Annotated in this window: 52 protein-coding genes and 1 tRNA gene; 38 read left to right on the top strand and 15 right to left on the bottom strand. The window is 65.7% G+C overall.

Annotated features, from left to right (window positions below):
- Nucleotides 1-115: 115 nt before the first annotated feature.
- The gene (locus tag Q9R30_RS17450) at nucleotides 116-1,186 is read right to left on the bottom strand and encodes a Gfo/Idh/MocA family oxidoreductase (RefSeq protein WP_311218377.1); all 1,071 of its coding nucleotides are present in this window, start codon (nucleotides 1,184-1,186) and stop codon (nucleotides 116-118) included.
- On the bottom strand, nucleotides 1,183-2,037 hold the full coding sequence (locus Q9R30_RS17445) for a hypothetical protein (RefSeq protein ID WP_311218376.1): 855 nt from the start codon (nucleotides 2,035-2,037) through the stop codon (nucleotides 1,183-1,185). The genes Q9R30_RS17450 and Q9R30_RS17445 overlap by 4 nt, the downstream gene beginning before the upstream one ends.
- Between Q9R30_RS17445 and Q9R30_RS17440 the strand changes: the two genes are divergently transcribed.
- The gene (locus Q9R30_RS17440; protein ID WP_311218375.1) at nucleotides 2,027-2,206 is read left to right on the top strand and encodes a hypothetical protein; all 180 of its coding nucleotides are present in this window, start codon (nucleotides 2,027-2,029) and stop codon (nucleotides 2,204-2,206) included. The genes Q9R30_RS17445 and Q9R30_RS17440 overlap by 11 nt on opposite strands.
- Nucleotides 2,207-2,675: 469 nt before the next feature.
- On the opposite strand, the gene Q9R30_RS17435 is transcribed toward Q9R30_RS17440, so the two are convergent.
- The 4 genes from Q9R30_RS17435 to Q9R30_RS17420 all read right to left on the bottom strand — a co-directional run bounded on the left by Q9R30_RS17435 (nucleotide 2,676) and on the right by Q9R30_RS17420 (nucleotide 8,030).
- Nucleotides 2,676-3,773: a substrate-binding domain-containing protein gene (locus Q9R30_RS17435; RefSeq protein WP_311218374.1), complete on the bottom strand. Its 1,098-nt coding sequence runs from the start codon at nucleotides 3,771-3,773 to the stop codon at nucleotides 2,676-2,678.
- Between the two features lie 49 nt (nucleotides 3,774-3,822).
- On the bottom strand, nucleotides 3,823-5,106 hold the full coding sequence (mmsB, locus tag Q9R30_RS17430) for a multiple monosaccharide ABC transporter permease (protein ID WP_311218373.1): 1,284 nt from the start codon (nucleotides 5,104-5,106) through the stop codon (nucleotides 3,823-3,825).
- Nucleotides 5,107-5,151: 45 nt separating this feature from the next.
- A complete protein-coding gene (gene mmsA / locus Q9R30_RS17425; protein ID WP_311218372.1) occupies nucleotides 5,152-6,708 on the bottom strand; it encodes a multiple monosaccharide ABC transporter ATP-binding protein in 1,557 nt (518 codons plus the stop codon).
- 131 nt (nucleotides 6,709-6,839) lie between these two features.
- Nucleotides 6,840-8,030 carry an ROK family transcriptional regulator gene (locus tag Q9R30_RS17420; protein ID WP_104997160.1) on the bottom strand — a complete coding sequence of 397 codons (1,191 nt, stop codon included), beginning with the start codon at nucleotides 8,028-8,030 and terminating at the stop codon, nucleotides 6,840-6,842.
- 186 nt (nucleotides 8,031-8,216) lie between these two features.
- Here Q9R30_RS17420 and Q9R30_RS17415 point away from each other — a divergent pair, with 186 nt between their 5' ends.
- Nucleotides 8,217-9,026 carry a carbon-nitrogen hydrolase family protein gene (locus tag Q9R30_RS17415; RefSeq protein ID WP_311218371.1) on the top strand — a complete coding sequence of 270 codons (810 nt, stop codon included), beginning with the start codon at nucleotides 8,217-8,219 and terminating at the stop codon, nucleotides 9,024-9,026.
- A gap of 13 nt (nucleotides 9,027-9,039) precedes the next feature.
- Here Q9R30_RS17415 and Q9R30_RS17410 read toward each other — a convergent pair whose 3' ends face one another.
- The gene (locus Q9R30_RS17410) at nucleotides 9,040-10,665 is read right to left on the bottom strand and encodes a PucR family transcriptional regulator (RefSeq protein WP_311218370.1); all 1,626 of its coding nucleotides are present in this window, start codon (nucleotides 10,663-10,665) and stop codon (nucleotides 9,040-9,042) included.
- A gap of 108 nt (nucleotides 10,666-10,773) precedes the next feature.
- On the opposite strand from Q9R30_RS17410, the gene Q9R30_RS17405 reads away from it, so the two are divergent.
- Both Q9R30_RS17405 and Q9R30_RS17400 read left to right on the top strand, forming a co-directional pair.
- Nucleotides 10,774-12,321 carry an amino acid permease gene (locus tag Q9R30_RS17405; protein WP_311218369.1) on the top strand — a complete coding sequence of 516 codons (1,548 nt, stop codon included), beginning with the start codon at nucleotides 10,774-10,776 and terminating at the stop codon, nucleotides 12,319-12,321.
- On the top strand, nucleotides 12,318-14,051 hold the full coding sequence (locus tag Q9R30_RS17400) for an NAD(P)/FAD-dependent oxidoreductase (RefSeq protein WP_199775339.1): 1,734 nt from the start codon (nucleotides 12,318-12,320) through the stop codon (nucleotides 14,049-14,051). Before Q9R30_RS17405 ends, Q9R30_RS17400 begins: the two co-directional genes overlap by 4 nt.
- Here the strand turns inward: Q9R30_RS17400 and Q9R30_RS17395 are convergent.
- The 3 genes from Q9R30_RS17395 to purU form a co-directional block, all read right to left on the bottom strand.
- Nucleotides 14,048-14,566, bottom strand: coding sequence for a gamma carbonic anhydrase family protein (locus Q9R30_RS17395; RefSeq protein ID WP_104997164.1), 519 nt, complete (start codon nucleotides 14,564-14,566; stop codon nucleotides 14,048-14,050). The two genes, Q9R30_RS17400 and Q9R30_RS17395, sit on opposite strands and share 4 nt — an antisense overlap.
- 103 nt (nucleotides 14,567-14,669) lie before the next feature.
- Nucleotides 14,670-15,332, bottom strand: coding sequence for a methyltransferase domain-containing protein (locus Q9R30_RS17390; RefSeq protein WP_311218368.1), 663 nt, complete (start codon nucleotides 15,330-15,332; stop codon nucleotides 14,670-14,672).
- Nucleotides 15,333-15,362: 30 nt separating this feature from the next.
- Nucleotides 15,363-16,223: a formyltetrahydrofolate deformylase gene (purU, locus tag Q9R30_RS17385; protein WP_311218367.1), complete on the bottom strand. Its 861-nt coding sequence runs from the start codon at nucleotides 16,221-16,223 to the stop codon at nucleotides 15,363-15,365.
- Between the two features lie 272 nt (nucleotides 16,224-16,495).
- On the opposite strand from purU, the gene glyA reads away from it, so the two are divergent.
- From glyA to Q9R30_RS17335, 10 genes are all read left to right on the top strand, one after another.
- Nucleotides 16,496-17,791, top strand: coding sequence for a serine hydroxymethyltransferase (glyA, locus tag Q9R30_RS17380; protein ID WP_104997167.1), 1,296 nt, complete (start codon nucleotides 16,496-16,498; stop codon nucleotides 17,789-17,791).
- A 3-nt stretch (nucleotides 17,792-17,794) separates the two neighbouring features.
- On the top strand, nucleotides 17,795-18,715 hold the full coding sequence (locus tag Q9R30_RS17375) for a bifunctional methylenetetrahydrofolate dehydrogenase/methenyltetrahydrofolate cyclohydrolase (RefSeq protein WP_311218366.1): 921 nt from the start codon (nucleotides 17,795-17,797) through the stop codon (nucleotides 18,713-18,715).
- Nucleotides 18,716-18,849: 134 nt separating this feature from the next.
- The gene (locus tag Q9R30_RS17370; RefSeq protein WP_396136740.1) at nucleotides 18,850-19,851 is read left to right on the top strand and encodes an ABC transporter ATP-binding protein; all 1,002 of its coding nucleotides are present in this window, start codon (nucleotides 18,850-18,852) and stop codon (nucleotides 19,849-19,851) included.
- Nucleotides 19,844-20,689: an ABC transporter permease gene (locus tag Q9R30_RS17365; protein ID WP_311218365.1), complete on the top strand. Its 846-nt coding sequence runs from the start codon at nucleotides 19,844-19,846 to the stop codon at nucleotides 20,687-20,689. The genes Q9R30_RS17370 and Q9R30_RS17365 overlap by 8 nt, the downstream gene beginning before the upstream one ends.
- Nucleotides 20,686-21,528: an ABC transporter permease gene (locus Q9R30_RS17360; RefSeq protein WP_311218364.1), complete on the top strand. Its 843-nt coding sequence runs from the start codon at nucleotides 20,686-20,688 to the stop codon at nucleotides 21,526-21,528. Before Q9R30_RS17365 ends, Q9R30_RS17360 begins: the two co-directional genes overlap by 4 nt.
- A 152-nt stretch (nucleotides 21,529-21,680) precedes the next feature.
- On the top strand, nucleotides 21,681-22,241 hold the full coding sequence (locus Q9R30_RS17355) for a hypothetical protein (RefSeq protein WP_104997171.1): 561 nt from the start codon (nucleotides 21,681-21,683) through the stop codon (nucleotides 22,239-22,241).
- A gap of 10 nt (nucleotides 22,242-22,251) precedes the next feature.
- The gene (locus tag Q9R30_RS17350; RefSeq protein WP_311218363.1) at nucleotides 22,252-23,085 is read left to right on the top strand and encodes an exodeoxyribonuclease III; all 834 of its coding nucleotides are present in this window, start codon (nucleotides 22,252-22,254) and stop codon (nucleotides 23,083-23,085) included.
- A 21-nt stretch (nucleotides 23,086-23,106) separates the two neighbouring features.
- Nucleotides 23,107-24,150 carry a tryptophan--tRNA ligase gene (gene trpS, locus Q9R30_RS17345; RefSeq protein WP_311218362.1) on the top strand — a complete coding sequence of 348 codons (1,044 nt, stop codon included), beginning with the start codon at nucleotides 23,107-23,109 and terminating at the stop codon, nucleotides 24,148-24,150.
- Nucleotides 24,151-24,154: 4 nt separating this feature from the next.
- Nucleotides 24,155-24,814 (top strand): 2'-5' RNA ligase family protein, encoded by a 660-nt coding sequence (locus Q9R30_RS17340; RefSeq protein ID WP_234005533.1) that lies wholly within the window; start codon nucleotides 24,155-24,157, stop codon nucleotides 24,812-24,814.
- A 97-nt stretch (nucleotides 24,815-24,911) separates the two neighbouring features.
- The gene (locus tag Q9R30_RS17335) at nucleotides 24,912-25,961 is read left to right on the top strand and encodes a YihY/virulence factor BrkB family protein (protein WP_311218378.1); all 1,050 of its coding nucleotides are present in this window, start codon (nucleotides 24,912-24,914) and stop codon (nucleotides 25,959-25,961) included.
- Here Q9R30_RS17335 and Q9R30_RS17330 read toward each other — a convergent pair.
- From Q9R30_RS17330 to sdhC, 5 genes are all read right to left on the bottom strand, one after another.
- Entirely contained in the window at nucleotides 25,918-26,688 is a 771-nt protein-coding gene (locus Q9R30_RS17330; protein WP_104997173.1) for a S9 family peptidase, read from the bottom strand. The genes Q9R30_RS17335 and Q9R30_RS17330 overlap by 44 nt on opposite strands.
- A 100-nt stretch (nucleotides 26,689-26,788) precedes the next feature.
- The gene (locus tag Q9R30_RS17325) at nucleotides 26,789-27,571 is read right to left on the bottom strand and encodes a succinate dehydrogenase iron-sulfur subunit (RefSeq protein ID WP_104997174.1); all 783 of its coding nucleotides are present in this window, start codon (nucleotides 27,569-27,571) and stop codon (nucleotides 26,789-26,791) included.
- 2 nt (nucleotides 27,572-27,573) lie between these two features.
- On the bottom strand, nucleotides 27,574-29,373 hold the full coding sequence (gene sdhA / locus Q9R30_RS17320; protein WP_104997175.1) for a succinate dehydrogenase flavoprotein subunit: 1,800 nt from the start codon (nucleotides 29,371-29,373) through the stop codon (nucleotides 27,574-27,576).
- A 108-nt stretch (nucleotides 29,374-29,481) separates the two neighbouring features.
- Nucleotides 29,482-29,973 carry a succinate dehydrogenase hydrophobic membrane anchor subunit gene (locus Q9R30_RS17315; protein WP_104997176.1) on the bottom strand — a complete coding sequence of 164 codons (492 nt, stop codon included), beginning with the start codon at nucleotides 29,971-29,973 and terminating at the stop codon, nucleotides 29,482-29,484.
- Between the two features lie 3 nt (nucleotides 29,974-29,976).
- Nucleotides 29,977-30,357 carry a succinate dehydrogenase, cytochrome b556 subunit gene (gene sdhC / locus Q9R30_RS17310; RefSeq protein ID WP_104997177.1) on the bottom strand — a complete coding sequence of 127 codons (381 nt, stop codon included), beginning with the start codon at nucleotides 30,355-30,357 and terminating at the stop codon, nucleotides 29,977-29,979.
- Nucleotides 30,358-30,641: 284 nt separating this feature from the next.
- Here sdhC and Q9R30_RS17305 point away from each other — a divergent pair, with 284 nt between their 5' ends.
- From Q9R30_RS17305 to Q9R30_RS17190, 24 genes are all read left to right on the top strand, one after another.
- Complete coding sequence (locus Q9R30_RS17305) at nucleotides 30,642-31,775, top strand: mannose-1-phosphate guanylyltransferase (protein ID WP_104997178.1); 1,134 nt, start codon at nucleotides 30,642-30,644, stop codon at nucleotides 31,773-31,775.
- A 56-nt stretch (nucleotides 31,776-31,831) separates the two neighbouring features.
- Complete coding sequence (locus tag Q9R30_RS17300; protein WP_104997179.1) at nucleotides 31,832-33,031, top strand: amidohydrolase; 1,200 nt, start codon at nucleotides 31,832-31,834, stop codon at nucleotides 33,029-33,031.
- A 105-nt stretch (nucleotides 33,032-33,136) separates the two neighbouring features.
- Nucleotides 33,137-33,571: a MarR family transcriptional regulator gene (locus Q9R30_RS17295; protein WP_311218361.1), complete on the top strand. Its 435-nt coding sequence runs from the start codon at nucleotides 33,137-33,139 to the stop codon at nucleotides 33,569-33,571.
- A gap of 49 nt (nucleotides 33,572-33,620) precedes the next feature.
- Entirely contained in the window at nucleotides 33,621-34,049 is a 429-nt protein-coding gene (locus Q9R30_RS17290) for an organic hydroperoxide resistance protein (RefSeq protein ID WP_311218360.1), read from the top strand.
- Nucleotides 34,046-35,065 carry an NADP-dependent oxidoreductase gene (locus Q9R30_RS17285; RefSeq protein ID WP_311218359.1) on the top strand — a complete coding sequence of 340 codons (1,020 nt, stop codon included), beginning with the start codon at nucleotides 34,046-34,048 and terminating at the stop codon, nucleotides 35,063-35,065. The genes Q9R30_RS17290 and Q9R30_RS17285 overlap by 4 nt, the downstream gene beginning before the upstream one ends.
- A 304-nt stretch (nucleotides 35,066-35,369) precedes the next feature.
- The gene (locus Q9R30_RS17280; protein WP_104999656.1) at nucleotides 35,370-36,440 is read left to right on the top strand and encodes a BMP family protein; all 1,071 of its coding nucleotides are present in this window, start codon (nucleotides 35,370-35,372) and stop codon (nucleotides 36,438-36,440) included.
- 177 nt (nucleotides 36,441-36,617) lie between these two features.
- Nucleotides 36,618-38,201 carry an ABC transporter ATP-binding protein gene (locus tag Q9R30_RS17275; protein ID WP_104997183.1) on the top strand — a complete coding sequence of 528 codons (1,584 nt, stop codon included), beginning with the start codon at nucleotides 36,618-36,620 and terminating at the stop codon, nucleotides 38,199-38,201.
- Complete coding sequence (locus tag Q9R30_RS17270) at nucleotides 38,194-39,567, top strand: ABC transporter permease (protein ID WP_311218358.1); 1,374 nt, start codon at nucleotides 38,194-38,196, stop codon at nucleotides 39,565-39,567. Before Q9R30_RS17275 ends, Q9R30_RS17270 begins: the two co-directional genes overlap by 8 nt.
- Complete coding sequence (locus Q9R30_RS17265) at nucleotides 39,564-40,886, top strand: ABC transporter permease (RefSeq protein WP_104997185.1); 1,323 nt, start codon at nucleotides 39,564-39,566, stop codon at nucleotides 40,884-40,886. Before Q9R30_RS17270 ends, Q9R30_RS17265 begins: the two co-directional genes overlap by 4 nt.
- Nucleotides 40,873-41,310, top strand: a complete 438-nt coding sequence (locus Q9R30_RS17260; RefSeq protein WP_104997186.1) for a cytidine deaminase — start codon at nucleotides 40,873-40,875, stop codon at nucleotides 41,308-41,310. Before Q9R30_RS17265 ends, Q9R30_RS17260 begins: the two co-directional genes overlap by 14 nt.
- On the top strand, nucleotides 41,307-42,650 hold the full coding sequence (locus Q9R30_RS17255) for a thymidine phosphorylase (RefSeq protein WP_234005534.1): 1,344 nt from the start codon (nucleotides 41,307-41,309) through the stop codon (nucleotides 42,648-42,650). The genes Q9R30_RS17260 and Q9R30_RS17255 overlap by 4 nt, the downstream gene beginning before the upstream one ends.
- Nucleotides 42,651-42,656: 6 nt before the next feature.
- The gene (locus Q9R30_RS17250) at nucleotides 42,657-43,286 is read left to right on the top strand and encodes a DedA family protein (RefSeq protein ID WP_311218357.1); all 630 of its coding nucleotides are present in this window, start codon (nucleotides 42,657-42,659) and stop codon (nucleotides 43,284-43,286) included.
- A 128-nt stretch (nucleotides 43,287-43,414) separates the two neighbouring features.
- Complete coding sequence (locus Q9R30_RS17245) at nucleotides 43,415-44,143, top strand: DedA family protein (protein ID WP_104997189.1); 729 nt, start codon at nucleotides 43,415-43,417, stop codon at nucleotides 44,141-44,143.
- A gap of 39 nt (nucleotides 44,144-44,182) precedes the next feature.
- Nucleotides 44,183-45,313 carry an adenosine deaminase gene (locus tag Q9R30_RS17240; protein ID WP_104997190.1) on the top strand — a complete coding sequence of 377 codons (1,131 nt, stop codon included), beginning with the start codon at nucleotides 44,183-44,185 and terminating at the stop codon, nucleotides 45,311-45,313.
- A 58-nt stretch (nucleotides 45,314-45,371) separates the two neighbouring features.
- Nucleotides 45,372-46,010 (top strand): MazG nucleotide pyrophosphohydrolase domain-containing protein, encoded by a 639-nt coding sequence (locus tag Q9R30_RS17235; protein ID WP_104999657.1) that lies wholly within the window; start codon nucleotides 45,372-45,374, stop codon nucleotides 46,008-46,010.
- Nucleotides 46,011-46,128: 118 nt separating this feature from the next.
- A complete protein-coding gene (eno, locus tag Q9R30_RS17230; RefSeq protein WP_104997191.1) occupies nucleotides 46,129-47,409 on the top strand; it encodes a phosphopyruvate hydratase in 1,281 nt (426 codons plus the stop codon).
- A gap of 124 nt (nucleotides 47,410-47,533) precedes the next feature.
- Nucleotides 47,534-48,223, top strand: a complete 690-nt coding sequence (locus Q9R30_RS17225) for a septum formation initiator family protein (protein WP_311218356.1) — start codon at nucleotides 47,534-47,536, stop codon at nucleotides 48,221-48,223.
- Nucleotides 48,224-48,251: 28 nt separating this feature from the next.
- Entirely contained in the window at nucleotides 48,252-48,923 is a 672-nt protein-coding gene (locus Q9R30_RS17220) for a DUF501 domain-containing protein (protein WP_311218355.1), read from the top strand.
- Nucleotides 48,920-49,867 carry a Ppx/GppA phosphatase family protein gene (locus tag Q9R30_RS17215; protein WP_311218354.1) on the top strand — a complete coding sequence of 316 codons (948 nt, stop codon included), beginning with the start codon at nucleotides 48,920-48,922 and terminating at the stop codon, nucleotides 49,865-49,867. Before Q9R30_RS17220 ends, Q9R30_RS17215 begins: the two co-directional genes overlap by 4 nt.
- A gap of 4 nt (nucleotides 49,868-49,871) precedes the next feature.
- On the top strand, nucleotides 49,872-51,281 hold the full coding sequence (locus Q9R30_RS17210) for a S8 family serine peptidase (protein ID WP_311218353.1): 1,410 nt from the start codon (nucleotides 49,872-49,874) through the stop codon (nucleotides 51,279-51,281).
- 35 nt (nucleotides 51,282-51,316) lie between these two features.
- Nucleotides 51,317-52,816 (top strand): NAD(P)/FAD-dependent oxidoreductase, encoded by a 1,500-nt coding sequence (locus Q9R30_RS17205; RefSeq protein ID WP_104997196.1) that lies wholly within the window; start codon nucleotides 51,317-51,319, stop codon nucleotides 52,814-52,816.
- A 144-nt stretch (nucleotides 52,817-52,960) separates the two neighbouring features.
- Complete coding sequence (locus Q9R30_RS17200; protein WP_311218352.1) at nucleotides 52,961-53,905, top strand: N-acetyltransferase; 945 nt, start codon at nucleotides 52,961-52,963, stop codon at nucleotides 53,903-53,905.
- Nucleotides 53,906-53,925: 20 nt separating this feature from the next.
- Nucleotides 53,926-53,999 (top strand) — tRNA-Leu (locus Q9R30_RS17195).
- A 212-nt stretch (nucleotides 54,000-54,211) separates the two neighbouring features.
- Complete coding sequence (locus Q9R30_RS17190) at nucleotides 54,212-55,567, top strand: ABC transporter substrate-binding protein (RefSeq protein ID WP_104997198.1); 1,356 nt, start codon at nucleotides 54,212-54,214, stop codon at nucleotides 55,565-55,567.
- The last annotated feature ends 55 nt before the right edge of the window (nucleotides 55,568-55,622 follow it).

Genomic DNA, 55,622 nt, shown 5'->3' with positions numbered 1-55,622 from the left:
GGCCTGCTAAAACAACTCGACAAAATCGGAAACTTCAAGTCGCAGGAATTACAGACGATCGCGGCCCGCTAACGGAGTTTAGGCGGCGATCATGCGGTTCCCGAGCATGTGCTGTTCAGTGCCGGTCGTTCGGATAGCTGACACCGAGTTGGGCGCGGACGCCGTCAAAGAGCCGCATGGTGTTCAACGTGTCCTCCAGGGGCATGACCGGGCTCTCAGTCAGGCCCTGCTGGATGCAGCGGGTTACTTCACGCAGTTCGTATGTGTACCCTCGGCCCACCACGTCAAAAGTTTCGGTTCGGCGTTCGTCCCATCCTGTGGACACCGTCAGTTCTCCGGGGTTGTTGATGGAGCCCACGCTCTGGAGGAAGCCAAGGCTGCCGGCAACGGTGGCGGTCCGGGGACCGTGCGCCAACAGGGAGGACGTAAGCTGCACCTGCGCTCCGTGGTTGTAGCCCAGGGTCAGGGCGTTCTGGGCGTCCACGCCGTCGTCGTTAATGAAGCCGGTGGCACTCACCGTCTGCGGAAAGCCAAGGGTGCCCAGGGCCCAGAGCAGTGGATAAACCGTGATGTCCAGCAGCGCTCCGCCTCCGTCCTGCCTGGCCCACAGCCTCGAGGTGGGGGAGTAGGGGGCCGGGAAGCCAAGGTCCGCTGTTACCCAGTGGACCTCGCCGAGCTCACCGGACGCTGCGATCTCGAAGGCCCGCTGCATGCTCGGCAGGAAGCGGCTCCAGACCGCCTCCATGAGGAAAAGCTTGCGGCTTCGGGCAAGGTCGATGAGTTCAGCCGCCTCGCGGGCGTTGATGGTGAAGGCCTTTTCGCACAGGACGTGCTTGCCGGCGTTGAGCGCCGCAAGCACCATCTCATAGTGCTGCGCGTGGGGCGTTGCCACGTAGACAACGTCCACTTCCTCATCTGCGAGCAGCCGCTGGTACCCGGGGACGCCGCCGACCTCGCCGTAGGCCTTCGTGAAGTCATATGCGACCGCAAAGGCCTCGGCTGTGTCCTGGGCCCTGGAGCTGACGGCATACAGTTCGGCGTCTGCGAGCAAAGCCAGGTCCTGGGACACGGAGCGGGCAATGCCGCCGGTGGCGATGATTCCCCAACGGACGGGAGTTCCGGTTGGGGAACGGGGATCCTGATCTGGCTGGTTGGACAGCCATGGCTTTGCGATCGGCGCACTCATGGTGCCCATCCTCTCATTGCAGTGCTGGACGGTTCGGCTATGACCTGCGGAAAGTGGAAGAGCGTTCGGATGTGGCTTGCGGAAAGCGCCGGGACCGCTTGGCAGTCGCGGGGAGGGGTCCCGACGGAACCTCCCCCTGCACTCAGCCGGTGGCCGGCACGGCACTTCCGGCTGCGCACCGGCTCCTCCGTCAGCTTTCCCTGCTGGAGCCGGAAGCGCCGGGCGGTCTTGTTCGCCAGGGCACGGTCGTGCGTGACCACCAGGATGGTGGTGCTGTGATGCCGGCTGAGCGAGCTGATGAGTTCGATGATGTGGTCACCGGTCTGCTCGTCCAGGTTGCCCGCAGGCTCGTCTTCCAGGATCAGCGTTGGCTGGTTGGCCAGAGTGCGGGCAATGGCCACCCTCGACGGGACGGATGCGCGCTGTGAGCAGCGCCGGGACGAGCGCGCCGATGATGGCAACGCCGAACACGGCGCCGATGCCGGCTGCGATGACCCCGGGGAGGCCTTGCAGTGACGAAGGCCACCAACTGCGACGCGCCGCCGAGCGGCCCCCGAAGGGAAAACCAGTTCAGCCGGGGAAGACGCCGCCCACAGGCATCCCGGCCCCGCCAGCCCCCCCGCCAGGCCTGCGCCGCGCCCGGTGGTGGCGCCCGCCGTCGTACTGGTGCTGTTGGTGCTGATCAGTGCTGAGGCGATGCCGCCGCTGGCGAAGGACGCCACGCCCGCCCCGGCAGCACGGCTGAGTCCTGCATGGACGAGGGCTTCCAGGACGAACTGCAGGCCGATGGTGCGGTTGGGTGCACTGGTGGGTGGAGGCAACGTCCCAAGGGAGTCGACGGTGACGATCATGCTTGGGCAGGTCGCCGGGGAGTCGTGCGATGGCCTGGGCAGTGGGGAGCGTGACATAGACGGCGTTGTTGCCGAACGTGGTGCCGGCGTCGAACAGGCCCGCGACGGTGTGGGTCTGGCCAGCGCCTACCCGGTGGTGTCCACTTCCGGCCCATGCCAGTTGCCGTGACGGGTAGCGACCGGACGGGCTGGGTGGTGCTACCAGTGGTTCCCGTGGTGCCGTTGGCGGCCTGATTGCGGCCACTGCCGGCCGCCGGGCCTGCCCCGGCACCTGAAGTGGCCTGAGCGGCAGCTTCGGTGGCATTGCGGAGGCGGAGGGATTGGGTCCCGACGACGGCACTGACGTTGGGGATGGCGGCTGCGGTAGCTGCCTGCTCGGCGGTCAGCGGCTCGCCGCCACGTTCGAAGCCCTGCCCGCCGGCGGGGTTGACGGTCAGGACCGTGCCGACAGAGGCATTGAGCTCCTGGACTTTGGCGCCGACATCCTGGCCCTGGCCACCAGCATGGCCAGGGCCAGGGCGATGCGGCCGTCAGCACCGCAACGACGGCGGCGGTGCCCAGAAGTTGGGTCCCCTTTTGTGGGCACGGAAAAGCCCGGCCTCCACAAGAGGGGCCGGGCTTTCCTGCAAAGAGGTTGCTTACTTGGTGATCGGTTCGAGTACCGGGTCGCCGACGTAGGCTGTCTTCACGTTGGCGGCGGTGACAATTACGGGCTCCAGCAGGTAAGCGGGAACGGTCTTGACGCCGTTCTTGTAGGAGTCCTTGTCGTTGATCTCAGGCGTCTTTCCTGCCTGGAGGTCCTTCACCATGGTGATGGCGTGCTCAACGAGCTTCCGGGTGTCCTTGTTGATCGTGGAGTACTGCTCGCCGGCCATGATCGACTTCACGGATTCAACCTCGGAGTCCTGTCCGGTCACCACCGGAAGCGGCTTGCCGGCACCCTTGACGGCGGTCAGGACTGCGCGGGCCAAGGTGTCATTCGGGGAGAGGACGCCATCCAGGGATGCGCTGCCGTAGCTGCCGGTAAGCAGCGTGTCGGCGCGGCGCTGGGCGTTTTCAGCCTTCCAGCCTTGGGTCACTGCCTGCTCGAAGCTGGTCTGCCCGGAGAGTACCTTGAGGGTGCCGTCGTCGATCTTCGGCTTCAGGACGCTCATGGCGCCGTCGAAGAAGACCTTCGCGTTGGCGTCGTCGGGGGAGCCGGCGAACAGTTCGATGTTGTACGGGCCGGAGGGCTTCTTCGCCTTGAGGCCTTCCAGCAGCGCCTGGCCCTGGAGCTCGCCGACCTTGAAGTTGTCATAGGCCACGTAGTAGTCCACGTTCTCGGTGTTCAGCAGCAGGCGGTCGTAGGCGATGATCGTAGCGCCGGCGTCTTTGGCCTGCTTCAGCTGGGTGCCCAGCTGCGAGCCGTCGATGGCGCCAACAATGATCACCTTGGCGCCCTTGGTGACCATGGCGCTGATCTGGTTCTGCTGTTCGGACACGCCGCCGTTGGCGAACTGGACGTCAGCCTTGAAGCCGGCACCGTTAAGGCCGTCGTTGAACAACTTCTCGGCGAGGACCCAGTTTTCACTGGTCTTCTGCGGGAGCGCGACGCCGATGGAGGAATTCTGTTCGAAGCCGCCGGCGCCTGCCGTGCCGCCGCCTGTCGGGGTTTCAGACCTTCCGCAGCCTGTCAGAGCCAGTGCTGCGATGGCAGCTATTGCTGCTGCCTTCCCTGCTTTACCAATCATTCGCATTGTTGGTTCTCTTTCTTTTAGTGGTGTAACGCTGTTCAGGCTTAACTACTCAGGCTTCCCTGGCGATCGTTTCCTTGGTGGAGGTGGTTTCGTCGGGCTGGAGAGGGGTGCTTGGGCCGCCGCCGGTGGGACGCCCGCTCCTCATCAGCAGGCCAATGATGGACTTCTTGCCCTGGCTCTTGTTGTAGACGTCGAAGGCGACGGCGATGAGGAGCACCAGGCCCTTGATGATCTGGGTGAGGTCCGCGCCGACGCCCAGCAGCTGGAGGCCGTTGTTCAGGACAGCCATGACCAAGCCACCAATGATGGAGCCGACGACGGTGCCCACGCCGCCCGTCACCGCGGCGCCGCCGATGAAAACGGCGGCGATCGCGTCAAGTTCCCAGCCCACGCCGTCGAACGGTCCGGAAGCGGTGGAGCGGCCCACGAAGATCATGCCGGCCAGTCCGGCGAGGATGGACATGTTCATCATGACCAGGAAGTTGACCTTCTTCGACTGGACACCTGAGAGCTCGGCAGCATGCCGGTTGCCACCCACGGCGTAGACATGGCGGCCCAGGATGGTGCGGGAGGAAATGAAGCCATACAGCAGTACCAGTACGGCCAAAATCAAGCCCGGGATGGGGAACGAGGTGCCGGGACGGCCCGTGGCGAACAGGTACGTTGCGTAGAGGATGGCGCCGCAGATCAGGACCAGCTTGAGGGACATGACCCACATTTCGGATACTTCGGCACCGAGTGCCTTGGCGCGGGCCCGGGACCGGAGTTCGCCCCACACAACGAATGCGACTGCGGCGATGCCCAGCAGCAGGGTGAGATTGTTGTAACCCAAGTTTGGCCCCACCTCGGGGAGGTAGCCGGAGCCGAGGTACTGGAAATCGGCGGGGACCGGGATGGTGTTGGACTTGCCCACAAACTGGTTGAATCCGCGGAACAGGAGCATGCCTGCCAGGGTCACGATGAAGGCCGGAATGCCCACGTAGGCGGTCCACCAGCCTTGCCATGCGCCGATCACAGCGCCCAGCACCAGGCCCAGCAATACGCCGGCGTACCAGGGAATGCCCCAGTCACGGATGGCCAGGGCTACGGTGACGCCGACAAACGCAGCCACGGAGCCCACTGAAAGATCGATGTGGCCTGCGATGATCACCAGGACCATGCCGATGGCCAGGATCAGGATGTAGGAGTTGCCGTTGAAGAGATTGATGACGTTGCCGGGGGTGAGGGTCCGGCCTTCGGTGGCGATCTGGAAGAAGACGATCAGTGCCACCAGGGCGAAGATCATGCCGAATTGACGGGTGTTTCCGCCAAACAGCTTTTTGAGGGCGTTCATGGTGTCAGTCCTTGTGTCCGGAAGGGTCTGGGATGATCCAGGGGATCAGGCGGCTTTACGGGCGGAGGTCATCAGTTTCATCAGGCTTTCCTGACTGGCCTCGTCTTTATTCAGGACACCAGTGATGGCGCCTTCGAAAATGGTGTAGATGCGGTCTGACAGGCCAAGGAGTTCCGGGAGTTCCGAGGAGATCACGATGACTCCCTTGCCCTGGTTGGCCAGTTGCTGGATGATGCCGTAGATCTCGTACTTGGCGCCAACGTCGATGCCGCGGGTGGGTTCGTCCAGGATCAGGAGGTCCGGGTCCGTGAACATCCACTTGGCGAGGACCACCTTCTGCTGGTTGCCGCCGGAAAGTTTCGCGACGCCTTCCTCCACCGACGGGGTCTTGGTGCGCAGCGACTTGCGGTACTGCTCCGCTACGGTGAATTCCTGGTTCGGGTCCACCACGAAATTGCGGCTGATCTTGCGAAGGTTGGCCGACACGGTGGTGGTCTTGATGTCGTCCAGCAGGTTCAGTCCCAGGGACTTGCGGTCTTCGGTGACGTAGCCCAGCCCGGCATCGATGGCCTGGCGGACGGACTTAAGGGTGATTTCCTTTCCGTCCTTGTAGATATGTCCCGAGACGAAGCGCCCGTAGGAGCGGCCGAACACGGAGCGGGCGAGTTCGGTGCGGCCCGCGCCCATCAGACCCGCGAACCCCACGATCTCGCCGCGGCGGACGAAGAAGCTTGAGTTCTTGCAGACCAGCCGGTCCTGCACATTGGGATGTGCAACGGTCCAGTTCTTGACCTCGAAGAACACCTCGCCGATCTTGGGCGTGTGGTCCGGGAAACGGGATTCGAGCGCGCGGCCCACCATGCCTTTGATGATGCGGTCCTCGTCCACGCCGTCGGCCTTCACGTTCAGCGTTTCGATGGACTTGCCGTCACGGATGATGGTGATCTCATCGGCGATCTGCTCGATCTCGTTGAGCTTGTGGGAAATGATGATACTGGTGATGCCCTTGGCTTTCAGGCCAAGCATCAGGTCCAGCAGGTGCTGGGAATCCGACTCGTTCAATGCGGCTGTGGGTTCGTCCAGGATGAGGATCTTCACGGACTTGTTCAGGGCCTTGGCGATTTCCACCAGCTGCTGCTTGCCTACGCCGATTTCCTTGATAGGCGTTTCCGGGTCCTCCCGCAGTCCCACGCGGGCCAGCAGGTCAAGGGAACGCAACCGCGCCTCTGCCCAGTCGATGACGCCGCGCTTGGTGGGCTCGTTGCCCAGGAAGATGTTCTCCATGATGGACAGCTCGGGAATCAGCGCCAGTTCCTGGTGGATGATCACGATGCCGGCGTGCTCGCTGGCCCGGATGTCCCGGAACTGCTGCACCTGGCCCTGGTAGACGATGTCCCCGTCGTAGCTGCCGTACGGGTAGACGCCGGAAAGGACCTTCATCAGGGTGGATTTGCCGGCGCCGTTTTCGCCGCAGATGGCGTGGATCTCCCCGGCCTTCACGCGGAGGCTCACATTGTCCAACGCTTTAACGCCGGGAAATTCCTTGGTGATGGACCGCATCTCAAGGATGATCGGTTCCGCTTGCGTGGTCTGGGACGTCATGAACCCTAACCCTCCAATGCAATGACTTCTTTGTCCGGCCGGCAAAGCGCAGGGCCGTCTGATCCAAAAGTAAACTGGATCACTGCTGTTGTCGTCAAGTCTTTAACGCAAACCGCGGATAACGAAACGGTCTATGTTTTGCGGATTCCTGCATGCTGGAACACCAGGGCGGCCGCCCCGAGCGCTTCGGCCCGATCTCCCAGGGAGGACATGGCAAGGGTTGTGGTCTCGCCGATGACAGGCACCGCATGCCTGATTAGGCCCCGTCTAATGGGTTCCAGGAGGATGTCGCCAAGCCCGGCCAGCGGGCCCCCCACCACAATCACTTCGGGGTTGATCAGGTTGGCCACGTTGCCCAGGGCGCGGCCTACGGCGAGGCCCGCATCGTCGATCACCCGGAGTGTGGCCGAGTCCCGGGCCAGGGCCTTGCGAACGATGTCCGCAGGTGTCAGCGGGCGGTCCTCACCACGGCTGAGGAGTTCGATCATGGTGGTGGTGGAGGCGATGGTTTCCAGGCATCCGCGATTGCCGCAGCGGCACACCAATCCCTGTTCGTGGATGGTGGCGTGGCCAATTTCGCCGGTGATCCCCACGTTCCCGTAGTAGGGCGCGCCGTTGAGGATAAGTCCGGCACCGATGCCCGATCCAATCTTGAGGAACAGCAGGTTGCTAACCCCCGAATGGTGCCCCCAGGTCACCTCGGACCAGGCACCAAGATTGGCATCATTGTCAACAAATACGGGGATATTCAGCGTTTCCTCGAGGTACTGGAGGATGTTGATGCCCACCCACTCCGGCAGGATGGCCCCCTGCGCCACCGTGCCCGTGCGCCGGTCGATGGGGCCGGGAATTCCGACGCCGGCGCCCACCACGGCCGTGCGTTCAACGCCGCTTTCCCGCAGGAGTTTCTCCAGCAGGGCCATTGCCGCCTGGACCCCTTCTTCGGCCTGGTGGCCAAGGGGAAGCATCACGGATTCCTCCGCGATCACGTGGTAACTGAGCGACGCCAGGACCACCCGGAGGTGCCGGCGCCCGAAGTCGATTCCGACGGCCACGGCCCCGTTGCTGTTTAGCCGGACGTTCAGTGCGCGGCGGCCCGAACTGGTGGTAGGTTCTGCTGACGCCAAACCGGAATCAAGCATGATCTTGACGATGTTCGAAACCGTCGCAGTGGAGAGGCCTGTCTGCCGGGCGAGTTCGGCCTGCGTGGCGGGGCCCACCATCAGGGTTTCAATGATCCGTTGCTGGTTCAGCTGCCGCAGGGCGGATTGGGAGCCGGGATTCTTGGGCTTGCTCCTCGTTGAGCGCGGGATTGCGGACATGCTAAGAAGATTGCCCTATCCGGACTCTTGTAGTCAAGAAGTTAACGCATTGGGTTGGTTTGATGCTCTCCGCAGGCGGGTAAGTCAATCTGCCCTCGGATGGGTGTTGAAGGGTGCAAACAGTCCTCGGGCCGCGGTTGCAGCCTCGGTACGCTGGACAGACGGCCCCACCCGGAGGCCCTGGATATGGAAGGTGGACCAGTGCTGCTGGCAGTTTTGCAGGCTAACTCCGCGGTCCTTGATGTTGAGGCCAACTGCCGCACCATCGCCGCCGCTGCCCGTGATGCGGCTGCCCGTGGCGCGGCGGTCCTGGTCACCCCTGAGCTTTTCGCCGTGGGCTATGCCCCCCGGCGGGTGCGCGCGGAACTCGAGCCTTCCCTCCTGCCGGCGCTCCAGGAACGGCTGGCAGGGATCGCACGCGACAACGGCATCGCACTGGTCTACAGTCTGCCCCGGGTCACTGGCCAGGGGGACTGGCAGATCAGCGCCACGCTTGTGGACGCAAGGGGAAACAGCCTTCTCAGCTATGGCAAGGTGCACCTGTTCGGTCCCGACGAGCGGGCGGCCTTCAGCCCCGCCGGCGAGAGGCCCGCCGTCGTGGACTTCAACGGGATTCCCACCTCAATGGTGATCTGCTATGACGTCGAATTTCCAGAGTCCGTGCGGGCCGCGGCCGTCGGCGGGGCGGAGCTGCTGCTGGTTCCCACCGCGCTGGCCCACGGCTTTGACGACGTCCCGCAGGTCCTGCTCCGCGCCCGGGCGCTCGAGAGCCAGCTGACCATCGCCTACGCCAACCACACAGGGGAGGAGGACGGCTGCAGGTTCCTGGGCGGCAGCGTTGTGGCCGGGCCCGACGGCGGTCTGCTGGCGGAGGCAGGCGGGGAGCCGCAGCTTCTCTACGCCGAGGTGGATCCTGGCGCCGCCGCCCGTGAGCGCCGGTCCGTGCCCTACCTGGATGAGCGCCGCCCGGACGCCTACCGGTCCTGGGGCCTCTGAACCGGGCCCACGGCTAGGCGCTGTCCCGCACTTGGCCATCCGGTGCAGCGTCCTCCGCGTACTGCAGCGCGATCCACAGCTCGGCCCTGGCTTGGGCCTGCCCCAGGTCCATGCCCAGCAGCTCTGCCACGGCATTGATCTGCCGGCGCACGCTGTTGCGGTGCAGCCCAACGTCCTTGGCGGTTGCGTCCCAGCTTCCGTGGGCTGCCAGCCAGGACCGAAGGAGCCGTAGGTGTGACGCCCGGCGTTCGGCGTCGAGCTCCAGGACGGGCGCGAGGAGCCGCGCGGCCAGCAGGGCGCCCGCATCACCGCCCAGCAGGCCGGTGACGGACCACGTCAGCTCCTCTTCCCTGAGGCTCCTTCCGCCCGCTGCCACGCGTGGGCGCAAGGCGGTGGCCCGCCGATACGCGGCAGCGAGGCCGGACAGCCCTGTGGGTTCACCCACCACCAGCCGCCAGCCCAGCTGTTCCACCTCGGACAGCAGGGGCTCGTCTACTTTGAGTCGCGTCACGGCGGTGAACCCGTAGTCGGTGAGTTCCACCATTTTGGTGTCGAACAGCCTGCGCCACTGGAGCAGCTCCCGCACCGGCCCGTCGGCGGCAGGGGCGGCAGCGGCCTGGGCCCGTACCCCCTGGACCACCCGGACCTGGCCTTGCCTGGTTCCCGAGACGCTTTGGGCGAGCAAGTCCTGCAGGCTGCCCAGCCCGCGGCTGTCGCCGTCGGACAGGCTCTCCGGGTGCAGGAGCAGGGCTGTTGCAAGCTGGCTGGGGGCCAGGGAACCGCTGGTCCGCTGCCGCACGAGCAGCTCCAGCAGGCCCACCACGGAGGACACCACATTGTTCTGCGCCGGGGTGAGCGGCCTGCTTGTGCCCAGCACCAGGCTGCCGAGCGTGGCGTCCCTGGTGCTCCGGAGCGGGTGGCCGAACACCAAGGTAGATCCTTCGGACGTTTCCAGTGTTTCCGTCTCCACGCGGGGGCCGCTGCCGCTGAGGAGCCGCTTGAGCAGCGGCTGCAGCTGGGAAAGCCCGACGGCGGCCCCCGCCCGGGCGCGCACCCTCCCGTCCGTGCCCACAAGGACGGCCCATACGGGAACGCGCTGGATCAGCGCCGCCAGCAGCTCGTGTTCCGGCCGGGCGGAAAGGACCGCCCTCATGAGGTGCCGGTTGGTCTCCGCCAACTGGCGGAACACCTGCGCGTTGCCGGATTCAAGGAGTTTTGAAAACTCGAGGCCCAGGGCGGCGAAGGGAACGGTGGCCGGGACCTCCACCAGGGTGAGACCATGCTGACGGCAAGCCGCCACCACGTGGTCCGGTACGGCGTCGTAATACGGCTCCAGGCCGAAGCCCAGGGCCGCAACCCCGGCAGCCACGAGCCGCCGGACGTACTCATCCGCCCTCTCGGGGCCGCCGCCGCCGCCGTCACGGAAGGGCAGGCCGGCCGTCAGGACGAATTCGCCGTCGAGGAGGTACGGCGTGGGGTCCTCCAGTTCGCTGGGTTCCACCCAGCGCAGCGGCGCCTGCCCGTTACCGGCGTCGTTCAGCACCACCACTTCGCGCGGCAGGGCTGCCAGGAAGTGGCCCAGCGTTACGGCGTCCAGCTGGTCCGGACGGTCTGTGGCGGATGGTGCATTGCGTCTCATGAGTGAAGACTATAGGTCACTTTGCACTCGTTGAGATGCTCCTCACAACCCTACGCTGGGGAAGGGGAAACCAGTTCAACCATTCACCGACACGAACGGACGTCAACGATGACTGTGCCTACACTCGCCGGCAGCGCGCCTGCCGGCGGTAGCGGAACAAGCGGCCGCCCGACGCTGGCCGCGCAACTGCTGCGCCGCAAACCCATCGCCCAGATGGTCAGCGAGGCTGCAACCAACAACGGCGGCCCCCGCCTGGTCCGCAGTTTCGGGGTGCTTCAGCTGACCATGATCTCCGTGGGAGCAACCCTTGGCACCGGCATCCTGGTGATCCTGGGCGAATCCGTTCCGCTGGCCGGGCCCGCCATCTGGATTTCCTTCGCGATCGCCGGCCTGGCCGCGCTGCTGTCCGCTGTTTCATACGCGGAGATGGCAGGGATGGTGCCGGTGGCAGGATCCAGCTACTCCTACACCTACGCCACCATGGGCGAGGGGATGGCGTGGATCTGCGGCTGGTGCCTGGTGCTGGAATACGCGGTGTCCGTTGCCGCAGTCGCCGTGGGCGCAGGTCAGTATGTGAATGAAACGCTGGCGGTGTTCGGTTCCGTCCTCCCGGACGCGGTGTCACAGCCGCCGGGCGACGGCGGCATGGTCAACGTCCCGGCCATGGTCATCGTGGTGCTCGCAACCATCCTCCTGGTCCGCGGTGCGAAGGAGAGCGCCTGGATCAACACGTCCATCGTGGTGGTGAAGGTGGGCATCCTGCTGTTCTTCTGCGCCGTAGCCTTCACTGCGTTCAACGCCGGGAACTTCGAGCCGCTGCTGCCAATGGGCGCCGCCGGCGTCTCAGCCGCGGCATCCCGGGTGTTCTTCTCCTACATCGGGTTCGATGCCGCCTCCACCGCCGGCGAAGAAGCCCGCAACCCCAAGCGCGACCTGCCCCGCGCCATCATGCTCTCCATGCTGATCGTCACCACCATCTACGTCCTGGTTGCGGTTGCCGCCATCGGCGCCCGGCCGTGGGGCTGGTTCGACGGCACCGAGGCCGCCCTGGTGAAGATCCTTGAGGAAACCACAGGCCAGCCATGGATTGCCCTGGTCTTCGCGGTGGGCGCCGTCCTGGCCATCGCCAGCATCGTCCTCACCGTGCTGTACGGGCAGACCCGCATCCTGCTGTCGATGGCCCGCGACGGCCTCATCCCGGAAATCTTCGGCCGCGTTTCCCGCCGCACCGGCACCCCCGTTGCCGGCACGCTCCTGGTGGGCATCGCCGTCGCGCTCACTGCCGGGCTTGTGCCGCTCGGTGCGCTCGCGGACGCCACCAGCATCGGCACCCTGTTCGCCTTCGCACTGGTGAACGTCGCCGTCGTCTACCTCCGCCGTACGCGGCCGGAGCTGGAGCGGACCTTCCGCGTGCCGCTCTTCCCGCTCACACCCATCCTGGGGGCCGCGATGTGCGCCTACCTGATGGCCAACCTCGGCGCCGACACCTGGGTGGTCTTTGCCCTCTGGATGCTGGTGGGCGCTGCCGCCTACTTCGGCTACGGCCGGCGGAACTCGCGGCTGGCGGCCCTCAGCAACGAGGAATACCGTGGACTTGCCGGACCGCAACTTTCACCACAGCCCACACCCGAACCGTCAAAGGCAGAACTTCCATGACCATCGCCACCGAACTGCCGGCCTCAGACCCGTCCAGCACCACGGCCACCCGGGCCGCCGGCCCTACGGCGGACGGCGCCGCGGCCGGCCCCATCACCATGCTGAACCCGGACTTTCCGTTCAGCTACGACCATTACCTGGCCCACCCGGACGGCCTGGGGTCTGTTCCACCTGAACTGCTGGGGACCGAGGTGGCCGTCATCGGGGCGGGCCTGTCCGGCCTGGTCGCCGCCTACGAGCTCATGAAGCTGGGGCTCCGGCCGGTGGTCTATGAAGCGGACCAGATCGGCGGGCGGCTCCGCACCGCCTCGTTCCCCGCGGCGCCCGGAGTGGTGGCGGACCTTGGCGGCATGCGGTTCCCGGAATCCGGCAAGGCGTTCTACCACTACGTGGACCTGCTGGGGCTGGACACCCAGGAGTTCCCCAACCCGCTGTCCCCGGCAACGTCGAGCACCGTGATTGAGCTGGCCGGCAAGAAGCACTACGCGGAAAAGCCCGGCGACCTGCCGCCGTTCTTCAGGGAAGTGGCCGACGCCTGGAAGGCCGCGGTCAACGACGGCGCCAAGTTCGTCGAGATGCAGGAAGCAATCCGGGCCCGCGATACAGCCCGGATCAAGGAACTCTGGAACGGCCTGCTGCCGCTGATGGACGAACAGACCTTCTACGGCTTCATCGCGGCCAGCGAATCCTTCATGGCGGCCGGCTTCGCGCACCGGGAGGCCTTCGGCCAGGTGGGTTTCGGCACCGGCGGATGGGACACCGACTTCCCGAACTCCATCCTGGAGATCCTTCGCGTGGTCTACACCGACGCGGACGACCAGCACCGCCTCATCAGCGGGGGAGCGCAGAGGCTGCCCGAAGCACTGTGGCAGCACGCGCCGTCGGGCATGGTGCACTGGCCGGAAGGAACGTCCCTGGCCTCCCTGCACTCAGGTTCGCCGCGCGGGGCAGTCGGCCGGATCAGCCGCGACGCCGACGGCAACTTCCGGATCCGCGAACGGTGGGGCCGCGAAGCCACATACCCGGCGGTGGTGGCCACGTGCCAGTCCTGGCTGCTGTCCACGCGCATCCACACCGAGGAGGCGCTGTTCCCCGCCGAACTGTGGACAGCGATCGAGCGCTCGCACTACATGCAGTCCTCAAAGACGTTCGTCATGGTGGACCGGCCGTTCTGGAAGGACATCGACCCGGACACCGGCAACGAGGTTCTTTCGATGACGCTCACGGACCGGCTCAACCGCGCCACCTACCTGCTGGACAACGGCCCGGGCAAGCCCGCCGTCATCCTGCTTTCCTACACTTGGAACGACGACGCGCTGAAGTGGCTGGCGCTGGACGCTGATGAACGCGTGGAACTGATGCTGCACTCGCTGGAGCAGATCTACCCGGGCGTGGACATTGCCGGCCACATTGTGGGCCAGCCCATCACGGTGTCCTGGGAAGCGGACCCCAACTTCATGGGCGCCTTCAAGGCAAACCTGCCTGGCCATTACCGGTACCAGCAGCGGCTGTTCACCCACTTCAAGCAGGACGCGCTGCCGGCCTCCCAGCGCGGGATCTTCCTGGCCGGCGACGACGTTTCCTTCACCGCCGGCTGGGCGGAAGGCGCCGTGACCACCGGCCTTAACGCCGTGTGGGGCGTGGTGAACCACCTGGGCGGCTCGTCAGCGCCCGGCAACCCGGGGCCGGGCGAACTGCTGGACGCGATCGGCCCAATCAGCCTCGACTAGCCGTGTATCTGCCGGTGCGCCGCGGCTAACTCGACGTAGCGCGCCGCGTTGGCCCGGACGCCGTCGTACTCTTCGTCGGTGAGTTCCCGGCGCACCTTCCCCGGAACGCCCGCCACAAGCGAGCGGGGCGGGACCACGGTGCCTTCGAGCACCACGGCGCCGGCCGCTACCAGCGAGCCGGCGCCGATCACTGCGCCGTTAAGTACTGTTGCCCCCATGCCGATCAGGCAGTCGTCCTCCACCGTGCAGCCATGGACGACGGCGGCATGCCCCACGCTGACGCGTTCGCCCACCGTGCAGGGGAAGCCCGGGTCGGCGTGCAGCACCACGTTGTCCTGTAGGTTGCTGCCCTCGCCCACGGTGATGGCGGCAGTGTCAGCCCGCACGGACACACCGTAAAAGGCGCTGGAATCCCGGGCCAGGGTGGCGTTCCCGATGACCGACGCCGTGGGTGCGACAAAGGCGGATTCGTGGACAGCCGGGGTGTTTCCGGCGAAAGGGTAAAGAGGAGCCATGCGCCAAGCCTAGGACATCCCCGCCCCACCCCAACTAGGTAGCCCCAAGTGTCGTTTTGAACCCCCAAAACGACACTTGGCGCTACCTAGTTGGGTTCGGGGGTTAGCTGGGGTGAGGGGTGCGGAGGACCAGGAACTGGTAATGCTGCGTCCAGTGCCCGGCGCCGGGCCCCGACTCCGCACCCGTTCCCTCCGGCCACGTGACAAAGTCCTCGATTCCCCCGTGGCGCCCAAAGACTTCCCGGACCGTGGCGTCGCTGCGGCGGCTGAAAAAGCGGGGCTCGCCGGCGTCGTCCTCCGGATTCAGCACCTCTTCATCATCACCGGACCAGAGGCCGACGGCGATCGGCGCGCCGGGCGCGGCCACCCGCACCAGCTCGGCCAGGACGGCATCGATGTCGCTGGCGGGAATGTGCAGCAGCGTGCTCATCGTCCACAGGGCAGGAAAGGCGCCGTTGGGAAACGGCAGGGCCCGGGCGCTGGCCACCGAGACGTTAAGGCCCCGCCCCCTCGCACGGCGGACCTGCCCCTCGGCGAGGTCCACTCCGGTGTAGCGGATGCCGGCCTCAACGAACTTCAGGCCGTCGAGCCCGGTCCCCGTCCCCACTTCCAGGACGGAATGCCGGCCTTCGGACTTCAGCAGGGCGATAAAGCGGTCGCGTTGCTCCACGCGGTTATGCGACGGCGGGTGGTCGGCACCGGAGGCGGCACGGCGGTTGTAGAAGTCGGCGAGTCGCCGCTCTGCATCCTTGGTGGCCGGATCCATCCCGCGTCCCCGCCCTCTTGAAGACGGCCGTCAGTTAAAGACGACGGTCCGGTTGCCGTCCAGGAGCACGCGATGCTCTGCATGCCACTGCACCGCCTGGACCAGCGTGCGGCCTTCCACGTCCCTGCCCATCTGCACGAACTGCTCCGGGGTCCGGGCGTGGTCCACGCGGATGACTTCCTGTTCGATGATGGGACCCTCGTCCAGCGCCGCTGTCACGTAGTGGGCGGTGGCGCCGATGAGCTTCACACCGCGGGCATGGGCCTGGTGGTAGGGCTTGGCACCCTTGAAGGACGGCAGGAAGGAGTGGTGGATGTTGATGGCCTTGCCGGTCAGCTCCGTGCAGAGCTCATCGGAGAGGATCTGCATGTAACGGGCCAGGACGGTCAGCTCGATGTCGTGCTCGGCCATGATGCCGCGGAGTTTGTCCTCCGCCTGGGCCTTGGTGTCCGGGGTGACCGGGATGTAGTGGAACGGTATGCCGTAGAACTCCGCCAGCCCGGCCAGGTCCTGGTGGTTGGAGACGATGGCGGGGATCTCGATGGGCAGCGTCCCGGAGCGCTGCTGGAACAGGAGGTCGTTGAGGCAATGGGCCGAGGTGCTGGCCATGACCAGCGTGCGCACCTTCCGGCCCACGGTGTTGAGGCTCCACTGCATCCCGAACGCCTCAGCCACCGGCTCGAGGGCCGCGCGCAGCTCGGACTTCGCGGCCGTCGTCGTCACCTCTACCCGCATGAAGAAGTTCCCCGTGGCAGGGCTGCCGTACTGCTGCGAATCCGTAATATTGCAGCCCGCCACCAGCAGGGCGCCGGCCACCGCGTGGACAATTCCGGGGCGGTCCGGGCAAGACAGGGTAACTACGTAGGCTTGGTTCAGCTGCTCTTCACTCACGCATACAAGCCTACCCGCGCAGCGGTGCCGTGGTTTGGTACGCTGAGGGGGTCGCAACTGGCGTTGGGTGGCTAACCACCAGGGAGCGGCAATCACGAAGACCACGGATCGTACGCCTGGGCCGAGGGTCATGTTTTGCCGGAATTGGGGCTGCACCCCGTCAGTACCGCAGCGCCATCCCGTGCGCGTTCACACCCTGTCATCGAGGCGGTGTGAAGGTGCCCCAGCCGGTAGCCTGACCTTAGCAGTGCCCGCCTAGCCAGGAGTTTTTCGTGACTACAGCCACTTCAACCACCGCCGTCAGCAACCAGCCGCTGGCTGAGCTCGACCCCGAAATCGCAGCAGTCCTGGACCAGGAACTTGGCCGCCAGCGCGGCACCCTGGAAATGATTGCCTCCGAAAACTTCGCCCCCCGCGCCGTCATGGAAGCCCAGGGCTCCGTCCTCACGAACAAGTACGCCGAGGGCTACCCCGGCCGCCGCTACTACGGCGGCTGCGAATACGTGGACATTGCCGAGCAACTGGCCATCGACAGGGTCAAGGCCCTGTTCGGCGCCGAGTACGCCAACGTCCAGCCGCACTCAGGCGCCCAGGCCAACGCCGCGGCCCTGTCCGCCATGATCACTCCCGGCGACAAGATCCTGGGCCTCTCCCTGGCGCACGGTGGCCACCTGACCCACGGCATGAAACTGAACTTTTCCGGCAAGCTGTACAACGTGGCTGCCTACCAGGTTGAGGAAGACAACTTCCGCATCGACATGGACAAGCTCCGCGAGCAGGCCATCGCCGAAAAGCCGCAGGTCATCATCGCCGGCTGGTCCGCGTACCCGCGCCACTTGGACTTCGCCGCCTTCCGCTCCATCGCCGATGAAGTGGGCGCCCTGCTCTGGACCGACATGGCGCACTTCGCCGGCCTGGTTGCCGCCGGACTGCACCCGAGCCCGGTGCCGTACTCCGACGTCGTCACCTCCACGGTGCACAAGACCCTCGCCGGTCCGCGTTCGGGCGTGATCCTGGCCAAGCAGGAGTGGGCCAAGAAGCTCAACTCCAGTGTCTTCCCGGGCCAGCAGGGCGGCCCGCTCATGCACGTCATCGCAGCCAAGGCCGTGGCCTTCAAGATTGCCGGCACCGAGGAGTTCAAGGAGCGCCAGGAGCGTGTCCTGGAAGGCGCCAGGATCATCGCCGACCGCCTGAACCAGGCGGACGTCGCAGAAGCCGGCGTCTCCGTCCTCACCGGCGGCACGGACGTGCACCTGGTCCTCGTTGACCTCCGCAACTCCCGGCTGGACGGACAGCAGGCAGAAGACCTCCTGCACTCGGTGGGCATCACCGTGAACCGCAACGCCGTTCCGTTCGACCCCCGGCCGCCGATGGTCACGTCCGGCCTGCGCATCGGCACCCCGGCCCTGGCCACCCGCGGTTTCGGCGCCGCCGAGTTCACCGAGGTTGCCGAGATCATCGCCACCGCCCTGAAGGCCGGCACCGGCGCCGACGTCGAGTCCCTGCAGGCCCGCGTGGACAAGCTTGCCGCCGACTTCCCGCTGTACCCGCAGCACGAGCAGTGGTGACCCATGACTGAAACCACCCAGACCGCAAAGGTCCTAGACGGCAAGCTTGCCGCCGCCGCCATCAAGGCCGAGCTGGCCGAACGCGTGGCCGCACTTAAGGCCAAGGGCGTCACGCCCGGCATCGCAACCGTCCTCGTGGGCGCGGACCCGGCCTCGCAGCTGTACGTGTCCATGAAGCACAAGCAGTCCGCGGAAATCGGGATGAACTCGATCCAGCGCGAGCTGCCGGCCGATGCCACCCAGGAGCAGGTCGAGGCCCTCATTGACGAACTCAATGCGGACCCCGCCTGCCACGGATACATCGTCCAGCTGCCGCTGCCCAAGCACCTGGACACCGATGCGATCCTGGAGCGCATCGACCCCGCCAAGGATGCCGACGGCCTGCACCCCACCAACCTTGGCAAGCTGGTGCTCAACGTCAACGGCGAGATCACCTCACCGCTGCCGTGCACGCCCCGGGGCGTCATCGAGCTCCTGGAGCGCAACGGCTACAGCCTCAAGGGCAAGCATGTTGTGGTGGTAGGCCGCGGCGTCACCATCGGCCGCTCGATCGGGCTGCTGCTCACCCGGCGCGCCGTCAACGCCACGGTAACCCTGACGCACACGGGAACGAAGAACCTCCCTGAGCTGCTCCGGCAGGCGGACGTCATTGTGGGCGCGGCCGGTGCCAAGCACATCGTCAAGGCCTCCGACGTGAAGCCCGGCGCGGCCGTGCTGGACGTCGGCGTCACCCGGGAAACCGATCCCGGGACGGGCAAGAGCCGGGTTTACGGCGACATCGACCCCGCCGCTGCTGAAGTGGCCGGCTGGATTTCACCGAACCCCGGAGGCGTCGGTCCCATGACCGTGGCGCTGCTGATGACCAACGTGGTGGAAGCCGCGGAACGCCAGGTGGCGCAGGAAAGCGGCTCGGGAAGCGCCTAGCACCAGGCCAAAGCAGCAACGCCCGACGGCGGCACGCACCTTTTGCACGAAAGGCGCGTGCCGCCGTCGGGCTTTTAAGCGCAGAAGTGGCAGTCCCCTTCCACCTGCGCCGCAGCTCTACTAGTCTGCGGAGGCTGCACAACAAAGCCGCCGTGCCGCCGGGCGCAGCAGTCGGCCCTGTCCAGCCTGCCGCCGGGCCGCGAAGCGAAGACCACCGTACGGTCATTACGGCAGAGAACCTGATGAAGACCTACGGCGACGTGGCCGCCGTGGACGGAATCTCCTTCAGCGTCCCGGCGGGGGAGTCCTTTGGCCTGCTGGGCCCGAACGGTGCCGGGAAATCCACCACCATGAAAATGATCGGCGGCGTCACCCGGCGCACCTCCGGAAACCTTCGCATCCTGGGCCTCGACCCGGACTCGCACGGGCCCGAAGTGCGGGCGCACCTGGGCGTGGTGCCGCAGCAGGACAACCTGGATGAGGAGCTCCGGGTCCGGGACAACCTCCTGGTCTACGGACGCTACTTCGGCCTGCCCATGAGCTACCTGAAGCCGAAGGCCGACGAACTGCTGGAATTCGCGCAGCTGACGGACAAGGCGAAATCCAAAGTGGACGCGCTGTCCGGCGGCATGAAGCGGCGGCTGACCATCGCGCGTTCGTTGATCAACGAACCCCGGATCCTGCTGCTGGATGAGCCCACTACGGGCCTGGACCCGCAGGCCCGGCACATCCTCTGGGACCGCCTGTTCAGGCTCAAGGAGCAGGGCGTCACGTTGATCCTGACCACGCACTACATGGACGAGGCCGAGCAGCTGTGCGACCGCCTCATCGTGGTGGACAAGGGCCGGATCATGGCAGAAGGCTCGCCCGCCCAGCTGATCCGGGAGCACTCCACCCGGGAGGTGGTTGAGCTGCGGTTCGGATCCGAGCGGAACACCACCATAGCCTCGGAACTGGAGGGCATCGGGGAACGGCTGGAGGTCCTCCCTGACCGGGTGCTGATTTACGCGCACGACGGCGAGTCCGCCCTTGAGCAGGTGGCGTCCCGCGGGCTGCGCCCGCTGACATCGCTGGTGCGCAGGTCCTCACTGGAGGACGTGTTCCTGCGGCTGACGGGCAGGAGCCTCGTTGACTGAGGCTGCGGCCACGAAGGCCTTGCGGGCCCACAGCCCCGAAGTTGCTGCAGCCAAGGCCCGGCGCTGGGGAGCGTTCTATTATGCGGAGCAGGTGCTCCGGGTAATGAAGAGCTACGGCTGGTCCATCCTGATGTACAGCGTCGGCCAGCCCGTGGCCTACCTGTTTGCCATGGGGATGGGCCTGGCCACACTGGTGGACAACGGCGACGCTGCGGCTTTCGGCGGCGGTAGCTACCTCGCCTTCATTGCGCCGGCACTGCTCGTCTCTGCCGCCGTCATGACCGCGGCCAATGAATTCACGTTTCCGGTGATGGCCGGGTTTAAATGGCGCCGGACCTACTACGGCCCGCACGCCTCGCCGCTGACGCCTGGCCAGATCGCGGCCGGACACATCATGGCGGTGACACTGCGCCTGCTCGTGCAGTCGGCGATCTATTTCGGGGCTGTCGCCCTGTTTGGTGCCGCCCCGTCGGGCTGGGCGTGGGCCGGCATCCTGGCGGCAACCCTCGCCGGGTTGTCCTTCGGGCTGCCGCTGATGGCGTACTCGGCGTCGCTGACGGAGGACAAGGGGCAGTTCGCCCTGGTGATGCGGCTCGTTGTGATGCCGCTGTTCCTGTTCTCCGGCACGTTCTTCCCGCTGGAGACCCTCCCGCTTGCCGTCCGCTGGGTCGGCTGGATTTCGCCGATCTGGCACGGCACCGAACTGGGCCGGGTGCTCAGTTACGGGTATAAGGAGCCGCCGGTCCTCACCCTTGTCCATGTTGGCGTCCTGGCCGGACTCGCGGTACTTGGCTGGGTCCTGACCCGCCGCCGGTTCGCCACGAGGATGGCGCAATGAGCCGCGCGGTGGGGGCAACGGCCGAGGCGGACGCTGTGGAGGAGGCCCGCAACAGGGCCTTCGGCGCCCTGTATTCAAGGAACGCCCGGGCGGTGATTTCGCGCGGACTGAAAGCAACGCTGGGCGGCCACTGGCTGATCATGCTGTCCGGTTTTTTCGAGCCGGTCCTGTTCCTGCTCTCCATGGGCGTGGGCATGGGGGCGCTCGTGGGCGATGTGGAAGGGCCAGGCGGAGCGCCGATCAGCTACGCGGCCTACATCGCACCGGCCCTGCTTGCCGTCTCGGCGATGAACGGCGCGGTGTACGACTCCACCTGGAACGTTTTCTTCAAGATGAACTTCGGCAAGCTGTACCAAGGCATGCTGTACACGTCCCTTGGACCGCTGGATATCGCCCTCGGCGAGATCTTCCTGGCCCTCCTGCGCGGCATGCTGTACGCCACGGGCTTCACGGCGGTCATGGGCGTCATGGGTTTGATCACCACTCCGTGGGCGCTGCTGATGATTCCCGGCTCCGTGCTGATCGCTTTCGGCTTCGCCAGCATCGGAATGGGTATCACCAGCTTCATGAAGACGTTCCAGCAGATGGACTGGATCACTTTCCTCATGCTGCCCATGTTCCTGTTCAGCGCCACGTTCTACCCCCTGAGCGTCTACCCGCAGGCCATCCAGTGGCTCATCCAGGCGATGCCGCTGTGGCACGGGGTGGAACTCCTGCGCCAGATCAGCGCTGGCTCCTTCACGGCCGCGACGCCCGTCCATGTGGGCTACTACCTGGTGATGACCGCCGTCGGCATGCTGCTCACCACTGTCCGCCTGCGCCAGCTCTTCCTGAAGTAGCCGCCAAACCGGCTAGCGAAGTATCCCCCAACTAGGTAGCGCCAAGTGTCGTTTTGGGGGTTCAAAACGACACTTGGCGCTACCTAGTTGGGAATGTTCGCCGGGGGTGGAAGGAGGCGGGAGCATGCCTAGGGGTTTGAGAGAATGGGTGCATGCAATCTCTGGGCAGCTCCAAGTCATCCTCCAAACCCGCCAGGGGCGGATTCTCCATGTTCCGCATCAGCGGCCCGGGACTGATGGTCCTGGTCACAGCATTCATTGTGGCCGTAATCTTTGCGGCCAACCAGAACGACGTCGTGGGCTGGGTTGTGGCCGTCATTGCAGCCTTCTGGCTCGCGCTGGCCTGCTTTGTGGTGTTCAGCATCCAAAAGGCGGCCAAGAAGGCCGGCGCCAAGCTTAGCGAAGCCCAGAACGCCTTCACGTCCGCTGCAGGGCGCGGCCCGTACTCCGCGGCAGACCACGGCGGAACCAGGGTTGTTGCCGAGCGCAGCCAGGCTGAGGAGGTCCGCGACCTCAAGCTGGACCACTCGTTCAAGATTGTCCAGGTGCAGGTCCGCGTGGTGGAGGAGGAGCGCGCCAAGGGTGCCGCCGCCAACCAGGACACCATCCACAGGGCACTGGAAACCATTGAGATCACGGCCACCAACGCCAGGGACATGATCAAGTCCTCCGGCAGCAGTGGAGAGCCGGTCACCGGAACCATCATCGACTAGAGTGGAGCGGGTGAGCTCGGCATTGAACAAGGACCACCTTCGCATCGCATCCGTCAACGTCAACGGCCTCCGGGCTGCCTTCAAGAACGGCATGGCGGCGTGGCTCGAGCCCCGCGAAGTGGACATCCTCTGCCTGCAGGAAGTCCGCGCCCCGGACGCCATCGTGCGCCAGCTGCTGGGCGAAGGCTGGCACATCCTGCACGCCGAAGCTGAGGCCAAGGGCCGGGCCGGCGTCGCTATCGCATCGCGCGAGGAGCCACTGGAAACCCGCAACGGCATTGGTGACGACTACTTCGCCACGGCCGGGCGCTGGGTTGAGGCGGACTTCCGCCTGCGGGATGCGGCGGGGCAGCCTGTGCAGCTCACCGTTGCCAGCGCATACGTCCACTCCGGCGAGGTGGGCACGGCGAAGCAGGATGACAAATTCAGGTTCCTGGATGTCATGAGCACCCGGCTCCCGGAACTGGCCAAGCACAGCGACCACGCCCTGGTGGTGGGTGACCTCAACGTTGCGCACACGCCGCTGGACATCCGGAACTCAAAAGCCAACGTCAAGAAGGCGGGCCACCTGCCGGAAGAACGCGTTTACTTCGACAGGTTCTTCGGCGAGGAAATCGGCTGGCATGATGTGCACCGCAACCTGGCTGGACCGGTTGACGGGCCATACACCTGGTGGTCGCAGCGCGGCAAGGCCTTTGACAATGACACCGGCTGGCGCATCGATTACCACCTGGCCACCCCGGCGCTGGCTGCCTCCGCGATCTCTGCGGTGGTGGACCGTGCGGCGTCGTGGGATACCCGCTTCTCCGACCACGCCCCGCTGGTAGTGGATTACCAGCTCTAAGCCCCGAAGGTTTCCTCCCACATGACTACCCCAACTTCGCCAGCCGCAAAGAAGCGCATCCTCTCCGGAGCCAAGCCCACGGCCGATTCCCTGCACCTGGGCAACTACATCGGCGCCGTCCGCAACTGGGTGGACATGCAGGCTGAGTACGACGCCGTCTTCTTCATCCCGGACCTGCACGCCATCACCGTGGACTTCGACCCGGCTGAGCTGGCCAAGCGCACCCGGATCGTTGCCGCACAGTACATCGCAGCGGGCATTGATCCGGACAAGAGCATCTTCTTCGTCCAGTCCCACGTGCCCGAACATGCGCAGTTGGCCTGGGCATTGAACTGCATCACCGGTTTCGGCGAAGCCTCGCGCATGACCCAGTTCAAGGACAAGACCCAGAAGTCCGGCGCTGACGCCGCCACCTTGGGGCTTTTTGCCTACCCCACCCTCATGGCTGCGGACATCCTGCTGTACCAGACGGACCTGGTGCCGGTAGGGGAGGACCAGCGGCAGCACCTGGAGCTCACCCGGAACCTGGCCCAGCGCTTCAATACCCGCTTTGGTCCTACATTCACCGTCCCCGAGGCGACCATCGTCAAGGAAAGCGCCAAGATCTACGATCTGCAGAACCCCAGCGCCAAGATGTCGAAGACCGGGGAATCCCCCAACGGGGCCATCCAGCTCCTGGAGGACCCGAAGGTCGCGGCCAAGCGCATCAAATCGGCAGTGACGGATGCCGGAACGGAAATCCGGTTTGATACGGAGGAGAAGCCCGGCGTCTCCAACCTGCTCACTATTTACTCGTCCTTGACCGGAAAGACGGTGTCCGAGCTCGAAGCCGAGTACCAGGGCAAGATGTACGGCCATCTTAAGGTGGACCTTGCGGAGGTAGTGGTGGACTTCATTACGCCCCTGCGGAACCGCACCAACGAGCTGATGGCCGATCCGGCCGAGCTGGACCGCCTGCTCGCACACGGGGCCGAGCGCGCCCGTGAGATTGCCTCGGTGACCCTCGCCCGGGTATATGAGCGCATGGGTTTCCTTCCCTCCCTCAGCCTCGCCGGAGTCCACTAGCGCTATGTCGTCCAGCAAAGTCACCGCAAGGGAAGGCACCCGTTCCCGCCGGACGGCGGGGACAGCCGCCACCCCCCACGGAGACCCAGCAGATCGTCGCGTTGCGCCGCGCGGCCGCCCATCCCGCACGGAGGACATCAGCGTCGGCGTCATCCTGGGCTTTCCGGCCGAAATCGCGGCGGAGCTGCAGCGTTGGCGGGCTTCCTTCGGTGATCCCCTGGCGGACGTGGTTCCCGCCCACATCACCCTGGTGACCACTACCCCTACGAAGGATTGGGAGGCCACCCGCGAGCACGTGCGGGATGTGGCCCGCCGGCAGAGGCCCTTCACCGTCACCATCGCGGGAACGGGGACCTTCCGTCCGGTCTCCCCGGTGGTGTTCATCAACGTTGAGGACGGCTTCGAAGACTGCGTCGACCTGCACGAAAAGCTCCAGCAGGGTCCCCTGCACCGCGAGTTGCCGTTTGCTTACCACCCCCACGTCACTATCGCCCATGATGTGGCCCCGGAAAGCCTCGACGAAGCCGAAACGGTGCTGCGGAACTACAGTGCCACCTTCCCCGTGGTTAGCATGGGACTTTACGAGCACGATGCCAACGGCATCTGGCAGCTACGGGAAGAGCTGGAATTTGGGACCCAAACTGACAACGACGGCGGCACCTGACTCACGTCCCCCGTTGCGGCACCAGGCGAAATTGCCTGAACAGCAGCCCCTTCCCACCGACCACGCCCACCTGAAGCTCGCGGTCATCCAGAAACGGATGGAGTGGAACAAGGCACGGAGGGCCGGCAAGGGTCCCTTGGCCAGCCTGATGGCCATGGTCCAGTGGCTGCTGGCCCGCCTTAGCGCCCTTCGACCCATGCGCGCCTTCCGGCACTACACACTCCAGCACGGCCCGCTGATGAGCGCCGGCATCGGCTTCAACATGTTTTTCTCCATCACCGGCCTCCTCACCACCGGCTTCTCCATTGCTGGCCTGGTCCTGCGCGGACAGCCGGCGCTCCTGGACACGATCATTAGCAGCGTTGCCCAAAGCGCGCCGGGACTCTTGAAGCTAAACGGGGGCGATGGGCTGGTTGACCCCCAGGACCTGCTGAACCCGGACGGTCTTGGCTGGACCGCCCTGATCGGTGCCGTGGTCACAGTCATCACGTCCTTGGGCTGGATCGCCGGACTTCGGGACGGGCTGCGCGGTGTGCTGGAGTTGCCACCGCTGCTGGTCAATCCCATCCTCCTGAAGCTCCGGGATGCAGGCACCTTGCTGCTGCTTGGCGTGGCCCTGGTGATCAGTGCTGGAGCTTCCCTGGTGTTTGGAACCGCCGCCGGCTGGGTGTCCGACTTCCTGCGCCTCGATGACGCTGTTGCCGGTCCGCTGACCACATCGATCAAGGTTGCGGTCCCGCTGGTCCTGAACTGGGCTACCGCGCTCATCATGTTCCGGCTCGCGGGCGGCCTCAAACTGTCCCGCCGGTCCCTGCTTGAGGGCACCATCCTGGCGGCACTGGGCACCACCATATTGCAGATCTTCAGCACCGAGCTGCTGGCCGGGGCAGGGCGCAATCCCATCCTGGCGCCGTTCGCGATCATCATCGGACTGCTGATCTGGTTCAACCTGGTGAGCCAGGTTTACCTCGTCTCAGCCGGCTGGGCCGCCATCCGCGAAGCAGACCTGCACAGCCCCTCTACAGGCCATGACAAGGGCACGTGGGGCGCCCGCCAGGTGCAGCCAGGTAAGGTGCCCGTGCATCCTGATGCGGGCGTCCTGGCTACTGCCCGGCGTCGAGGTACTGGTCGGCCCAGGCAGCAATGATTCGCGCGGCCCTGGCCGCCTGGCCCTTGCCGGTCAGCAGGTGGTCGCTGCCTTCGAGCGACACGAAGTTTCTGGGGTGGCGGGCCGTCTGGAAGATCGTGCTGGCGTTTTCGATTCCCACGGTGTTGTCGGTGGGGGAGTGGAGCACCATCAGCGGTTTGTGAAGCTGTTTGATGCAGTCCGTGAGGTCGGCATTTTCCAGGTCCTCCACGAAGTGCTTGCGGATCTCCACCCTCTTCCCGCCAAGGTCCACTTCTGCGCTGCCTTCACTCAGGATCTTGTCCAGGGCCGCGTCGAAGACATGCGCCACGTGCTTCGGTGAGAATGGCGCACCCACGGTAGCGACGGCGTCGAGCTCTGGAATTTCCCGGGCCGCGGCCAGGACCGCGGCGCCCCCGAAGGAATGGCCCACCAACAGGGAAATCGGCTTCCCTTCGCTGCGCATGAACTCGGCCGCCCGAACAGTATCCGCCACTTTGTGGCTGAACGAGCCGGCGGACCACTCTCCTGCGGAGCCGCCCAGGCCAAGGTTGTCGAACCGGAGCATGCCGACTCCGCTGTCCGCCAGCGCCTTGCACATCCGGGACGCGGACGGGCTGTCCTTTCCCAGCGTGAAACCGTGCGAGAACACTCCCCAGCCCTTGACCGGCCCCTCCGGAACGTCGATGATTCCCGAGAGCATCTCGCCGGTGGAGCCTTCAAAGCTGACTTTTTCGGAGCGGGACATGGTTCACCTTTCAGATACAGCAACGCGGGGTCACTTCCGGCCCAAAAACCAAGGTTTATCGGGCGAGGAGTGACCCCGCGTTGCTCAGGTTCGGTAAAAACTAGATCTTGCGGGAGAGAATGGCCTGCTTGACCTCGGCAATTGCCTGCGTCACCTGGATGCCGCGCGGGCATGCCTCCGAGCAGTTGAAGGTGGTGCGGCAACGCCACACGCCTTCCTTGTCGTTGAGGATCTCCAGGCGCATGTCGCCCGCGTCATCACGTGAATCGAAGATGAAGCGGTGCGCGTTCACGATCGCCGCCGGGCCGAAGTACTGGCCGTCGGTCCAGAAGACCGGGCAGGAGGAGGTGCACGCAGCACACAGGATGCACTTGGTGGTGTCGTCAAAACGCTCACGGTCCTCGGCGGACTGCAGGCGTTCGCGGGTGGGCTCGTGCCCCTTGTTGATGAGGAACGGCATGACCTCGCGGTAGGACTGGAAGAACGGCTCCATGTCCACGATGAGGTCCTTTTCCACCGGCAGGCCCTTGATGGGCTCCACCGTGATGGGCTTGGACGTGTCCAGGTCCTTGAGGAGCGTCTTGCAGGCAAGGCGGTTCCGGCCGTTAATGCGCATGGCATCGGAGCCGCACACACCGTGGGCGCAGGAGCGGCGGAAGGAAAGCGTGCCGTCCGTTTCCCACTTGACCTTGTGCAGGGCGTCCAGGACACGGTCCGTGCCGTACATGGTCAGGTGGAAGTCGTCCCACGTGGCTTCCTCGGAGACCTCCGGGTTGTACCGGCGGACGCGCAGGTGCACATCGAACGTGGGGATCTCGCCGCCACCGCCGACGCCGGCAGGCAGTTCAATCTTTGAGGCTGGCTCAGCGATTTCAGCGGTCATCTTTAGTACTTCCTCACCATCGGCTCGTAGCGGGTAAAGACGACCGGCTTGGTGGCCAGGCGGATGCCGGCAATTGACTCAGCCGATCCGTCCGCCGGGGCGTGGTCATCCTTGTACGCCATGGAGTGCTTCATGAATTTCTCGTCGTTGCGGTCCGGGAAGTCCTCGCGGAAGTGTCCGCCGCGGGATTCCTCGCGGTAGAGGGCGGCCACGGTCATCACCTTGGCCAGTTCCAGCAGGAAGCCGAGTTCCACCGCCTCGAGCAGGTCAAGGTTGAAGCGCTTGCCCTTGTCCTGGACGTTGATCCGCTTGTACCGCTCCTCGAAGGAAGCGATGTCGCGGAGGACCTGGTTCAGCGTCTCCGCAGTGCGGAACACCTGCATGTTGGCGTCCATGGTGTCCTGGAGTTCCTTGCGGATCACGGCCACCTTCTCGTCTCCGCTGCCGTTGCGCGCAATGTCCAGCAGTTCGGTGGTGTACGCCAGCGGGTTTTCCGGCAGTTCCACGAAGTCGGCCGTCTTGGCGTATTCTGCCGCGGCGATGCCGGCACGCTTGCCGAACACGTTGATGTCCAGCAGCGAGTTGGTGCCAAGGCGGTTGGAGCCGTGAACGGACACGCACGCAACCTCGCCGGCTGCGTACAGGCCGGGGACCACGGTGTCATTGTCCTGCAGGACCTCGGTGGTGATGTTGGTGGGGATGCCGCCCATGGCGTAATGCGCGGTGGGGAACACCGGGACGGGCTCCGTGTACGGCTCTACACCCAGGTACGTGCGGGCGAACTCGGTGATGTCCGGGAGCTTGGCATCGATGTGCGCGGGCTCCAGGTGGGTCAGGTCCAGGAGGACGTAGTCCTTGTTCGGTCCACAGCCGCGGCCTTCGCGGACCTCGTTGGCCATGGAGCGCGCAACGATGTCGCGGGGCGCCAGGTCCTTGATGGTGGGGGCGTAACGCTCCATGAAGCGCTCACCCTCGGAGTTGCGCAGGATGGCACCCTCACCGCGGGCGGCCTCGGAAAGGAGGATGCCCAGGCCGGCAAGGCCGGTCGGGTGGAACTGGAAGAATTCCATGTCCTCCAGGGGGATGCCGCGGCGGAAGGCGATGCCCATGCCGTCGCCGGTAAGGGTGTGCGCGTTGGAAGTGGTCTTGAAGACCTTGCCGGCGCCGCCGGAGGCGAACACCACGGACTTGGCCTGGAAGACGTGCAGTTCGCCCGAGGCGAGGTCGTAGGAGACGACGCCGGCAACGCGCTTCTGCTTGTAGGGGGTACCGTCCGCGCGGACAGCGTCCTCTTCGACAGTCAGCAGGTCCAGGACGTAGTACTCGTTGTAGAACTCAACGTTGTGCTTGACGCAGTTCTGGTACAGGGTCTGCAGGATCATGTGGCCGGTGCGGTCCGCGGCGTAGCAGGCGCGGCGGACGGGTGCCTTGCCGTGGTCGCGGGTGTGCCCGCCGAACCGGCGCTGGTCAATCCGGCCTTCGGGCGTGCGGTTGAACGGCAGGCCCATCTTTTCAAGGTCAAGCACGGCGTCGATGGCCTCCTTGGCCATGACCTCAGCGGCGTCCTGGTCAACCAGGTAGTCGCCGCCCTTAATGGTGTCGAACGTGTGCCACTCCCAGTTGTCTTCCTCGACATTGGCAAGGGCCGCACACATGCCACCCTGCGCCGCACCGGTGTGCGAGCGGGTGGGGTAGAGCTTGGTCAGTACTGCTGTGCGCGCGCGCTGACCGGATTCGATCGCGGCGCGCATGCCAGCGCCACCGGCACCGACGATGACGACGTCGTACTTATGGACCTGCATACCAGACGCTCTTTCTCTCAAAATTCGCAATAAAACAACGGGCGGGCGTTGCCTGCGCCGCAAAACAGGGCCCGCGGTTGTACCCGCGGGCCCGGGGTGGTGCCGGTGCTAGGCAGGGCAGAATCCGCCGGGCAGGGGCACGCCGTCGACGACGGGGCAAGGGTTGAAGGTGAAAATCACCAGGGTGCCCAGGACGATGATGACGACGGTGGCCGAGTAGAGGACCGTCTTCAGCCAGCGGCGGGTTGAGTCCTTTTCGGCGTAGTCGTTAATGATGGTGCGGACGCCGTTGGTTCCGTGCAGCATGGCCAGCCACAGCATGGCGAGGTCCCAGAACTGCCAGAACGGGTCGGCCCACTTGCCGGCCACGAATCCGAAATCGATGGCGTGGATGCCCTCGCCCACCAGGAGGTTTACGAAGAGGTGCCCGAAAATCAGGACTACAAGGACCACGCCGGAGAGCCGCATGAAGAGCCATGCGATCATCTCGAAGTTGCCCTTGCTCCCGCCGTGGCGGCGGTATTGCGGGGCGATCCGCCCGCTCATGTTTTGTCCACTGCTGTTTCGTCCACTGCGTGGGCTTTCGATGGTTGCACTCATGGCTTAGTGACCTCCGAGGGCGAGGGAGAGGTGGCGGATGGAGAAAGCGACCATGGTGACAAGCCAGAGGGCCAGGACCGCCCACAGCATCTGCCGCTGGTACTTGGCGCCCTTCTTCCAGAAGTCAACCGCAATGATCCGCAGGCCGTTGAAGGCGTGGAAGACAATGGCGGCAACAAGGCCCGTTTCGCCCAGGGCCATGAGGGGGTTCTTGTAGGCACCGATCACGGTGGTGTAGGCCTCGGGAGACACGCGCACCAAGGAGGTGTCCAAAACGTGAACCAACAAGAAGAAAAAGATCACTACACCGGTAATACGGTGTCCTACCCAAGACCACATGCCTTCACGGCCGCGGTACAAGGTGCCAGCTGGTTTTGTCGGCACTGATAAACCTCCCTGCAACACAGCGGCGCTGGCATGAGATCCACGCGGGGGGAACGCCTGCTGCGAGAGCACTCGTAGCTCAGGCCTAAATCTAGGCTTCGCTGACAGCTTATTCAATTTAGGAGTTCCTTGGTGACCAGCAGCGGCGCGGATCCCACGAAATTTTGAGACAAAGGACACACTCGCCGCGGCCAGTGCCGGGCATGGCTGCCAGACTGCCGTCCCGCAGGGGCCTGAACCGCTTAAGGGAGGGCGCAGTGACCGTTCCGCTAAAGTAGGCGTTGATGAGTACAGACAAAGTGACAAGCCCGGCATCACCCCTTGACCGCTTCATCGCGGTGATCCCGGCCGGCGGCGTGGGGACCCGCCTCTGGCCCCTGTCACGCGCCGCAGCTCCCAAGTTCCTGCACGACCTCACCGGCTCGGGCAGCACGCTGTTGCGTGCCACCTATGACCGGCTGCACCCGCTTGCCGGAAGCAAGGTGCTGGTGGTCACCGGCAAGGCCCACCGGGATGCGGTGTGCCGGCAGCTTCCGGAGCTCGAGGATTCGGATCTCGTCCTCGAGTCCGAGCCAAAGGATTCCGCGGCAGCAATCGGCCTTGCCGCCGCGATCCTGCATGAGCGCGACCCCGACACGATCATGGGTTCCTTCGCTGCGGACCAGGTGATCAGCCCGGACCACCTCTTCCAGGAGGCGGTCCGCGAGGCAATCCACACGGCGGCTGCCGGCAAGATCGTGACCATCGGCATCAAGCCCACCCACCCGTCCACGGGATTCGGCTACATCCGCTCCGGCCAGGCCCTTCACATCGAAGGCGCTCCGAGCGCCCAGGACGTGGTGGAGTTCGTCGAGAAGCCGGACGAACAGGTGGCCCAGCAGTACGTGGACAGCGGCAACTACGTATGGAACGCGGGCATGTTCGTGGCGCCCGTGGCGCTGCTGCTCAAGCACCTGGAAGCCAACCAGCCCGAACTGTTCGGCGGCCTGCAGGAAATCGCACGGGCCTGGGATACCCCTGAGCGGGACGAGGTCACCGCCCGCGTCTGGCCCACCTTGCCGAAGATCGCCATTGACTACGCGGTGGCCGAGCCTGCCGCCGAAGCCGGAGACGTCGCCGTCGTGCCTGGTTCCTTCCGCTGGGACGACGTCGGCGACTTCGCCTCCGTGGGCCGGCTCAACAGTGCCAAGGAAGTTGACGACGTAACGGTGCTGGGGGAAGGTGCGCGCGTCTTCACCGAAAACTCCAGCGGTGTGGTGGTCACCGACACCAAGCGCGTGATCGCCCTGATCGGGATCCAGGACGTGGTCATCGTGGACACGCCGGACGCGCTGCTGGTAACCACCATGGCCAATTCCCAGCGGGTCAAGGCTGCCGTCGACGCCCTCAAGGCGAGCGGGGATACCGACGTCCTCTGATGTAACGCGGCGACCGTGATGGCCGCTAATGCCGACACCCTCGCTAGAGTGAACCAGTGCGCAATTACACTACTGAAGCCGAGCCCACCGCCCTGGTGGCTCCGTGGCTCGAGCCGCTCCTGCCGGAACTGATCGACTTCCGCAGGGACCTGCACGCACACCCGGAACTCTCCTTCAAGGAATTCCGCACCACGGACAAGCTCGCTGAGCGGCTTGAAGCTGCGGGCCTCACGCCGCGCCGCCTGGAGGGCACCGGCCTCACGGTGGATGTGGGGGAGGGACCCATTGCCACTGCACTGCGCGGCGACATCGATGCCCTGCCCATCATCGAGGAGACCGGCCTGCCGTTCGCTTCGAAGAACCACGGCGTGACCCACGCCTGCGGCCACGATGTCCACACCACCACCATGCTGGGCATCGCCCTGGTGCTGCACCGGATGCACCAGGACGAGCCGCTCGGCGCCACCGTCCGCATCATCTTCCAGCCGGCTGAGGAAACCATGCCCGGCGGGGCCCACGCCTGCATTGAACAGGGCGTCCTGGACGGCGTGCCGAGGATCCTGGCTCTGCACTGTGACCCCCGGATCGACGTGGGCAAGATCGGGACGCGCATCGGCGCCATCACGTCAGCGTCCGACACCATCCGCATTGAACTGTCCGGCCGTGGCGGACACACGTCCCGCCCGCACCTGACCGAGGAACTCGTGTTCGCCCTGGCCCAGATTGCGGTCAACGTTCCCGCCGTCCTCTCTCGCCGGGTGGATGTCCGTAGCGGGGTGTCCGTGGTGTGGGGGCAGATCTCCGCGGGTTCGGCACCCAACGCGATTCCCGGCACCGGCTACATGGCGGGCACTATGCGGTGCCTGGACCGGGACGCCTGGCACGAGGCCGGCGAACTCCTGGACGAGGTGGTCCACCAGGTGGCCGCGCCCTATGGCGTGGACGTGCGGCTGGAGCACACCAGGGGAGTGCCGCCGGTAGTGAACTCGGAGCACGAGACGGCCATCATCGAAGCGGCGGCACGCGCCGAAATCGGGGAAAGCGCCGTGGTCCTGACCCCGCAGTCCATGGGCGGCGAGGACTTCGCCTGGTTCCTTGCCGAACTCCCCGGAGCCATGATGCGCCTGGGGACCAAGACTCCCGGCGGCGAGGAATACGACCTGCACCGCGGGGATTACATCGTGGACGAGCGGGCCCTCGGGCTGGGCATCCGCGTTCTCACTGCAGCGGCGCTGCGCACCATCCGCGACCTGTAATCCGGAGGCGGCAGCCGCCGTCGTACTTTCCCGGCACGCAGGGCAACCGCCTGCCCTGGCACAAGTAAGTTGTGCACAACTTAGTTGTGCCCTATCGTTGGACTCATGACTGATGCCCCCCGGCTGGACCGCCAGGTTTGTTTTGCGCTCTATTCGGCCTCCCGGGCCGCAACCGCCGTTTACCGCCCGGTCCTCGAGGAGCTGGGACTGACCTATCCGCAGTACCTGGTGATGCTGGTGCTGTGGGAAAACGAGCCGCGTGGCGTGAAGGAGATCGGCGAGGAGCTCGGGCTGGACTCGGGCACCCTTTCGCCGCTGCTGAAGCGGCTGGAAGCCCTGGGGCTGGTTGAGCGCCGCCGCTCGGGCGAGGATGAGCGGCGCGTGGCCATCCATCTCACCTCCGCCGGGCGGGAGCTAAGCGCCAAAGCGGGCGCCATCCCGCAGCGTCTCGCCCAGGCCGCGGGGCTTACCGCCGCGGAACTGGATCAGCTGCGCAGCACGCTGGGCCGGCTGACGGACGCCCTTCACAAGGCGCACTGACAGCCCGGTCAAAAGAACTTATTCAACCCCTACAGGACGGATACCACCCGTGAAATCTCTTTACACTGCCGAGGCGCTTGCCTCGGGTGAAGGCCGCGACGGCACCGCGCGCACCAGCGATGGCAAGCTCGAGGTCAGCCTCGCCAGCCCCGTGGAGCTCGGCGGAACGGGTCAGGGCACCAATCCGGAGCAGCTCTTCGCCGCCGGCTACGCCGCATGCTTCCACTCGGCACTCCGGCTGGTGGGCCGCAAGGAACGCGCCGACCTGACGGATTCCGCAGTCGCCGCCAAGGTGCACCTGGGCCAGCTGGACGGCGCCGGTTTCGGACTCGCTGCTGAACTGGAGGTGGCGCTCCCTGCCCTTGACCTGGCGGCGGCCGAGGCGCTTGTGGCCAAGGCGCACGAAATCTGCCCCTACTCCAACGCCACCCGCGGCAACATCAGTGTGGACATCAGGGTCCTGGAGTTCGCCGCATGAGCGCCGGAACCCTGCCCGCCAGCACCCGCGAAATCCAGCTGGCCTCCCGCCCGGTGGGCCGGCCCGCGCCGGAGAATTTCCGACTGGCTGAATCCCGGCTGCCCGAACTCCGTGACGGCGAGGTCCTGGTGCGGAACCTCTTCATGTCCGTGGACCCCTACATGCGGGGGCGCATGAATGACGTGAAGTCCTATTCAGCGCCGTTCGCCCTGGATGAAGCGCTCGACGGCGGCGCGGTGGGTGAGGTGGTCGCGTCCCGTTCCAATGAGCGCAAGGAGGGGGACGTCGTCGTGCATTCCCTCGGCTGGCGGGACTACGCGGTGGTAGATGCGGCAGCCACGAAAACTGCCCGCACGGACCTGGCGCCTGCGTCAGCGTTCCTCGGCGCACTGGGCATGACCGGCCTGACCGCCTACGCCGGGCTGCTCAAGGTCGCCCAATTCGCTCCGGGAGACGCCGTCTTCGTCTCCGGCGCCGCAGGGGCAGTCGGTTCGCTCGTAGGCCAGATCGCAAAGGCAATGGGCGCTTCCCGCGTCATCGGCTCGGCAGGTTCCCCGGCCAAGGTGGCACGGCTCCTGGAGTTGGGCTTCGACGCCGCCTTCGACTACCACGACGGGCCCGTACGCGGCCAACTGGAGCAGGCCGCCGGCCCCGGCGGCATTGATGTCTACTTCGACAACGTGGGCGGAGAGCACCTGGAGGCGGCACTGGCCGTCCTCAACGTGGGCGGGCGGGTGGCGCTGTGCGGGGCCATAGCCCAGTACAACTCCACCGAACCAACGCCTGCGCCCCGCAACCTGATGCTTGCAATCGGCAAGCAGCTCACGCTCAGGGGGTTCCTGGTGGGCGGCCAGCGGCAACACGCCGCGGAGTTCGCCGGGAAGATGGCGGGCTGGCTGGCCGACGGCACCGTCCGATATGACGAGACGATCGTGGACGGGCTGGAGAACGCCCCGCAGGCGTTCATGGACCTCCTGGACGGGGCGAACACCGGAAAGATGCTGGTCCGCCTTTAGCCGGCCGCCGCTTACGGCGGCCGTCATCAAGCGGCAGGGGCGCCGCTACCCGGTGGCGCCCCCTACTGGTTGGTAACAACTTGTAAACAATCTTCGGGATACCCTGCGGCTGTGCTACAGGACGTGGCGCGGGCCACTAAAGTGGGTGCCATCAGTGCGCTCCGGCGCAGTGCTGCGTGCCCTCAGTGACAACAGAATTTCAGTGCAGAAACGGACACTCATTGAATTCGAGCCGTAGCGCCACTCTCTTCATCCTGGAGGAAAATTGAAGAAATCACTGCGTGCAAGTTTCAAGCGCGGTTCAATGGCCGGCGTGGCTACGCTCGGTGCTTCGGCGCTCGTGCTGACCGCCTGTGGCGCAGCCCCCGAAGCCGGAAGCACCCCAACTGCAGGAGCCAGCGACTACACCGGCTGCATCGTTTCCGACTCCGGCGGGTTCGATGACCAGTCCTTCAACCAATCCTCCTACGAGGGCCTCAAGAAGGCCGAGAAGGACCTGGGCATCAAAGTCAACCAGGTGGAGTCGAAGACCAACAACGACTTCGAACCCAACCTCAGGGCGATGGTCACGGCCGGCTGCGACCTCACCGTCACCGTAGGCTTCCTGCTCGGCGATGCCACCAAGACGCACGCTACCGCCAATCCGGACAGCCACTTCGCCATCGTCGACTTTGGCTACGCAACGCCGATCAGCAACGTCAAGCCGATCATCTACGACACCGCCCAGGCTGCCTTCCTCGCCGGCTACCTCGCCGCGGGAACCACCAAGACCGGAACAGTTGCCACCTTCGGCGGCATCAAGCTCCCCACCGTCACCATCTTCATGGACGGCTATGCGGACGGCGTGAAGTACTACAACGAGAAGAAGGGCAAGGACGTCAAGCTCCTTGGCTGGAACAAGGAAGCCCAGGACGGCAGCTTCACCGGCGACTTCGAGAAACAGGACGTCGGAAAGCAGCTCACCCAGAACTTCCTGGACCAGGGCGCGGACATCGTGATGCCCGTGGCCGGTCCGGTGGGCAAGGGCGCAGGCTCCGCGCTGAAGGAAGCCAAGGCCGCCGGCAAGGACGTCAAGCTCATCTGGGTTGACTCCGATGGCTACCTCACCGCTCCTGACTACAAGGACATCATGCTCTCCTCGGTCATGAAGCAGATGGGCGACGCCGTTGAGGCAGTCGTCAAGGAGGACAAGGAAGGCAAGTTCAGCAACACGCCGTACGTTGGCACCCTGGCCAACGAGGGCGTTCAGCTGGCCCCGTTCCACGACCTCGACTCCCAGGTCCCCGCCGAACTGAAGTCCGAACTGGACCAGATCAAGAAGGACATCATCGACGGGAAACTGAAGGTCGAGTCCGCGGCAAGCCCCAAGGCCTGACCCCGCCTGAGCGCCACCCCCGGCCGGTTACCGACTGGCCGGGCGGTGGCGCTTTTTTGCTGGCTGCCCCTACCCGGCCGCAGCCTGCCTTTCCCATGACTGCACCCACTAGGCTTGGTGCTGCAGCCACATATCCCGTCCGGTTGATCACTGGACGCTTCGAGATTGGTCAGAGTTTTGAAACTTGAACTCAGAGGGATCACTAAACGCTTTGGCACCCTGGTGGCGAACGACCACATCAACGTGGTGGTGGAATCCGGGCAGATCCACTGCCTGCTGGGTGAGAACGGGGCCGGAAAATCCACCCTCATGAATGTTCTGTACGGGCTCTACGAGCCGTCGGAGGGCGAGATCCTCGTTGACGGCAAGCCTGTTTCCTTCCGTGGACCGGGAGACGCCATGGCGGCGGGGATCGGGATGGTGCACCAGCACTTCATGCTGGTTCCCGTCTTCACCGTCGCCGAGAACGTGGCGTTGGGCGCCGAGCCCACCAAGGCCGCCGGCTTCCTCAACCTGGACGAAACGCGCCGCCGGATCAAGGAGATCTCGGACCAGTACGGCTTCGACGTGGACCCGGACGCACTGGTGGAGGACCTGCCGGTGGGCGTCCAGCAGCGCGTGGAGATCATCAAGGCGTTGGTGCGCAATGCCAGGGTCCTCATCCTGGACGAACCCACTGCCGTCCTGACCCCGCAGGAAACGGACGAACTGCTGGACATCATGCGCCAGCTCAAGTCCGGCGGAACGTCCATTGTCTTCATTTCCCACAAGCTGCGGGAAGTGAAAGCAGTCTCGGACACTATTACGGTAATCCGCCGCGGCAAGGTGGTGGGGACGGCTGACCCTGCGGCATCCACTACCGAACTGGCATCCATGATGGTGGGCCGTGCCGTCAACCTCAAACTGGATAAAGCCCCGGCCCGGCCGAAGGAAAAGACGTTCGAGGTCCGGGACCTCACCGTCATCGCTCCCAACGGCCAGCACGTCGTGGACGGCCTGAGTTTTGAAATAGCCAGGGGCGAGATCCTTGCAATTGCGGGCGTCCAGGGGAATGGCCAAACCGAGCTGACGGAGGCGATCCTCGGCCTGCAGGACCGGGTACACGGTTCCATCCTGCTGGATGGGCGGGAGCTCGTGGGCCGCAGCGTCAAGGAGGTGCTGAACGCAGGAGTGGGCTTCGTGCCCGAGGACCGCTCCGTTGACGGCCTTATCGGCACTTTCTCCATTGCCGAGAACCTGATCCTGGACCGGTACGATCAGGCCCCCTTTGCAAAGGGCATCAGCATGAGCCCTGCCAAGGTGCTGGAAAACGCCACTACCCGGATCGAAGAGTTTGATGTCCGGACCCCTTCAGGAGCCCTTGCCGCCGGAACGCTTTCCGGCGGCAACCAGCAGAAAGTGGTGATGGCCCGCGAGCTGTCCCGTCCGCTGCGCCTGTTCATCGCCTCCCAGCCCACCCGCGGCGTTGACGTGGGATCCATCGAATTCCTTCACAAGCGGATTGTGGCTGAACGGGACCAGGGCACTCCCGTCATGATCGTCTCCACCGAACTTGACGAGGTGATGGAACTGGCCGACAGGATCGCCGTGCTCTACAAGGGCAAATTGGTGGGCGTGGTTCCGGCAGGAACCAGCCGCGACGTCCTGGGCCTCATGATGGCGGGCATCCCGCCGGAGGAACATACGGCCCCAACGGGCAGTGATCAGGGCCCCGCCACCACGGCTTCCGTATCCGACGCCGAAGGAGGCGACCATGTCTGACACGCATCCCCCCAAGCACGCGGCCGGCGAGCCTGGCCCTGAAGCGCAGGAGCCCGCTGCCCCGGAGGACCGGACGGCCGCCGTCGTCGCGGTTGATACCGCAGGCGGGGTCATGGAACCGTCCGCCGTTCCGGCCACCGCCCAAAGCGGGAAGATCCCCGGCGGGCCCGACACCCTGCTCCGCAAGATCTTCACCGGCAGCGGCATGGTCTCCGTCCTGGCGGTCCTGCTTGCCCTCATCATCGGCGGGCTGCTGATCGCCAGCACCGACAAGCAGGTGGCCACCACCTCCACGTACTTCTTCGCCCGGCCCACCGACTTCCTGTCCGCCGTCTGGAACGCAGCCACGCGTTCCTATGTAGCCCTGTTCCAAGGCTCGGTCTTCAACCCCCGAGGCAACAGCGTTGCCGCCCAGTTCGCGCCGTTCATGGAGACCCTCACCATCGCCACCCCTCTCATCACGGCCGGCCTGGGCGTAGCACTGGCCTTCCGCGCGGGGCTGTTCAACATTGGCGCCCAGGGCCAGATCATCGTGGCCGGCATCCTGGCCGCCTGGGTGGGTTTCGCGCTCGACCTTCCCGTGGGCCTGCACCTGCTCCTGGTCTTGGTGGCCGGCATTATCGGCGGTGCCTTCTGGGGCGGACTCGTCGGACTCCTCAAGGCCCGCACGGGGGCCCACGAAGTCATCCTGACCATCATGTTCAACTACATCGCGCTGTACTTCCTGCGGTACCTGCTGAACACCCCGGCGTTCCAGCGGCCGGGGGAGTCGAACCCCATCTCGCCCATCCTGGACCCCACGGCTGTCTACCCGCAGATCTTCGGCACCCAGTACCGGCTCCACCTCGGCTTCCTCCTGGCCATAGCCACCACTGTCCTGGTCTGGTGGCTCCTGAACCGCTCCACCGTGGGCTTCGAATTCCGCGCAGTAGGCGCGAACCCCAAGGCGGCGCAGACGGCGGGCATCAACGTGTCCCGCTCCACCATCCTGGTGATGGCCCTCGCCGGAGGGCTGGCGGGCATGTCCGGCGTCGCCCAGGTGGCCGGCACCGAGAAGGTCCTCACCGACGGCGTTGCCGCCACCTATGGCTTCGACGCCATCACCGTGGCCCTGCTGGGGCGTTCGACGCCGTGGGGCACCTTCGCGGCCGGCCTGCTGTTCGGCGCCTTCCGGGCCGGGGCGGTCCAGATGCAGATCCAGACCGGCACGCCCATCGACATCGTCCTGGTGGTCCAGTCCCTGATCGTGCTCTTCATCGCGGCACCGCCACTCGTCAGGGCGGTGTTCGGCCTCAATCCCAGGCGCAGGAAACCGGCCAAAGCCGGCAAGTCCCGTAAGGCAGCAACCACCGGAGGTGCAGCATGAGCACAACAGTTTCCTCGCCTCGCTCCGGAAAACCGCAGCCGGAGGATGCCTCAACGAAGGCAGGCTCCGCCGTCTCCACCAAACCCGTCAGCTGGCGGACGCCGGCGATGCTTACGGCTTTCGGCCTGATCGCATTGGTGTTCTTTGGCCTGATGGCCCCTAACCAGACTGCCAGCTTTGGCATTTCCACGGGGGAAGACTTCTTCCAGCTGCCGGCCCTGGCGGTCAACGCGGCCGCCGGCGGCATTGTGCTGTCCATCCTCCTGCTGGGCCTCGCTGCCTATGCGGTGTACCTCAAGACCAAGGGCATGCCGGCCCCGGGCTGGCTGACGGTGACCTTCATCGTCCTGTTCACGGCCGCGTTCCTCATCTGGGTGGTGGGCGGCGCCCGGACCCCGAACATTTCGCTGGCCGGCCTCATCGCCGGCTCCGTGACCCTCGCCGTTCCGCTGGTATTCGGATCACTGTCCGGCGTCCTCTGCGAGCGGGTGGGCGTGGTGAACATCGCCATTGAGGGCCAACTGCTCGGCGGTGCGTTCACCGCCGCCATTGTGGCCAGCATGACGCAGAACCCCTTCATCGGCCTGCTGGCTGCCGCCGTGGCCGGTGCCGTGGTGTCCATGGTCCTGGCTCTTTTCAGCATCAAGTACCTGGTGAACCAGATCATCGTCGGCGTGGTCCTGAATGTGCTCGTTTCGGGCCTGACCGGGTTTCTGTTCAGCACGGTGATGCAGGCCAACAAGGCGCAGTTCAACTCGCCGCCGGGGCTGGACATCATCGAAATCCCCGTCCTTTCCAGCATCCCCGTCATCGGCCCCATTCTCTTCCGGCAGTCACTGGTGGGCTACCTCATGTACGTCGCCGTCCTGGTGGTCTGGGTGGGCCTGTTCAAGACGCGCTGGGGCCTGCGGGTGCGCGCCGTGGGCGAACACCCGCAGGCCGCCGACACCCTGGGCATCAACGTGAATGCCACCCGGTTCTGGAACGTCACCCTTGGCGGTGCCGTGGCAGGCATCGGCGGTTCCTTCTTCACCCTGGTGGCCATCGACAGCTTTACCAAAGAGATCTCCGGCGGCCGCGGCTTCATCGCCCTGGCAGCCCTGATCTTTGGCCGGTGGAACCCGATCGGAGCGTTCTTCGCAGCGCTCCTGTTCGGGTTCGCGGACAACCTCCAGAGCATCGTCACGATCATCGGCACGCCGGTTCCAAGCCAGTTCATGGCCATGCTCCCTTACCTGGTCACGGTCCTTGCGGTGGCCGGTCTGGTGGGCAAATCCCGGGGACCGGCGGCCAGCGGCATCCCCTATGTCAAGGGCTGACGTCGTGGACGGCACTGCGGGCGCACCAAGGCCGGTTGACTGGGCTGCGCTGGAGGCATCCGCCGTCGCCGCCATGCGCCACGCCTACGTTCCCTATTCGAAATTCCCGGTGGGAGCGGCGGCACTGACCGACGACGGACGCATCGTCAGTGGCTGCAATGTAGAAAACGCCAGCTACGGCCTTACCCTCTGCGCCGAGTGCGCGCTGGTGGGCAACCTGCACATGACCGGCGGCGGGCTGCTCCGGGCGTTCTACTGCGTGGACGGCAGCGGCAACATCCTCATGCCGTGCGGACGCTGCCGCCAGCTGCTGTACGAATTCCGCGCCCCGGATATGGAGCTCATGACTACCCAAGGCATCAAGTCCATGGACCAGGTGTTGCCTGACGCCTTCGGTCCCGAACACCTGAAGGAAACACAGTGACTCATAAGGTGACAGAGACCCGCGCAGTGGACAACACTGCGGAACCCTTCGACGCCGTCGACATCATCCGCGTGAAGCGGGACAAGGGCACGCTCAGCCCGGAACAGATCGACTGGACCATTGATGCCTACACCCGCGGCGCCATCGCGGACGAGCAGATGGCAGCCCTGAACATGGCCATCCTGCTCAACGGCATGGACCGCACCGAGATCGCCCGGTGGACCGCTGCGATGATCGCGTCCGGTGAACGGATGGACTTCTCCAGCCTCCGCCGGCCTGACGGCGGCCTGAAGTACACGTCGGACAAGCATTCCACGGGCGGCGTGGGGGACAAGATCACCCTGCCGCTCGCGCCATTGGTTGCGGTTTTCGGGGTCGCCGTACCGCAGCTCTCCGGCCGGGGCCTTGGCCACACCGGCGGCACCCTGGACAAGCTTGAATCCATCCCTGGCTGGCGTGCCTCCCTCAGCAATGAGGAAATCCTGGCCCAGCTCCAGGACGTGGGCGCCGTGATCTGCGCCGCCGGCGCCGGCCTGGCTCCTGCGGACAGGAAACTGTATGCACTGCGGGACGTCACCGGCACGGTTGAAGCCATTCCCTTGATTGCCTCCTCCATCATGAGCAAGAAAATCGCGGAAGGGACCGGCTCCCTGGTCCTGGACGTCAAGGTGGGCAGTGGCGCCTTCATGAAGGATGAGGCCAATGCCCGGGAGCTTGCCGAGACCATGGTGGCGCTGGGCAAGGACGCGGGAGTGAACACCGTGGCGCTGCTCACCAACATGAATACTCCGCTGGGACTGACCGCGGGCAACGCCATCGAGGTCGAAGAATCCGTGGAGGTGCTTGCCGGCGGCGGCCCGGAGGATGTGGTGGAGCTGACCGTCAGGCTCGCCGAGGAAATGCTGGCCTCTGCGGGAGTGAACGACGCCGATCCGGCCGCCGCCCTCAGGGACGGCCGTGCCATGGATGTCTGGAACCGCATGATCGCGGCCCAGGGCGGCGATCCGCGGGCCAAACTCCCGGCGGCCCGGGAATCCGAGGTGGTCTACGCCCCGGCGGACGGGGTGCTCGTGGAACTTGATGCCCTCGCCGTCGGTGTTGCGGCGTGGCGCCTGGGTGCCGGCCGTGCCCGCAAGGAGGACGCCGTGCAGGCTGGCGCCGGGGTCCGCATGCACGCCAAGCCCGGCGCCGTGGTCCGGGCCGGCGAGCCCCTGATGACGCTGCTCACGGACACCCCCGAACGGTTCGCGCGGGCCAGGGAAGCCCTGGAGCACGCAGTGGTCATTGCGCCCGAGGGATCGCGGCCGGCGCAGCGGCTGATCATCGACCGAATAGCATAGGGATCCATGCAGGCCATCAATGACTTCATCCTCGCCGCGGCCGGGCAGCCTTGGGTGCTGGTCCTGGTGCTGGCCTGCTGCGTCATTGACGGCTTCTTTCCGCCCATCCCCAGCGAATCGGTGGTGGTGGGCCTCGCCGCCGTTGCCGCCACCGCGGACGTTCCCAACCCCTGGGTCCTGATGCTGGTGGCGGCGCTGGGGGCATTTACGGGGGACAACATCGCCTACCTGATCGGCCGCAAGGTGGGCACCACGAGGTGGGGCTGGATGCGTAACCCCCGGATGCAGAGCGCGTTCCGGTGGGCGGGCAGGGAACTGCGGAAGCGTCCGGCCTCGCTCATCCTCGTGGCGAGGTTCGTGCCAATTGGGAGGGTGGCAGTGAACCTGACAGCTGGCTTCACGCATTATCCCCACCTGCGTTTCATCGGCCTCACCGTTCTTTCTGCGACTCTCTGGGCCGGGTACTCCGTGGGGATCGGGCTGTTTTTCGGGCAGTGGTTCGAGGACAACCACCTTCTGGGCGCGGCCATCGCCATCATCTGCGCCGTGGCGCTGGGGATCATGGTGGACCTGGGCATCAACCGCCTCCGTCGCCGTCCCCCGATGGTGGAGCGGATGAAGGAACCGGAAGCGTAGTTGAAGCGTTGTTCCGTAAAGGCCAGGGCGTAGCGAATCGCGCCTTGGACATGGGACACTTAGGAACGATTTCCGCTTTGGCTGCGGCCCCTTACGGCTACGCCATTTTGCATAGGAGCAAGACCCGCGTGGAGTTTATTAATGAGGCCGTGCTCCATGCAGCTGGTCAATGGTGGATTTACCCGATACTGCTCGTGTTCTTCTTCGTCGACGGTTTCGCGATGGTGGTCCCCAGCGAGACCCTCATCGTGGCACTGGCGGCCTTTTCCCGGCACAGCGGAGAGCCCAATCTTTGGATCCTCGGCCTGACAGCCCTGATCGGGGCCATCGCCGGGGACAACATGGCATTTATGCTCGGCCGGCGGATCGGCCTGGACCGGTGGAAGTGGATGCGGCGCCCCAAGGTCCAGAAAGCCTTCGGCTGGGCGCGCTACGAGCTGCAAAAGCGCGGCGCCGTGCTGATCTTCACTGCCCGCTACATCCCGTGGGGCCGGGTCGCCGTCAACTACGTGGCCGGCAGCACGGGCTTCGCCCACCGCCGCTTCTTCCTGTTGGATGCCTTCGCCTGCATCACGTGGGTGGGCTACTCGATCGGCATCGGCCTGCTGGCCAGTTCCTTCCCCTGGCTCCACCACAATCCGCTGCTCAGCGCGGGCATAGCCGTGGTCTTCGCCATCGTGCTCGGCATCGTCATCGACCACGTCCTGCGTTGGTGGCACAAGCACCTTGCCCGCAATGACGCCGAAGAGGTTGATGAGTGGCTTGACGGCGGTTCCTCCGGCGCCCGGGACCCCGGTAACGGGAGCTCGGCAGTCCTCACCCCCGCGGCCCGGGACGGCAAACCTGCCGCGCATTAGCGGCTGGCTTTGAACTCCCGCCCACCCTAAGGTGGGAACGTGACTGAGCCCATTGTTGACGCTGCCCCTGCCATCGATTTCGACCTGAAGAACCTGCCCAAGGTCTCCCTCCACGACCACCTGGACGGAGGACTGCGTCCGGCCACCATCATCGAACTGGCCGACGCCGTGGGCCACACGCTCCCGTCCACCGATCCCGTGGCGCTGGGCGAATGGTTCAGGGAGTCCGCCAACTCCGGTTCGCTGGTCCGCTACCTGGAAACCTTTGACCACACCGTGGCCGTCATGCAGACCCACGAGGGCCTGTTCCGGGTTGCCAAGGAGTTCGTTGAGGATCTCGCGGACGATGGCGTGGTGTACGGCGAAGTCCGGTGGGCGCCCGAGCAGCACCTCCAGAGGGGCCTCACGCTGGACCAGGCCGTGGAGGCCGTGCAGGAAGGCCTCGAAGCCGGCGTCGAAGCCGTGGGGGAGAGCGGACGCGAGATCCAGGTGGGCCAGCTCATCACCGCCATGCGCCACGCAGACCGCGGCCAGGAAATCGCTGAACTCGCCGTCCGCCACCGCAACAAGGGCGCGGTCGGCTTCGACATCGCCGGAGCCGAGGACGGCTTCCTGCCTTCCCGTTTCCGGGACGCCTTCACCTACCTGGCGCAGCAGAACTTCCCGGCCACCGTGCACGCCGGCGAGGCGGCAGGGCTGGACAGCATCCAGTCCGCCCTGGTGGACGGCCGCGCCCTGCGGCTGGGACATGGCGTCCGGATTGCCGAGGACATCATGGTGGAGTTCGACGACGATGCAGAGGACACGATCGGACTGGTCACCCTCGGAGACCTCTCCAGCTGGATCCGCGACCGCGGCATCGCGCTGGAAATCTGCCCCTCCTCCAACCTCCAGACCGGTGCGATCGCCGGTTTCGGCGAGGGCATCGAAAGCCATCCCCTGGACATGCTCTACCAGCTCGGCTTCAACGTCACCATCAACACCGACAACCGGCTGATGAGCGGTGTCACCCTGACGGACGAGTTCGAACTGCTGGTGGAAACCTTCGACTACGACCTCGATGACCTGCTGGAGCTGACGCTCAACGCGGCCGAGGCTGCCTTCCTGCCGCTTGAGGAGAAGGAAGCCCTGGTGGAGTACATCAACGACACCTACGCGAACCTTGGCTGAAACTCCCTCCGAAAGCCTCGTGACGGTCATAGCGCAACTGCGGGAACACTGCCCGTGGATGCGTGCCCTGACGCACGCGTCCCTGGTGGAATACCTGCTGGAAGAGGCGTTCGAGGTGGCCGAGACGATCGAGGCCGGCGTGCCGGGGGAAAAGGACACCGACGCCGAGCTCCAGGGGGAGCTGGGCGACGTCCTGCTTCAGGTGGTCCTGCACGCCCGCCTCGCTGAGGAGCGCGGCGCCTTCACGTTCGACGACGTCGCACGCGGCCTGGGTGCCAAGATGGTCCGCCGCAACCCGCATGTGTTCCGTCCCGACGGCTCCCTGCAGGACAGCTTTCCGGCAACTGTCGAGGAGATCGTGCAGAAGTGGGATGCCGTGAAGCGGGCGGAGCGTCCGGAGCGGCAGGATCCGTTCGAGGGCATTCCCCAGGCGCTTCCCGCGCTGGCCCGGGCGCAGAAGTCCATCGACCGCGCGGCGCGGGCCGGCCTGGGGCTACCCCAACCAGCGGGGATACTGCCGCCGGCGGATGGTGCCCGCTTCACGTCCGAGGAAGAGCTCGGGGACCTGCTGCTCGCCGTCGTGAATTCCGCCCACGCAGGTGGATTTGACGCCGAGCGGGCCCTCCGTGGCGCGGTGCGGCGCTACCAGCGGCGCGTGGCCGCGGCAGCACAACCCGGGATAACCGCACCATCATGACGTCCGGGGCTGGATAGGTTTCCGTAACCCGAACCACTCTCGACTACGCTGGTCTGTGACGAGTACGTCGAGTCTTTCTGCAAGATCCCCCCGTTAATCGCCCATAAGGAGCAAATTCATGGCGCTTATCGATGCCATCCACGCCCGCGAGATCCTCGATTCCCGCGGCAACCCGACCGTAGAAGTTGAAGTCCTGCTCTCCGACGGCCAGATCGGCCGCGCCGCGGTTCCCTCCGGTGCCTCCACCGGCGAGCACGAGGCCGTTGAACTGCGCGACGGCGACAAGGGCCGTTACCTTGGCAAAGGCGTCCAGAAGGCTGTTGACGCGATCATCGACCAGATCGCTCCCGCCCTGACCGGCTTCGACGCCACCGATCAGCGCAGCATCGACCAGGCCATGCTGGACCTGGACGGCACCCCGAACAAGGGCAAGCTGGGCGCCAACGCCATCCTGGGCGTTTCCCTGGCCGTTGCCAACGCCGCCGCCGCCTCCGCTGACCTGCCCCTCTACAAGTACCTCGGCGGCCCGAACGCTCACGTCCTGCCCGTGCCGCTCATGAATATCCTCAACGGCGGCTCCCACGCGGATTCCGACGTCGACATCCAGGAATTCATGGTTGTCCCGCTGGGTGCCGAGACCTTCTCCGAGGGCCTGCGCTGGGGCGTTGAGGTCTACCACGCCCTCAAGTCCGTCCTGAAGGAAAAGGGCCTCGCCACCGGCCTGGGCGACGAAGGCGGCTTCGCGCCGAACCTGCCGTCCAACCGTGCTGCACTGGACCTGATCCAGGAAGCCATCAAGAACGCCGGCTACACCCCGGGCAAGGACATTGCGCTGGCCCTGGACGTGGCCTCCTCCGAGTTCTTCACGGACGGCGCGTACCAGTTCGAAGGCAAGTCCCTGACCTCCGCCGAGATGAGCGCCTACTACGCCGAGCTCGTGGCTGACTACCCGCTGGTCTCCATCGAGGACCCGCTGGACGAGAACGACTGGGACGGCTGGAAGACCCTCACCGACTCCATCGGCGACAAGGTGCAGCTGGTGGGCGACGACCTCTTCGTCACCAACCCCGCCATCCTGCAGCGCGGCATCGACACCAAGACTGCCAACTCTCTCCTGGTGAAGGTCAACCAGATCGGTTCCCTGACCGAGACGCTCGACGCCGTCAGCCTCGCCCAGCGCGCCGGCTACACCACCATCACCTCGCACCGCTCCGGCGAAACCGAGGACACCACCATCGCCGATATCTCGGTGGCCACCAACGCCGGCCAGATCAAGACCGGCGCCCCGGCCCGCTCGGAGCGCGTGGCCAAGTACAACCAGCTGCTGCGCATCGAAGAGGAACTCGACGACGCCGCCCGCTACGCAGGCCGCAGCGCGTTCCCGCGTTTCAAGGGCTAGTAGCCGCGTAAAGCAAACAACGGTGGCTATGGTTGAAAGACCATAGCCACCGTTGCTGTTCCGGCAGCACTTGTTTTAGCCCAGATAGTGGCGGCCCAGGCAGGCTGCGCGTTTCAGGAGTGTCATGGCTACCCGCCGTCCCAAAGTTCCCAAGGTCGCCCCATCCCGTTCCGCGAAGGAAGCCTCCGAGGGTGCGGACGTCATCCGCGCGGACTTCGGCCCGGGCAAGGACACAAGGGCCGGTCACGCGGCGGATGCACAACGGGCCGGCGCGCAGCCGGCCGGCACGGCAGCCGGACGCCCGGACCAGCCTTCCCGCAAGGGGCCTGGACCGGCCAGCCGCAAGGGGAGCAGCGCAACCGGGGACAAGGCAACCGGGGACAAGGCAACTCCGGCGGCTCCGGCGGACGACGAAGACCAGCAGCCGGTACCGGCCAAGGCGTTCTCCGGGCGGATGCTGGCGCTGGCCGTGGTGATGATTGCCATCACCATCATGCTGGCGCCCACGGTGAAGATCTTCTTCGACAAGAAGGCCGAGATCGACGCGCTGAACGCCGATATCGCTGCCCGCCAGGCAGAAGGCGACACCCTGCGGCAGCAGGTCTCCCGGTGGCAGGACCCCAACTACGTGAAGCAGCAGGCCCGCGACCGCATTAACATGGTTATGCCGGGAGAAACCGGCTACTGGGTCTTCGGCAGCGATCTGCCGGCCGGAGAAACCAGCAGCCAGGCCGGTACAGCAGCACAAGACCCCGCCGATCTGCCGTGGGTGGATTCCCTGTGGGAGTCCATCACGCGCGCGGCTACAGACTGAACCGCAACAGGAAGGACGGCCCGCCACAGTGGAACACAACACGGCAGCCGCCCGGGACGAATCCCGCCAACCATCAGCGCACGATCTTGAAGTCCTGAGCCGCCAGCTGGGACGGCCGGTCCGCGATGTGGTGGAGATTCCTGCGCGCTGCGTCTGCGGCAATCCACTCGTGGCCGCCACAGCTCCCCGGCTCAGCAACGGGACCCCGTTTCCCACCACCTTTTACCTGACGCACCCGGTCATCACCTCGGCGGTGTCGCGGCTCGAAGCCGCAGGCGTCATGAATGAGATGAATGAACAGCTGGCCGGCGATGAGGAACTGTCCGCAGCCTACCGCGCAGCACACGAAGATTACCTCGCGGCCCGCAACGCCATCGGAGAGCGGTCCGGCATCGGCGCCGTCCCCGAGATTGACGGGATCTCCGCCGGGGGCATGCCCACGCGCGTCAAATGCCTGCACGTCCTGGTGGGGCATTCCCTGGCCGCGGGTCCCGGTGTCAACCCGCTCGGAGACCAGGCACTGGCCGGCATCACCGAATGGTGGACCGCGGACAGGTGCTACTGCGACGGCGCCTGGGACACCACGGGCGAGGCACCTTCCAGGGACCTGAGCCGCCACGGGCCGCAGGGCCTGCCGGACATCGTGGGCCGGCCGGCCCCGGTGCGGAAATCCGCCAACACGGCAGGAGCCCCGGAGTGACACGCGTTGCAGCCATTGACTGCGGCACCAACTCCATCCGCCTCCTGATTGCCGACGTTGAACGGGCCAACGGCACCACCTCGCTCAAGGACGTGGTGCGGGAAATGCGCGTGGTGCGGCTGGGCCAGGGGGTGGACGCAACGGGCGAGCTGGCACCGGAGGCGCTGGAGCGCACTTTTGCGGCCACCGCTGACTATGCCGCGCTCATCCGCGACCACGGCGCGGCCAGGGTCCGTTTTGTTGCAACCTCCGCCAGCCGCGACGCACGCAACCGGCAGGTCTTCGTGGACGGGATCCGCGACCTGCTGGGCGTGGAACCCGAAGTGATCTCCGGCGACGAGGAAGCCGCCCTGTCCTTCGCCGGTGCCAGCAGCGTGCTGCCCATCCTGGACGGGCACGAAGTGCTGGTGGTGGATCTGGGCGGCGGCAGCACCGAGTTCGTCCTGGGCACGGCTGCCGGGGTTACCGCCGCGAAGTCCGTGGACATCGGTTGCGTCCGCCTTACTGAACGGCACCTCCGGGACGATCCCCCCACTGCCCAGCAGATAGCGGACGCCGAAGCGGACGTGGACGCCGCCATCGCCCGCGCCCGCCGCGACGTACCGCTGGAACGCGCCACCGCCGTCGTCGGTGTTGCCGGGTCCATCACCACTATCACCGCACACGCGCTCGGACTGGCCGAGTACTCGCCGGATGCAATCCACGGCGCCGAACTGCCCTTGGAAACCGTCCGGGCGGCCTCCAGCGGCCTTCTGGAAATGACCAGGGCGGAGCGGGCCGCGCTGCCCTACATGCACCCGGGGCGGGTCGACGTGATTGGTGCCGGCGGCCTGGTGTGGCGGCGCATCCTGGAACAGTTGGGGCAGCTGACCGGCGGCCGCGTCGCCACAGCTACCGCCAGTGAGCATGACATCCTCGACGGCATCGCCCTGAGCATCGGCTGAGCGGATGCACCACTTCATTCCACGGGCAACGCCCCAGCTTCGCCGTGCCGCCTCGGCGGTGCTTGCCCTGCTCCTGGCTGCCTGCTGCCTGGGTACCGGCCTTTTCGCCGCTCCCGCAGCGCACGCGGACGAATGGCGGGACAAGCAGTACTGGCTTCCTGAGTCCGGCATCACCAAGGCCTGGGAAGTTTCCAAGGGCGCCGGGGTAAAGGTGGCCATCATCGACAGCGGCATTGACGCGCAGCACCCGGACCTCAAGGGCGCCGTGAGCGGCGGATACGACGCCTCCGGCTCGGGTCAACCGGACGGACAGAAAAGCGTAGGCGTGAAGCCGGAACACGGCACGCTGGTGGCCACCATGCTTGCCGGACGCGGACACCAGCCGGCCAGCGCCAGCCCCAGCCCGGCCCCCGGGCCCGCCGGCCTGCCTCCGGAGGGAATCGTAGGCGTGGCGCCCGAGGCCGAGCTTCTCTCGGTCTCCACCTGGCTGGGCTCCACCAACCCCTCGGGCAAGAGCGACCAGGACCAGATCCCGGAAGCAGTCCGCTGGGCCGTGGACAACGGAGCTAAGGTCATCAACATTTCGCTCGGCAGCACTACTCCGCAATGGCCCCAGAGCTGGGATGCGGCGTTCCTCTATGCCGAACAGAAGGACGTGGTCATCGTTGCGGCTGCCGGAAACCGGGTGGGCGGCAACGTCCAGGTGGGGGCTCCGGCCACCATCCCCGGAGTCCTCACGGTCGCCGGCCTGGACCGCAAAGGCGTGGCCAGCGTTGACGCCTCCTCCCAGGGCATCAGTATCGGCGTGGCCGCCCCGGCGGAGAACCTGCTGGGCGGCCTTCCGGGCGGCGGCTACGCCGAATGGGCCGGAACGTCCGGCAGCGCCCCCATCGTTTCCGGCGTGGCGGCACTGATCCGCTCCAAATGGCCGGCCATGAGCGCCGAGCAGGTGATCAACAGAATTGTGTCCACGGCCAAGGATGCCGGGGCGCCGGGCAAGGATCCGCTGTACGGCTTCGGCGTGCTGGACGCCGAGGCGGCGCTGAAGGACGATGTCCCGGAAGTCACCGGAAACCCGCTGGGGTCCATCGCCGAATGGATCCGGGTCCACCGCAGGGGAAACCTGGCTTCTCCCGCGCCGCTGCCCACCACCGACGTTCCCAGCGCAGTCCCTACGCTGCCGGAAGCTACGGTGCCTGCGGCTGAGGCGCCCTCGAAGCGTGACAGCGCCATCGGCGCCGCCGTCGTCATTGGGTTTGCCGTGCTGTTCGTGGCGATCATCGCGGCCGCCGCGGTCCAGCTGCGCCGGGCCGCCAGGAATCCCGCCCTGCTCCGTGAAGAAGTGGAAACGGGAGCTGTCCACAGGGTGGAATCCCGCGGAAAACCCGAGATTACGGGCCGGACTCCCAGTTAGTGAAGATTTTCACAAACTGTTGTATTCTTAAACCCATGGCAACCACCCCAGAGCTCCAGGACCGTCCCAGGGTACTCGTCGTCGGCGGCGGGTACGTCGGCCTGTACGTAGCACTCAAACTGCAGAAGAAGATCGCGAACGCCGGTGGCATCGTCACCCTCGTGGATCCACTGCCCTACATGACCTACCAGCCCTTCCTCCCTGAGGTAGCCGGCGGAAACATCGAGGCCCGCCACGCTGTGGTCTCCCACCGCAAGCACCTCCAGCAGACCGAACTGATCCAGGGCCGCGTTACCTCGATCGACCACGAGAACCGCACCGCGGTTGTGGCTCCCGCCGATGGCGGGGCTCCCTTCGAGGTTCCGTACTTCGACGTCGTCCTGGCGGCCGGCGCCATCACGCGTACGTTCCCCATCAAGGGACTCGCGGACAAGGGCATCGGCCTGAAGACCATCGAGGAAGCTGTCGCCCTCCGCAACAAGGTCCTGGAGCGCATCGAACTGGCCTCCACCATGACCGATCCCGCTGCCCGCGCCAAGGCCCTCACCTTCGTGGTGGTCGGCGGCGGCTTTGCCGGCATCGAATGCATCACCGAGATGGAGGACCTTGCCCGGGCCGCCGTCCGGAACAACCCGCGCGTCAAGCAGGAGGAAGTCCGCTTCGTCCTGGTTGAAGCCATGGGCCGGATCATGCCCGAGGTCACCGCCAAGCAGGCCGAATGGGTTGTGGAGCACCTTCGCGGCCGCGGCATCGAGGTGCTCCTGAACACCTCGCTGGACAGCGCCGAGGGCACCCTTAAGCTCATCAACCTTCCGGACAAGTCCCCGGCGCAGGAGTTCGAAGCGGACACCCTCGTGTGGACCGCCGGCGTGCAGGCCAACCCCATGGTCCGCTCCACCGACTTCCCGCTCGAGCCCCGTGGCCGCGTCCGCGTCCTGCCGGACCTCCGCATCGCCGGTGACGAAGGCATCATCGACAACGCCTGGGCCGCCGGCGATGTCGCGGCTGTTCCGGACCTCACCGGCAAGGGCCTCCCGGACGGTACCTGCGTCCCCAACGCCCAGCACGCCCTCCGCCAGGCCAAGCGCCTCGCCAAGAACCTGTGGGCTTCCCGCTGGGACAAGCCGCTCAAGGACTACAAGCACAAGAACCTTGGTGCTGTAGCCGGCTTCGGTGAGTGGAAGGGCGTCGCCAACATCAACCTGGTTGGCAGCATCGGCCTCAAGGGCGGCCTCGCGTGGCTTGCACACCGCGGCTACCACGGCCTCGCCATGCCCACGTTCGAGCGCAAGTTCCGCGTGATCCTGAACTGGGTTATCGCCTTCTTTGCCGGCCGCGATACCACTCAGCTGCTGGACCTGGACAACCCGCGCGGCGCCTTCGTGGCAGCAGCCACTCCGGCACCCAGGCCGGCGGCTGCGGCGGCTCCGGCGCCCGCCCCTGAGCCCGCCTCCGTGTCCGCAGGGTCCGGTTCCACGGCGACGGCACCAGCCGCTGCCGAAGCCAAGGAAGCGGTTTCGGCCAAGGCCAAATAGCGCCTGGCTGCGCCCTGCGCCGTAACGTCCGACGGCGGCTGTCCCCTTTCAGGGGGCAGCCGCCGTTTGCGTGGGCCCGGCAGGATGGGTCCGGCCCGGCTGCACTTCCAGCCAACGGCGTTGCCCGCCTCCTAAACTGGCATCATGACTGGCGAAAAGAACCTCGAGGCACTGCTGGCCGGGATGCGCCCGGTACAGCGCGACGGCGAATACGTCTACGTGCTGTGGCCCTACGGCAGGGCCATGGTGGAGGGCATTGAGGCGGCAGTCCGCGAGGCGGAAGGCCTCACGGTGGTGCTGCCCCGTGCGGTTGCGGAGAAGGAAGGCCTGCCCTACGACTTCGTGGGTGCGTGGATCACCCTCCAGGTGCATTCCGCCCTGGAGGCTGTAGGCCTCACCGCCGCCGTCAGCAAGGCGCTCACCGACGCCAGGATCAGCTGCAACGTCCTCGCCGGCTTCCACCACGACCACCTGCTGGTGCCGGTGGCAGATGCGCCCCGGGCACTTGAGGTCCTTGCCGAACTTTCCGCGCGGAGCCGGCAGTCGCCGCCGTCGGAGCCGGTGCTGCGGGACGAAACGCCGGAGGACCGGGAAGCGATCCTGGCCCTCACGGCTGATGCCTTTGCCGTTTCGCCGGTCACCGGGTTGCCCGTGGAGGGCGAGCCGGTGGAGGTGCGGGTACTCCGCGGGCTTTTCGAGTCCCGTGAGTACTTGCCCGGGTTCAGCGTGGTGGCGGTTCAGGGCGTTGAAGTGGTGGGCCACGTCATCAGCACCCGGGGCTGGGTGGGCGAGCACCCGCTGCTGGGACTGGGCCCCCTTGGGGTCACGCCACGGCTCCAACGGCACGGTATTGGTTCGGCGCTCATGAAGGAGACCATCAGCCGGGCGAACGCTGCCGGGGAGAGCGGCATCGCCCTCCTGGGCAGCCCCGCGTATTACTCCCGGTTTGGTTTCGTCCCGGCCACCTCGCTGGGGGTCCTGCCGCCCGAGGAATCCTGGGGAGACTACTTCCAGCTGCTGCCGCTCGCGCTCTGGCCGGGCGGAGTCCACGGCACCTTCCGGTACGCAGAGCCGTTTTCACTCGTTTGACGGGATACCATTGACCGGGCGCCCCAGTAGCCCAATTGGCAGAGGCAGCGGACTTAAAATCCGCGTGTTGTGGGTTCGAGTCCCACCTGGGGTACAAGAGCAGGCCAAGGGCCCGGAGAACGGAAGCCGTCCGCACGCAGCGGGCGGCTTCCTGCGTTTAATTCCACATATGCAACTACTGTTATAAGGATGTGACCTCAGTCACTTATGTTCCCTGTGTATATGCATTAGCTTGAAAACTAAATCAGGAACACCTGGTTTTTCGTGTCAAAGGCCGTTCGCACCTTTAGATCGAGGAGCTCGTAAATGACTTTATTCCCCCAGGCGGGAACCCGCGTTGCCAAGCTGACAGCGCTTGGCATCGGCGTTGCCTTCATGGCAACGGCATGCGGCGGTTCGTCCACACCCACGGCAACCGAAACTTCCGCCACCGGATCTGCGGCAGGAATCGCGTGTCCGGCAGCTGAGGGCGGCGGAGGAGCGGCCGCCAGCCAGCCTGCCGAGACCCCTTCGGTGCCGCCGTCAACCGCCACTACTGAAACCCCGCTGCGGATCGGCTCGCTGCTTCCCACCACCGGCTCGCTGGCCTTCCTTGGCCCGCCCGAAATCGCCGGCGTCAACCTTGGCATCGAGGAAGTCAACAAGGCGGGCGGCGTCCTTGGCAAGCCGGTCGAAGTAATCCACCGCGACTCCGGTGACACCAAGACCGATATTGCCACGCAGTCCACGTCCGCATTGCTGGGCCAGGGCGTGAGTGCCATTATCGGTGCAGCGTCCTCGGGCGTGTCCAAGACGGTCATCAACCAGATCACCGGTGCGGGCGTTATCCAGTTCTCACCGGCCAACACGTCACCGGACTTCACCACCTGGGATGACAAGGGCCTGTACTGGCGTACTGCGCCTTCCGACGTTCTCCAGGGCAAGGTGCTTGGCAACTACATGGCTACCTGCGGCGCGCAGACCGTGGGCATGATCGTCCTGAATGACGCGTATGGAACCGGGCTGGCCAAGAACATCAAATCGGCCTTTGAATCGGCTGGCGGCCAGGTTGTGGCGGAGGAGCTCTTCAATGAGGGCGATACCCAGTTCAGCAGCCAGGTGGACAAGGTCATTGCCGCCAAGCCCGATGCCATCGCCCTGATCACCTTTGACCAGGCCAAGAGCATCGTCCCGCTGATGACGGGCAAGGGTGTCAAGCCCACCCAGATGTTCCTGGTGGACGGCAACACCTCCGACTACAGCAAGGACTTCCAGGCGGGCACCCTGAAGGGCGCGCGGGGCACCATCCCGGGCACCTTCGCCCAGGAGAACTTCAAGAAGAAGTTGCTGGCCATCGACCCCGCCCTGAAGGACTACAGCTACGCCGGTGAGTCCTACGATGCCGTCAACCTGATCGCGCTGGCAGCCGAGTCGGCGAAGAGCACCAAGGGCGTGGATATTGCAGCCAAGCTCAAGGAAGTCTCTGAAGGCGGCGAGAAGTGCACCTCCTACGCCGCCTGCGTCAAGCTGATCCGTGAGGGCAAAAACGCGGACTATGACGGACAGTCCGGCCCGGTGACCTTCTCGGACGCCGGCGACCCGACCGAAGCCTACATCGGCATCTACGAGTACCAGGACGACAACAAGTACAAAGCAGTCAAGGAAGAGTTCGGCAAGCTCTAACAGCCCTGCCTGATACACGAAGGAGCCCCCGTCCAACAGTGAAGTGGTCCCCGAC

It is taken from the genome of Arthrobacter sp. AB6 (assembly GCF_031844545.1).
Taxonomy (GTDB): domain Bacteria; phylum Actinomycetota; class Actinomycetes; order Actinomycetales; family Micrococcaceae; genus Arthrobacter.
The sequence above is the reverse complement of the archived record's forward strand: the minus strand, read 5'-3'. Positions and strand labels throughout refer to the sequence as shown.

Coding starts and splice junctions, on each gene's coding strand:
- Q9R30_RS17235 (WP_104999657.1), top strand. CDS start 45,372: ATGCGTGCCCTGACGCACGCGTCCCTGGTGGAATACCTGCTGGAAGAG.
- Q9R30_RS17260 (WP_104997186.1), top strand. CDS start 40,873: ATGTCAAGGGCTGACGTCGTGGACGGCACTGCGGGCGCACCAAGGCCG.
- Q9R30_RS17400 (WP_199775339.1), top strand. CDS start 12,318: ATGACCATCGCCACCGAACTGCCGGCCTCAGACCCGTCCAGCACCACG.
- Q9R30_RS17395 (WP_104997164.1), bottom strand. CDS start 14,566: ATGGCTCCTCTTTACCCTTTCGCCGGAAACACCCCGGCTGTCCACGAA.
- Q9R30_RS17330 (WP_104997173.1), bottom strand. CDS start 26,688: ATGTCCCGCTCCGAAAAAGTCAGCTTTGAAGGCTCCACCGGCGAGATG.
- Q9R30_RS17325 (WP_104997174.1), bottom strand. CDS start 27,571: ATGACCGCTGAAATCGCTGAGCCAGCCTCAAAGATTGAACTGCCTGCC.
- Q9R30_RS17280 (WP_104999656.1), top strand. CDS start 35,370: ATGGCCGGCGTGGCTACGCTCGGTGCTTCGGCGCTCGTGCTGACCGCC.
- sdhA (WP_104997175.1), bottom strand. CDS start 29,373: ATGCAGGTCCATAAGTACGACGTCGTCATCGTCGGTGCCGGTGGCGCT.
- Q9R30_RS17295 (WP_311218361.1), top strand. CDS start 33,137: ATGACTGATGCCCCCCGGCTGGACCGCCAGGTTTGTTTTGCGCTCTAT.
- Q9R30_RS17305 (WP_104997178.1), top strand. CDS start 30,642: ATGAGTACAGACAAAGTGACAAGCCCGGCATCACCCCTTGACCGCTTC.
- Q9R30_RS17450 (WP_311218377.1), bottom strand. CDS start 1,186: ATGAGTGCGCCGATCGCAAAGCCATGGCTGTCCAACCAGCCAGATCAG.
- Q9R30_RS17340 (WP_234005533.1), top strand. CDS start 24,155: ATGTCGTCCAGCAAAGTCACCGCAAGGGAAGGCACCCGTTCCCGCCGG.
- Q9R30_RS17420 (WP_104997160.1), bottom strand. CDS start 8,030: ATGTCCGCAATCCCGCGCTCAACGAGGAGCAAGCCCAAGAATCCCGGC.
- Q9R30_RS17265 (WP_104997185.1), top strand. CDS start 39,564: ATGAGCACAACAGTTTCCTCGCCTCGCTCCGGAAAACCGCAGCCGGAG.
- Q9R30_RS17415 (WP_311218371.1), top strand. CDS start 8,217: ATGGAAGGTGGACCAGTGCTGCTGGCAGTTTTGCAGGCTAACTCCGCG.
- Q9R30_RS17315 (WP_104997176.1), bottom strand. CDS start 29,973: ATGAGTGCAACCATCGAAAGCCCACGCAGTGGACGAAACAGCAGTGGA.
- Q9R30_RS17285 (WP_311218359.1), top strand. CDS start 34,046: ATGAGCGCCGGAACCCTGCCCGCCAGCACCCGCGAAATCCAGCTGGCC.
- Q9R30_RS17405 (WP_311218369.1), top strand. CDS start 10,774: ATGACTGTGCCTACACTCGCCGGCAGCGCGCCTGCCGGCGGTAGCGGA.
- Q9R30_RS17410 (WP_311218370.1), bottom strand. CDS start 10,665: ATGAGACGCAATGCACCATCCGCCACAGACCGTCCGGACCAGCTGGAC.
- Q9R30_RS17225 (WP_311218356.1), top strand. CDS start 47,534: ATGGCTACCCGCCGTCCCAAAGTTCCCAAGGTCGCCCCATCCCGTTCC.
- Q9R30_RS17270 (WP_311218358.1), top strand. CDS start 38,194: ATGTCTGACACGCATCCCCCCAAGCACGCGGCCGGCGAGCCTGGCCCT.
- Q9R30_RS17445 (WP_311218376.1), bottom strand. CDS start 2,037: ATGATCGTCACCGTCGACTCCCTTGGGACGTTGCCTCCACCCACCAGT.
- Q9R30_RS17435 (WP_311218374.1), bottom strand. CDS start 3,773: ATGCGAATGATTGGTAAAGCAGGGAAGGCAGCAGCAATAGCTGCCATC.
- Q9R30_RS17335 (WP_311218378.1), top strand. CDS start 24,912: ATGGAGTGGAACAAGGCACGGAGGGCCGGCAAGGGTCCCTTGGCCAGC.
- Q9R30_RS17210 (WP_311218353.1), top strand. CDS start 49,872: ATGCACCACTTCATTCCACGGGCAACGCCCCAGCTTCGCCGTGCCGCC.
- mmsB (WP_311218373.1), bottom strand. CDS start 5,106: ATGAACGCCCTCAAAAAGCTGTTTGGCGGAAACACCCGTCAATTCGGC.
- mmsA (WP_311218372.1), bottom strand. CDS start 6,708: ATGACGTCCCAGACCACGCAAGCGGAACCGATCATCCTTGAGATGCGG.
- Q9R30_RS17200 (WP_311218352.1), top strand. CDS start 52,961: ATGACTGGCGAAAAGAACCTCGAGGCACTGCTGGCCGGGATGCGCCCG.
- Q9R30_RS17355 (WP_104997171.1), top strand. CDS start 21,681: ATGCAATCTCTGGGCAGCTCCAAGTCATCCTCCAAACCCGCCAGGGGC.
- Q9R30_RS17390 (WP_311218368.1), bottom strand. CDS start 15,332: ATGGATCCGGCCACCAAGGATGCAGAGCGGCGACTCGCCGACTTCTAC.
- Q9R30_RS17360 (WP_311218364.1), top strand. CDS start 20,686: ATGAGCCGCGCGGTGGGGGCAACGGCCGAGGCGGACGCTGTGGAGGAG.
- Q9R30_RS17250 (WP_311218357.1), top strand. CDS start 42,657: ATGCAGGCCATCAATGACTTCATCCTCGCCGCGGCCGGGCAGCCTTGG.
- eno (WP_104997191.1), top strand. CDS start 46,129: ATGGCGCTTATCGATGCCATCCACGCCCGCGAGATCCTCGATTCCCGC.
- Q9R30_RS17375 (WP_311218366.1), top strand. CDS start 17,795: ATGACTGAAACCACCCAGACCGCAAAGGTCCTAGACGGCAAGCTTGCC.
- Q9R30_RS17205 (WP_104997196.1), top strand. CDS start 51,317: ATGGCAACCACCCCAGAGCTCCAGGACCGTCCCAGGGTACTCGTCGTC.
- Q9R30_RS17190 (WP_104997198.1), top strand. CDS start 54,212: ATGACTTTATTCCCCCAGGCGGGAACCCGCGTTGCCAAGCTGACAGCG.
- trpS (WP_311218362.1), top strand. CDS start 23,107: ATGACTACCCCAACTTCGCCAGCCGCAAAGAAGCGCATCCTCTCCGGA.